At 28.6% G+C, this 57,671-nt stretch carries 55 protein-coding genes and 1 pseudogene (2 of these 56 only partly in view); 47 read left to right on the top strand and 9 right to left on the bottom strand.

Features of this window, described 5'->3' with window-relative positions; translation table 11 throughout:
• The 11 genes from DY249_RS04100 to DY249_RS04050 form a co-directional block, all read left to right on the top strand.
• Positions 1 to 110 carry the 3' end of a DEAD/DEAH box helicase gene (locus DY249_RS04100; RefSeq protein ID WP_115595273.1) on the top strand. It extends 2,020 nt beyond the left edge of the window, so the window shows 110 of its 2,130 coding nt (coding positions 2,021-2,130); its start codon lies beyond the left edge, outside the window; it ends in the stop codon at positions 108 to 110.
• A gap of 56 nt (positions 111 to 166) precedes the next feature.
• A complete protein-coding gene (locus DY249_RS04095; RefSeq protein WP_115595272.1) occupies positions 167 to 874 on the top strand; it encodes a hypothetical protein in 708 nt (235 codons plus the stop codon).
• A 58-nt stretch (positions 875 to 932) separates the two neighbouring features.
• Positions 933 to 1,685 (top strand): ABC transporter ATP-binding protein, encoded by a 753-nt coding sequence (locus DY249_RS04090; protein ID WP_101540478.1) that lies wholly within the window; start codon positions 933 to 935, stop codon positions 1,683 to 1,685.
• Between the two features lie 9 nt (positions 1,686 to 1,694).
• Positions 1,695 to 3,563 carry a hypothetical protein gene (locus DY249_RS04085; protein ID WP_115595271.1) on the top strand — a complete coding sequence of 623 codons (1,869 nt, stop codon included), beginning with the start codon at positions 1,695 to 1,697 and terminating at the stop codon, positions 3,561 to 3,563.
• A gap of 3 nt (positions 3,564 to 3,566) precedes the next feature.
• Positions 3,567 to 4,238 carry a response regulator transcription factor gene (locus DY249_RS04080; RefSeq protein WP_115595270.1) on the top strand — a complete coding sequence of 224 codons (672 nt, stop codon included), beginning with the start codon at positions 3,567 to 3,569 and terminating at the stop codon, positions 4,236 to 4,238.
• On the top strand, positions 4,235 to 5,227 hold the full coding sequence (locus DY249_RS04075) for a sensor histidine kinase (protein WP_115595269.1): 993 nt from the start codon (positions 4,235 to 4,237) through the stop codon (positions 5,225 to 5,227). The genes DY249_RS04080 and DY249_RS04075 overlap by 4 nt, the downstream gene beginning before the upstream one ends.
• A gap of 25 nt (positions 5,228 to 5,252) precedes the next feature.
• On the top strand, positions 5,253 to 6,269 hold the full coding sequence (locus DY249_RS04070) for a transglutaminase domain-containing protein (RefSeq protein WP_115595268.1): 1,017 nt from the start codon (positions 5,253 to 5,255) through the stop codon (positions 6,267 to 6,269).
• 96 nt (positions 6,270 to 6,365) lie between these two features.
• Positions 6,366 to 6,860 (top strand): macro domain-containing protein, encoded by a 495-nt coding sequence (locus DY249_RS04065; RefSeq protein ID WP_115595267.1) that lies wholly within the window; start codon positions 6,366 to 6,368, stop codon positions 6,858 to 6,860.
• 9 nt (positions 6,861 to 6,869) lie between these two features.
• Complete coding sequence (locus DY249_RS04060; protein WP_101540484.1) at positions 6,870 to 7,790, top strand: hypothetical protein; 921 nt, start codon at positions 6,870 to 6,872, stop codon at positions 7,788 to 7,790.
• 13 nt (positions 7,791 to 7,803) lie between these two features.
• Complete coding sequence (locus DY249_RS04055; protein WP_101540485.1) at positions 7,804 to 8,349, top strand: HdeD family acid-resistance protein; 546 nt, start codon at positions 7,804 to 7,806, stop codon at positions 8,347 to 8,349.
• 90 nt (positions 8,350 to 8,439) lie between these two features.
• Positions 8,440 to 9,636 carry a YrzE family protein gene (locus DY249_RS04050; protein WP_245943509.1) on the top strand — a complete coding sequence of 399 codons (1,197 nt, stop codon included), beginning with the start codon at positions 8,440 to 8,442 and terminating at the stop codon, positions 9,634 to 9,636.
• 83 nt (positions 9,637 to 9,719) lie between these two features.
• Here the strand turns inward: DY249_RS04050 and DY249_RS04045 are convergent, their stop codons facing one another.
• From DY249_RS04045 to DY249_RS04035, 3 genes are read right to left on the bottom strand one after another with little or no spacing between them, the layout of a single operon-like run.
• A complete protein-coding gene (locus DY249_RS04045; protein ID WP_115595266.1) occupies positions 9,720 to 11,096 on the bottom strand; it encodes a peptidase S41 in 1,377 nt (458 codons plus the stop codon).
• 11 nt (positions 11,097 to 11,107) lie between these two features.
• Complete coding sequence (locus tag DY249_RS04040) at positions 11,108 to 12,430, bottom strand: sensor histidine kinase (RefSeq protein ID WP_101540487.1); 1,323 nt, start codon at positions 12,428 to 12,430, stop codon at positions 11,108 to 11,110.
• A complete protein-coding gene (locus DY249_RS04035; RefSeq protein WP_115595265.1) occupies positions 12,411 to 13,124 on the bottom strand; it encodes a response regulator transcription factor in 714 nt (237 codons plus the stop codon). Before DY249_RS04035 ends, DY249_RS04040 begins: the two co-directional genes overlap by 20 nt.
• Before the next feature lie 150 nt (positions 13,125 to 13,274).
• On the opposite strand from DY249_RS04035, the gene DY249_RS04030 reads away from it, so the two are divergent.
• Positions 13,275 to 13,580: a GlsB/YeaQ/YmgE family stress response membrane protein gene (locus DY249_RS04030; protein ID WP_101540489.1), complete on the top strand. Its 306-nt coding sequence runs from the start codon at positions 13,275 to 13,277 to the stop codon at positions 13,578 to 13,580.
• Between the two features lie 94 nt (positions 13,581 to 13,674).
• Here the strand turns inward: DY249_RS04030 and DY249_RS04025 are convergent, their stop codons facing one another.
• Positions 13,675 to 16,623, bottom strand: coding sequence for a transglycosylase domain-containing protein (locus DY249_RS04025; protein ID WP_115595264.1), 2,949 nt, complete (start codon positions 16,621 to 16,623; stop codon positions 13,675 to 13,677).
• A gap of 138 nt (positions 16,624 to 16,761) precedes the next feature.
• On the opposite strand from DY249_RS04025, the gene hflX reads away from it, so the two are divergent.
• The 19 genes from hflX (at position 16,762) to DY249_RS03930 (ending at position 35,498) form a co-directional block, all read left to right on the top strand.
• Entirely contained in the window at positions 16,762 to 18,000 is a 1,239-nt protein-coding gene (gene hflX, locus DY249_RS04020) for a GTPase HflX (RefSeq protein WP_115595263.1), read from the top strand.
• Positions 17,975 to 18,610 (top strand): YigZ family protein, encoded by a 636-nt coding sequence (locus tag DY249_RS04015; RefSeq protein ID WP_115595262.1) that lies wholly within the window; start codon positions 17,975 to 17,977, stop codon positions 18,608 to 18,610. Before hflX ends, DY249_RS04015 begins: the two co-directional genes overlap by 26 nt.
• Positions 18,611 to 18,618: 8 nt before the next feature.
• A complete protein-coding gene (locus tag DY249_RS04010) occupies positions 18,619 to 19,353 on the top strand; it encodes a YebC/PmpR family DNA-binding transcriptional regulator (RefSeq protein WP_115595261.1) in 735 nt (244 codons plus the stop codon).
• Positions 19,353 to 20,156, top strand: coding sequence for a prolipoprotein diacylglyceryl transferase (gene lgt / locus DY249_RS04005; protein WP_172540056.1), 804 nt, complete (start codon positions 19,353 to 19,355; stop codon positions 20,154 to 20,156). Before DY249_RS04010 ends, lgt begins: the two co-directional genes overlap by 1 nt.
• A 130-nt stretch (positions 20,157 to 20,286) precedes the next feature.
• Complete coding sequence (gene mraZ / locus DY249_RS04000) at positions 20,287 to 20,700, top strand: division/cell wall cluster transcriptional repressor MraZ (RefSeq protein ID WP_115595259.1); 414 nt, start codon at positions 20,287 to 20,289, stop codon at positions 20,698 to 20,700.
• 1 nt (position 20,701) lies between these two features.
• Complete coding sequence (rsmH, locus tag DY249_RS03995) at positions 20,702 to 21,622, top strand: 16S rRNA (cytosine(1402)-N(4))-methyltransferase RsmH (protein ID WP_115595258.1); 921 nt, start codon at positions 20,702 to 20,704, stop codon at positions 21,620 to 21,622.
• A gap of 1 nt (position 21,623) precedes the next feature.
• Positions 21,624 to 22,016 carry a hypothetical protein gene (locus tag DY249_RS03990; RefSeq protein WP_101540497.1) on the top strand — a complete coding sequence of 131 codons (393 nt, stop codon included), beginning with the start codon at positions 21,624 to 21,626 and terminating at the stop codon, positions 22,014 to 22,016.
• 1 nt (position 22,017) lies between these two features.
• Entirely contained in the window at positions 22,018 to 22,968 is a 951-nt protein-coding gene (mraY, locus tag DY249_RS03985; RefSeq protein ID WP_115595257.1) for a phospho-N-acetylmuramoyl-pentapeptide-transferase, read from the top strand.
• A complete protein-coding gene (gene murD / locus DY249_RS03980) occupies positions 22,965 to 24,290 on the top strand; it encodes a UDP-N-acetylmuramoyl-L-alanine--D-glutamate ligase (RefSeq protein ID WP_115595256.1) in 1,326 nt (441 codons plus the stop codon). The genes mraY and murD overlap by 4 nt, the downstream gene beginning before the upstream one ends.
• Complete coding sequence (gene murG, locus DY249_RS03975) at positions 24,287 to 25,372, top strand: undecaprenyldiphospho-muramoylpentapeptide beta-N-acetylglucosaminyltransferase (protein WP_101540500.1); 1,086 nt, start codon at positions 24,287 to 24,289, stop codon at positions 25,370 to 25,372. The genes murD and murG overlap by 4 nt, the downstream gene beginning before the upstream one ends.
• A gap of 1 nt (position 25,373) precedes the next feature.
• Entirely contained in the window at positions 25,374 to 26,204 is an 831-nt protein-coding gene (locus DY249_RS03970; protein ID WP_115595255.1) for a cell division protein FtsQ/DivIB, read from the top strand.
• Between the two features lie 30 nt (positions 26,205 to 26,234).
• Positions 26,235 to 27,347, top strand: a complete 1,113-nt coding sequence (gene ftsZ, locus DY249_RS03965; protein WP_101540502.1) for a cell division protein FtsZ — start codon at positions 26,235 to 26,237, stop codon at positions 27,345 to 27,347.
• A 1-nt stretch (position 27,348) separates the two neighbouring features.
• Complete coding sequence (gene nrdR / locus DY249_RS03960) at positions 27,349 to 27,822, top strand: transcriptional regulator NrdR (RefSeq protein ID WP_115595254.1); 474 nt, start codon at positions 27,349 to 27,351, stop codon at positions 27,820 to 27,822.
• A gap of 42 nt (positions 27,823 to 27,864) precedes the next feature.
• Positions 27,865 to 29,184 (top strand): replication-associated recombination protein A, encoded by a 1,320-nt coding sequence (locus DY249_RS03955; RefSeq protein WP_115595966.1) that lies wholly within the window; start codon positions 27,865 to 27,867, stop codon positions 29,182 to 29,184.
• Entirely contained in the window at positions 29,174 to 30,562 is a 1,389-nt protein-coding gene (gene asnS / locus DY249_RS03950) for an asparagine--tRNA ligase (protein WP_115595967.1), read from the top strand. The genes DY249_RS03955 and asnS overlap by 11 nt, the downstream gene beginning before the upstream one ends.
• A 29-nt stretch (positions 30,563 to 30,591) precedes the next feature.
• Entirely contained in the window at positions 30,592 to 33,003 is a 2,412-nt protein-coding gene (leuS, locus tag DY249_RS03945; RefSeq protein ID WP_115595965.1) for a leucine--tRNA ligase, read from the top strand.
• A gap of 117 nt (positions 33,004 to 33,120) precedes the next feature.
• A complete protein-coding gene (gene wrbA / locus DY249_RS03940; RefSeq protein ID WP_115595253.1) occupies positions 33,121 to 33,729 on the top strand; it encodes an NAD(P)H:quinone oxidoreductase in 609 nt (202 codons plus the stop codon).
• Positions 33,730 to 34,241: 512 nt separating this feature from the next.
• The gene (locus DY249_RS03935; protein ID WP_115595252.1) at positions 34,242 to 34,844 is read left to right on the top strand and encodes a TVP38/TMEM64 family protein; all 603 of its coding nucleotides are present in this window, start codon (positions 34,242 to 34,244) and stop codon (positions 34,842 to 34,844) included.
• Positions 34,845 to 34,907: 63 nt separating this feature from the next.
• Complete coding sequence (locus DY249_RS03930; RefSeq protein WP_115595251.1) at positions 34,908 to 35,498, top strand: TVP38/TMEM64 family protein; 591 nt, start codon at positions 34,908 to 34,910, stop codon at positions 35,496 to 35,498.
• Between the two features lie 230 nt (positions 35,499 to 35,728).
• Here DY249_RS03930 and DY249_RS03925 read toward each other — a convergent pair whose 3' ends face one another.
• Both DY249_RS03925 and DY249_RS03915 read right to left on the bottom strand, forming a co-directional pair.
• Positions 35,729 to 36,256 carry a P-loop NTPase family protein gene (locus DY249_RS03925; protein ID WP_172540054.1) on the bottom strand — a complete coding sequence of 176 codons (528 nt, stop codon included), beginning with the start codon at positions 36,254 to 36,256 and terminating at the stop codon, positions 35,729 to 35,731.
• 788 nt (positions 36,257 to 37,044) lie between these two features.
• A complete protein-coding gene (locus DY249_RS03915) occupies positions 37,045 to 37,671 on the bottom strand; it encodes an alanyl-tRNA editing protein (protein WP_101540509.1) in 627 nt (208 codons plus the stop codon).
• Positions 37,672 to 37,736: 65 nt separating this feature from the next.
• On the opposite strand from DY249_RS03915, the gene DY249_RS03910 reads away from it, so the two are divergent.
• Complete coding sequence (locus DY249_RS03910) at positions 37,737 to 39,917, top strand: DNA internalization-related competence protein ComEC/Rec2 (RefSeq protein ID WP_115595249.1); 2,181 nt, start codon at positions 37,737 to 37,739, stop codon at positions 39,915 to 39,917.
• Positions 39,914 to 40,930, top strand: a complete 1,017-nt coding sequence (holA, locus tag DY249_RS03905) for a DNA polymerase III subunit delta (protein WP_115595248.1) — start codon at positions 39,914 to 39,916, stop codon at positions 40,928 to 40,930. The genes DY249_RS03910 and holA overlap by 4 nt, the downstream gene beginning before the upstream one ends.
• A 60-nt stretch (positions 40,931 to 40,990) precedes the next feature.
• On the opposite strand, the gene rpsT is transcribed toward holA, so the two are convergent.
• Positions 40,991 to 41,260 (bottom strand): 30S ribosomal protein S20, encoded by a 270-nt coding sequence (gene rpsT / locus DY249_RS03900; protein WP_101540512.1) that lies wholly within the window; start codon positions 41,258 to 41,260, stop codon positions 40,991 to 40,993.
• A gap of 157 nt (positions 41,261 to 41,417) precedes the next feature.
• Here rpsT and lepB point away from each other — a divergent pair, with 157 nt between their 5' ends.
• Together lepB and lepA are read left to right on the top strand one after the other, a co-directional pair.
• Complete coding sequence (gene lepB, locus DY249_RS03895) at positions 41,418 to 42,062, top strand: signal peptidase I (RefSeq protein ID WP_101540513.1); 645 nt, start codon at positions 41,418 to 41,420, stop codon at positions 42,060 to 42,062.
• The gene (gene lepA / locus DY249_RS03890) at positions 42,063 to 43,886 is read left to right on the top strand and encodes a translation elongation factor 4 (RefSeq protein ID WP_115595247.1); all 1,824 of its coding nucleotides are present in this window, start codon (positions 42,063 to 42,065) and stop codon (positions 43,884 to 43,886) included.
• A 26-nt stretch (positions 43,887 to 43,912) separates the two neighbouring features.
• On the opposite strand, the gene DY249_RS03885 is transcribed toward lepA, so the two are convergent.
• Positions 43,913 to 44,791 (bottom strand): zf-HC2 domain-containing protein, encoded by an 879-nt coding sequence (locus tag DY249_RS03885; RefSeq protein ID WP_115595246.1) that lies wholly within the window; start codon positions 44,789 to 44,791, stop codon positions 43,913 to 43,915.
• The gene (locus DY249_RS03880) at positions 44,781 to 45,269 is read right to left on the bottom strand and encodes an RNA polymerase sigma factor (RefSeq protein ID WP_115595245.1); all 489 of its coding nucleotides are present in this window, start codon (positions 45,267 to 45,269) and stop codon (positions 44,781 to 44,783) included. The genes DY249_RS03885 and DY249_RS03880 overlap by 11 nt, the downstream gene beginning before the upstream one ends.
• A 129-nt stretch (positions 45,270 to 45,398) precedes the next feature.
• Between DY249_RS03880 and DY249_RS03875 the strand changes: the two are divergent.
• From DY249_RS03875 to DY249_RS03820, 12 genes and pseudogenes are all read left to right on the top strand, one after another.
• Positions 45,399 to 46,351: pseudogene (locus DY249_RS03875) on the top strand (3-hydroxyacyl-CoA dehydrogenase).
• Between the two features lie 475 nt (positions 46,352 to 46,826).
• Complete coding sequence (locus DY249_RS03870; RefSeq protein ID WP_115595244.1) at positions 46,827 to 47,960, top strand: AI-2E family transporter; 1,134 nt, start codon at positions 46,827 to 46,829, stop codon at positions 47,958 to 47,960.
• 77 nt (positions 47,961 to 48,037) lie between these two features.
• Positions 48,038 to 48,769 carry a hypothetical protein gene (locus DY249_RS03865; protein WP_115595243.1) on the top strand — a complete coding sequence of 244 codons (732 nt, stop codon included), beginning with the start codon at positions 48,038 to 48,040 and terminating at the stop codon, positions 48,767 to 48,769.
• 43 nt (positions 48,770 to 48,812) lie between these two features.
• On the top strand, positions 48,813 to 49,937 hold the full coding sequence (hemW, locus tag DY249_RS03860; protein WP_115595242.1) for a radical SAM family heme chaperone HemW: 1,125 nt from the start codon (positions 48,813 to 48,815) through the stop codon (positions 49,935 to 49,937).
• Positions 49,938 to 50,009: 72 nt separating this feature from the next.
• Entirely contained in the window at positions 50,010 to 51,023 is a 1,014-nt protein-coding gene (gene hrcA / locus DY249_RS03855; protein WP_115595241.1) for a heat-inducible transcriptional repressor HrcA, read from the top strand.
• 12 nt (positions 51,024 to 51,035) lie between these two features.
• Positions 51,036 to 51,611, top strand: a complete 576-nt coding sequence (gene grpE, locus DY249_RS03850; RefSeq protein WP_115595240.1) for a nucleotide exchange factor GrpE — start codon at positions 51,036 to 51,038, stop codon at positions 51,609 to 51,611.
• A gap of 12 nt (positions 51,612 to 51,623) precedes the next feature.
• The gene (dnaK, locus tag DY249_RS03845) at positions 51,624 to 53,441 is read left to right on the top strand and encodes a molecular chaperone DnaK (protein WP_115595239.1); all 1,818 of its coding nucleotides are present in this window, start codon (positions 51,624 to 51,626) and stop codon (positions 53,439 to 53,441) included.
• A gap of 106 nt (positions 53,442 to 53,547) precedes the next feature.
• A complete protein-coding gene (gene dnaJ, locus DY249_RS03840; protein ID WP_115595238.1) occupies positions 53,548 to 54,663 on the top strand; it encodes a molecular chaperone DnaJ in 1,116 nt (371 codons plus the stop codon).
• Positions 54,663 to 55,970: a tRNA (N(6)-L-threonylcarbamoyladenosine(37)-C(2))-methylthiotransferase MtaB gene (gene mtaB / locus DY249_RS03835; RefSeq protein WP_115595237.1), complete on the top strand. Its 1,308-nt coding sequence runs from the start codon at positions 54,663 to 54,665 to the stop codon at positions 55,968 to 55,970. Before dnaJ ends, mtaB begins: the two co-directional genes overlap by 1 nt.
• Positions 55,971 to 56,692: 722 nt before the next feature.
• Positions 56,693 to 57,028, top strand: a complete 336-nt coding sequence (locus DY249_RS03830) for a histidine triad nucleotide-binding protein (RefSeq protein ID WP_101540531.1) — start codon at positions 56,693 to 56,695, stop codon at positions 57,026 to 57,028.
• 58 nt (positions 57,029 to 57,086) lie between these two features.
• Positions 57,087 to 57,266, top strand: a complete 180-nt coding sequence (rpsU, locus tag DY249_RS03825; RefSeq protein WP_101540532.1) for a 30S ribosomal protein S21 — start codon at positions 57,087 to 57,089, stop codon at positions 57,264 to 57,266.
• Positions 57,267 to 57,353: 87 nt separating this feature from the next.
• Positions 57,354 to 57,671, top strand: partial view of an NAD(P)-dependent oxidoreductase gene (locus tag DY249_RS03820; RefSeq protein WP_115595236.1) — the beginning only. It continues 666 nt past the right edge of the window; the window shows 318 of its 984 coding nt (coding positions 1-318); its start codon is at positions 57,354 to 57,356; its stop codon lies off the right edge, out of view.

Here is a 57,671-nt window from a genome sequence, read left to right as displayed (position 1 = left end):
ATTTGAGAGCAGAATATGTTATAAATAATTATCTTGACCTAGAAGGCGCATACAAGTATCTGAATGTGAATATAGACAAATCTAATTTTAAATCTAATTCTTACAACTAATGTAATTAAATCAGTAAAAAAATCGTGGTATTCTTTACTTACAAGAGGAGGATATTATGAAAAAATTTAATTTTTTTATTCAAACAGCTATTGTTTTATTAGGTGTAAGTACGTTGGTAGGATTTAATAACAACTATTATGAGAATGAAAATGCAACAGAAAAAGAAAAAGTTTATGAATTGATGAATAATTCTGATGCGGTAAAAAGAGAGTTTGTAGAGAAACTATTAAAAAAAGAATATAGATCAGAGGTTAATTATTATAAATTAAAATCAGATGATGGAAGCATAAACTATACTGAGATTAGCGGTGATGACTTAGATAAAGGAATAATGATAGATGGTCAACTTAAAGAAAACGGTGGATTTATATTTATATCAGATGGTGATAATAGATATTGGTTAAATTTTAATAAGAATAACTATTACACTGATAAAATAAATGATCATAAAATTGCTAAGATTACAACTTCAAATCCACTTACTTATGGTGAAAAAGAAGTAATAAAAGTTTTTGGAGATTTACCTAGGACAGTAGAGAGAATAGATGGTGGTTATAAAACAATTTTATCTGATGAATTGAATGATGGATATGAAATTTATGATAAAAATGGAAATTTCATATTATCATATCTTGATAATAGCCAAGGGAAAGTTACTACAACTTGGTTAAAATCAACAGATGATGTAGAGGGAGTTTATAATTACTATTTATCAAAGATAAGTGAAATGACACAAGCAAAAAGTATTGAAGAAGTAAAGTAAGCTGCATTTTTGCAGTTTACTTTTTATATATAATACTATATTTTAACTGAGGTTAAAAATGAAATTTAAACGTATTTTGGTCGTCAAATATTTAAATAAAATATATGGAACTACAAATGAATATATAACTGCAGTTAATGATATTAGCTTAGACTTGTTAGAAGGTGAATTTTTGGGGATAATGGGAATGAGTGGTTCAGGTAAAACTACTTTGTTAAACATGATTTCTGGTGTAGTAGAAGCTACTAATGGTCAGATAAATTTTGACGGCAAAAATTTAAATAAATTTAGCCGCAAAGATTTAGAAAAGTATAGAGGAAACGAAGTTACAAATATCTTTCAAGATTATAGACTAATTGAAAATATGACAGCATTGGAAAATATAGAAGTGCCATTTATAATTCATAATAAAGAAATAGATATGGAAAACATCGAAAAACTGGCTAAAAAGTTGGATGTATATGATTGTTTAAATATGTATCCTAAGGAATTATCAGGTGGACAAAAACAAAGGATTGCAGCAATAAGAGCAATTTCTATTAATCCCAAAATTATTTTGGCTGATGAACCGACAAGTGCTTTGGATACAAAAAATTCCAGAAAATTTTTAAAAGTTTTAAAAAATGTTAATGAATGTAGTAATATCTCTATAATAATGGCAACACATGATATAAATGCTGCAAGCATTTGTAGTAGAATATTATTTTTAAAAGATGGAAAGATATATAATGAAATAAGCAAAAAAGATAGAGAAAGTATTAAAGATTATAAACAAAGGATAAATTTAGTAAGCAAACAAATTATAAAGTAGGCTAATAATATGAAAAAATTAAGCTATAAAAAACTGGATAAAGAAAATTTCATAAATAGTTTTATAATAGCTCTAACTTTTATTTTTCTATATACTTTGCTAAATCTGGTAAATAATGAACTATTTTTTAATATATATTATGACGAACAGTTAGCGGTTACTAATAATATAAAATATATTTTAATCGTTTCTTTATTCGTTATTGGTAGTTTGATTATAGAAACAATTATTTTTAATAGTAAAAGCAAAGAGATGGACTTAAGAGCTTTATTAAGTCTAGGATTAAAATCTAAAGACTTGTTTTTTATTCTTATGAAAGATTCACTATCTGACTTAATAAATACAATTTTAATTTCTTTGCCAGTAGCACTATTTATTTCTGAACTATTAAACTTATTATCAATTTCTTTTACAAAATTAATACTTAGTGAACATAAATTTTTTATTTCATTAAATGCTATATTTCTATCTTTAATATGTATAATCATTTTTATTGGGATTTCAAATTTATTAATAACTCGAAATCTTACAAAAAGTTATCCATTAGATTTAGTAAAAAGAAAACATAATACAAGAATATTAACAAGCTTATTTTTCTTAATCACTTTAATATATTATTTCAAAAATAACTATTACCTTAATGAAGTGCTTATACTAAGTATCGTTATTTTTGTCTGTATCTTTGTTGGCATAAATTTTATAATAGCTCATATTAATAAAATTCATAAAAATGCTTTCTTGATTAAGGCTTTGTTAAATGATATCTTTTCTAAAGAAAAATTTACAATGATATTAGTTATTTTTTTAATTATTATATCAAGCTTTGAGTTTTTATATGGCTTAACTCAATATAACAAATATAAAATAAACAAAGAGTTAAGACCTGATTTTACCATTTTTGTAGATTCTAAAAATATTAATGATATATACAATATAAAAAAATTTTCGAAAATTACGAATAATATCTATACCGTTAATTTATCATCAGTAAACAAAATTGACGATAGCGACTTTAAGAATTTATTATTTTATATGACTGATAAGAGTGATGATCAAATTTTAAATGATCCTATAATAATGGATTATTCTACTTATAAATATATTTTTAAGGAAGATGCTTTAAAATTAAAGGCAAATGAGGCTATTTATTTAACCAGTATGAAGAACATAAACTCAAATATAAATAAGTATTTATTAAAAAATAAGAGAAAAATATATATTGATAATAAAGAATTACTAATAAAAGGTATTCAAAATTCTAATGTTATTTTTGCAAATAATGTAATTACAGAAAGTAATATCTATGTAATAAATGATAACTTATATAATAAGTTTAAGAAATTCACTAATTATCATGCATATAATATAGTACTAAATAAGAATTATACCGAGAAAAATGGATATGAAAAGGTATCTGAAAAGTTTAGGAAAGATCTTGAAAAAAATAATATACGTTTTGAAAGTTTAATATGGATGATTAAAGATACATACGCAAAAATATTAGGATCTTTATTTATGATATGTTATTTAGCAATTATTTCTTTATTTACCTCTTATTCATTTTTAGGTATGAGGTTAATGAGAGTAATTTTAGATAATAGTGTAGGATTTAGAATTATGAAAGACCTTGGGGCTTCAAAACAAAAATTAGAGACTGACGTTAAAGACTTTTATTTTTATATTTTAAGATATATTTTTAGTCTTATTTATATCATATACTATGGTATATTGGTATCTATTTATATAAGTAAAAGGATCTTTACTAGCAAAAGTATCATTTTTATTCTTCTTACAATTATACTGCCCATTATTTTAAATGTTATTTTATACATTATTTTAAAAAGATTTTTAGAAATAAGCATAACGAAACTGGAGTAAATTATGAAAAAAATAATTATTATTGAAGATGATAAAATTTTAGCTGAAGAACTGAAAAATTTGTTTATTTCTAGAGATTTTGATGCAGTAATTTTTAATGATTTTGATCAATCTTTAGATATAAGTTACTTTAAAAATTTCAACTTAATAATATTAGATATAAATTTACCAAATTATTCAGGATATGAAATTTTAACAAGTATAAAAGATAAATTGACAACTCCTGTTTTGATTTTGACAAGCAGAAATACTTTAGAAGATGAATTACAATCGTTTGATTTAGGTGCAGATGAATTTTTGACAAAGCCTGTTTCAGTAAACAGACTGATAGCAAGATCTAAGAAACTTCTCAATATATATGAAAATTTCTCAGATGAAATAAGATTAAACAATATAGTTTTAGAAACTTCTACTAATAAATTAACTTATAAAAATACATTTGTAATACTTGCACAAAACGAGGGAGAATTATTAGCTAGTCTTATGAAAGCTTATCCAAATGCTATAAGTAAAGATGAATTATTAAAGCAAACATGGAATACCGAATATATTGATGAAAATATCTTGCATGTGAATATAAATAGGCTTAGAAAAAAGTTAAAAAGTTTGGGATTGGATAATTTTATTGTGAATGTAAGATCGGTAGGATACAAGATAAACATAGAGGAAGTATGAAATACAGTTTTTTAAAAAACATTACACCTAGTATAGTTATAATCATTTTAACAAATTTTCTTTTTATTTTTTTAATATATGTAGTAAATGGAAAAATTATAAAAAACATATTAGCAATAATTATAATTTTTTCGATAATTTCAATAGGTATAATTTTATTAAAAGAAATAAATAGACAAAGAAATATAAAAAAATCGTTGAGTAAATTTTATAAAAAGATGGACTATGAAAGTATGGATAAATTAATTGATGTTTTGGGGATTGATTATAAATCCACTGTATATAACATTTTTAATTTAAATAAGTCTTTAAACGAAAAGATTGAAAAGCAAAGAATTGATTTACTTTCTTACAAAGATATCATTGAAAAGTGGGTGCATGAAGTAAAAGTACCAATATCATCACTAGATTTAGTTTTAGAAAATAATCAAAATGATATAAAGTCAAGTACTTATGAAAAACTTTTATATGCTAGCCAACTTATAAAAGTAGATTTAGATCTCATCTTATATTTTGCAAGGTCAAATTCTATAAAAACTGACTATGATTTAAAAGAATTAAATATAAAAGAAGTAGTTTATAAGGCAATCTCTGATTACTATCCAATACTTTCAGAAAAAGAAATAAAAATTATAGATGAAATAAAAGATATGTATGTTTTGAGTGATTTTTATACATTAAAATTTATTATATCTCAAATAATTAGCAATGCTATAAAATATACTATAGACACTATAAATTTTAAAACTATAATAGGGGATAACAAAATTTTAATCATAACAAACAATGGTAAGCATATAGATAATCAAGATTTACCCTTTATATTTGAAAAAGGATATACTGGCAAGTCATCGAAAAATAGTTTATCCACAGGATTGGGTTTATATTTAGTAAAAAAATATACAGATGATTTGGGAATTGATGTTAATGTTCTATCTAATAAAGATGGAGAGTTTTCTATGGGGCTTTACTTTTATGGTAAAATGTAAATAACTAAAAACTAAAGGAATTTTAATGAAAGAGCTTATTTATGTACTTATTTTATTGACGCTAACTTCTTGTGGGAGCAAAAGTAAAGAAGGTGGCATTTCACCAATTCCAAATACAAAAAAAGAAGAATTTGCTGATAAAAATTATCCATCAAAAGAAAAAGTAAAACCCAAAAGTCCTATATTAAAGCATGTTAATTTTAAGCCGAAAAAATTAAATTATGAAATAATAAAACCTGATTTTTTGTTAAAAGATAGATTTGCTGATTTAAAAACACAAGATAAGTATGGCACTCGCATGATGGAGTATTACGATGATGAAAATAATATCTTTTATGTAAGCCGTTTGCTTACTGAGGCTTTACAAGACCCAAAAGTAAATTTAGAAGATGATTTTGATGACAAGATGTATTTTATAAGAGATTTATTTTTAATCAGTCCATATTATTCACAAGGGAAAATGGAAGCTTATATCTATGCTAATTATTGGTTTGATGAGGATACATTTAAAATAGTCCCAAGATATCAGATTGAAGAAAACACAAAAACATATATGACAGAAGAAGAAACAGAACAAGTTGAAAGACAATTGCAAGTTCTAGTGGATTATGCCAATGAAAATTATGATAATAATTACGATAAGGCATATTATTTCGCCCAATGGCTTGCAGAAAATAATGAATATCAATTTGATGCAAGTCCAGATAATATAATAGAAAATAATATGTATGGTGCTTTAGTAAAAGGGCTATCTCAGTGTTCTGGTTTTGCACAAAGTTTTGCTATACTTTGCCAAAGAGTAGGTATTCCTACTTACTCAGTAACAGGAAATACTAAACAGAAGAAAAGACCAGATGGATATTCTGGAGAACATCAGTGGAATGTCATAAAGCTTAATGACAATTGGTCCTATGTAGATGTTACAGGAATGGTTGCAAATGGTAGTCCGTATTATTTTTATTATTTTGATAGGTCAAAGAAAGAATTTACTGATTATTATGTAAGTGATTTTTTTAATGATATTGAGCAGTATATAAGGTGATTTTAAGTTCATATAGTTAGTAAAGTAATTATTTACACTATATGGATATACACTTTAGTGAAGATTTTAAAAAAATAGAATTATCTAAGGTCTAAAATGAGTTTTAAAATAATTAATGAAGATATAACAAATTTAGAAGTCGATGCAATAGTAAACGCAGCAAATACTTCCTTAAAAATGGGAGGAGGAGTATGTGGTGCAATTTTTAAAGCAGCAGGAGCAAAAAAATTACAAGAAGCTTGCGATAAACTTGCTCCTATAAAAACTGGAGAATCAATAATAACAGATGGATTTGATTTAAAAACAAAATATATAATACATACAGCAGGCCCTATTTATGATCCTAACAATCCGGCAATTTCAAAAAAATATTTGGAAAATTCTTATAAGAATTCTTTAAAGCTAGCTAAAGAAAATAACGTTAACTCTCTGGCGTTTCCTTTGATATCTGCCGGCATTTATGGGTATCCATATAAAGAAGCTATAGCAGTTGCACAAGATATTATAAATAGATTTTTAAGTGAAAATGATATGGAAATTTATTTAACTATTATAGACATTAATTTATATAATTTAGCAAAAAGTGTTTGAAGGTTTTATATGGAACTTACAGAAAAATTTGAATTTGATCCGCCAGATAATAAAATTGAATATTCAATAAAGCATAAAGATATTCCTCTCCAGTTAAGCGATGAGCTCAGGGAAGCTATTTATTATCTATTATGGTATGTGCCAAATATAAAATCTGAGCAATCACAGCATAATGAGCTATTATTAAATCCTAGATATGATGATTTTATTTTTATAGAATTAATGAAGAAAATGAAGCTCAAAGATGAAGATGTGCTTTTTACAGATGAGATTTCAGATGAACTAATCAAACCATTTTTAGATAAGATTTGTACGAAATGTCCAAAGATTATAATGACATTAGCAAATGGTGAAACTAAAACTATGGCATTATTAAGGCATATTCGAAATGCTATAGCACATGGAAATTTTAATGTGATTGATAATATTCTAGTAGGTTTTGATTTACAAAGATATGAAGAAACCACAGAATATAGAGGATTTTTCAAAATTAATCCTAGTAATTTATTAAAGGCATTGAGAAATATATTATTTGACTTTAACTCACAAAAATTTATTACAAAAGCTTTTCAACAAAACGGCTACTATATAGCATCATTCCAGGAAAAGTATGAAAAAAGTCATGAATTTGAACTATTTGCTAAAAAAAATGATAAAAAATATGCTATAGATATTAAAAATTATGATTATGAAAAGGTGGTGGATAAGAATTTTATTAAAGAATTATTAGATCAATACGAAGAGTTGATGGATGGCATAACTCCTTTGCTTATAATAAATACGTCATATTTAGATGAAGAAAGTAAAGAAGAGCTATTAGACCATGAAGTTATTATTTTAGATGTAAAAAATATTAAAAAAATGATGGCAGGTAGGGATATGGTCAGTGAAATTGAAAGAGCTAGAAAAATAAAAAATAGCTTTGAATAAAAGGAGTAGTATTATGGCAGATGGAAGAAATAACCGTGTAAATTGGGATAGTCTTGTATTAGGAATTTTATATATTATTATTGCAATTATTGCATTTAGAGATCCACAGACGAGTTTAATGAGTATAGCAGTTTTATTAGGAATATCAGTAATTTTATCTGGAATCGGAGAAATTACACTTGGTAGTAGACTAAATAAATATTATGATTATGATAATTATAATGCAAGCATATTTTCTGGTGTTATACAAATTATCCTAGGTATTATAATATTAGCTGATATTCAAACTACATTTATGGCCCTACCATATATATTTGCAATTTGGTTTATATTTACTTCTATTATGGGAATTGTAATTAGTAGTCCATTAAAAATTTTTGCAAATGGTGCTTGGACTTCACTACTAGTATTAAATATTTTAGGTATAATTTTGGGAGCTATGATGATCAATAACCCTATGAGCGCTTCTCTTACTATAATAACGCTAGTAGGTATATACTTCTTAGTACTAGGTATTAGATCAATTATTCATGCTTTCCAAAATTATAAATATTATTAAATTTAGAAATTAGTTTTAAATTCCTATTACAAGGGTAATATAGATTAATAAGAAACATTCTTATTTGTTATTATATAAAAAGGAGGAATTATGACAGATAGAAAAAATAACGATCCAAAAGTTGATACTTTTGAAACAGAAACTACTGTTGAGAGATCAAATAATCGTCAAGCTGGTAGAACACCACGCAGAGGCGAAAGAGAAAGAGTAGAAAGACGTAGAGAAGGAGTTCCAGTTTACGAACAAGAAACTAGTGTGCTTCCAGCAGGAAACAACCTCTCTTGGGCATCAATCTTTGCTGGAGCTGTAACAGCAGCAGCTTGCTTTGCGACACTAAGCTTAATTACAGCAGCATTAGGATTTGGATTATTCTCACCAACTAATGCACACCCATTAGATGGTGTTGGAGTAGGAACAGGCATTTGGACAGCAATTACACTTATACTATCATTTTTAGCAGGTGGATATATCGCAGGATATTCTGCTAGAAAATCTGGTAAATTACATGGTACTATAACATGGGCTGTTACACTTTTACTTTTACTATCACTTGTATTAAGTGCTATAACATCTGTATTAGGAACAGCAGCAAATGTAGCTGGTAATGTAGCAAGTGGTGTTGGTAATGTAGCAGGTTCTGCAATTACATCAACAAATGATGCAATTGGTTCAGGATTTGATAAAGCAGGAAATGCTATCAAAGATGTAGATATTGATGATGAAGAAGTAAAATCAGATATTGATAAATATCTTTCTGACACAGATGTTCCAGAACTTCAACCAGATTATTTAAATAATCAACTTGAAGAATCTAAAGATGAAATTGCCGAAGCAGCAAAAAATATTGCAGTTAACCCAGATTCAGCAGAAGATGAAATTGATAGAGTATCTAAAGATCTTGCAGATAGAGCTCAAACTATAGCAGATTCAGCAGATAGAGATGCTATTGCAAATGCAGTTGAAGCAAACTCTGACTTAACACAAGAAGAAGCTGAACAAGTTACAGATAACATTTATGAAGGATTAAATAAAGCTAACAAACAAGCTCAAGAATCATTAGATGATGCATCTGTAAAAGTTAAAGAACTTTCTAATGAAGCTCAAAATAAAGTAGATGAAACTGTCGATGGAGCTAAAGAAGGTGCAGATGATGCTTCAAACAAACTTTCAGCAGGTTCTGTAATTACATTCCTAGGATTACTAGTAGCTCTAGCACTATCAGCTTGGGGTGGTAAACTAGGTGAAGAAAAATCTAAAGAAATCGTAAGAAAAGATACAATTAGATAGTTATTAAAATATTAACCAGTAAGGCTTTTAGTCTTGCTGGTTTTTTTATTAAAAAAAGTAACTAGTTCATTGCTAGTTACTTTTTAATTAATTATACTAAGTATAGATTTTATTGGATCTTTTGAATTTATTTTTTGATCATATGATAATGATAATTTTTTTTCATCTTTGCTGTAGGCACTATTTATACTAATTACTAGACCGGAATGATTTAAAGTATAAAGATCTGATCTAAAGTTATAAATAATGTCTTTTGAAGTAGGCTGATTATCAAAACCGTTTTTCACTATATATGCTCCATTTTTTTGAAGAATATCAGCTAACTTTATAGCTTCATTAGCTGTTTGTTCATTTGTGAGTACATATATCTTTCTATTTGAGAAATCTGGATTTTTATTAATATTTAAACTAACTTCATCATAATACATATAATCATTTAAATCTATTTTTTCAATTTCTTGACTATATTTATCAGCTATATTTTTTACACTTGCTGTTTTCTCGTAATCATCTTGATCATTTTTTATATTATCTAAAGTGCGACTAGCAAGTTTACCTCTATAAAATATCAAATTATTTTCTGTATAATTTTCGTTTAATAAAACTTCTAATAGTTTATTTCTATAAACGTCATCTATAGAATCATTATTTGATAAGTCCAGGATTATTGTTGTAATAGGAGGATTTTTTAAAAATATATCTACTATAGTTTCTAAATCATTATCAAATTCGTTTGGCTTAAAGTCCTCTAAGCTTATCTTTAGTACTCCGTCAGCTTCTATATTTGCATTCATAGATGGTGTTTTTATATTGCTGGATGTGATTAACCTTTTGTACCTATCAACAGCTTGAGGATTTTCTAAAACTGATTTTCTCATACTATCATTAGATTTTCTATAGTATTCAAAAAGATTATCATAAGTTTCTTTATCTAAGATAAATGTTCTGTTGTCATTTAGGATATCTAAGTATTTTTCTAATAATTGAAAGTATTCTTGATCAGTTTTTGAGCTATAGACTCTCTTTCTATAGTTGCTATATTCGCTTATAAAATTCTCAAAATCTTCTTTATTCAAATTATCTACTGCATAGTTTCTTTTTATAGTTTTGTAAAGCTCATCAAAATCGGTTACTTTTTCTGCTGTACTCAAGCTTCTGCCTTCTGAAGAAGCTATAAATACACTTTTCCCCATATCTTCTAAAACTTCATCTCGAAAATCTGGATATCCCATTATTTTATATCTATTTATTGCGTTTATTGTTATATTTACTAAAAAGGATAAGATAAGAAGGGCTATTATAGCTAAAACAATGCGCCTTCTTCTATATTTTTTTTTCCTCTTTATCTTTTTTTGCTGGGCTCTTTTTCTACTCGAAGAGTATGATTTATTATTTAGATTTCTAGTAGCACTTTTAGATCTATTAGATCTTTTTGATTTACTGGAATGTCTTCTTGCCATAATTTTAACCCTTATCTAATAAATGTAAGAATAAATGTTGTTCCTACATTTAGTTGTGAATCTACACTTATCTTACCATCTAGAGCATCTACAAAGTTTTTTGTAATAGAAAGCCCTAATCCATGACCATTTTCTTTTGTATTTCTAGAATCTTCTATTCGATAAAATCTATCAAATATTCGTTCGATTTTATCTTCTGCTATGCCTACACCATTATCGGCAACTCGTAGAGTAATACTTTCATTATCTGCATTTAAATAAACATCCACTTCTCCATCTTTGCCAATTGCTTTTATAGCATTTGAAATAAGATTTTGTAGTATTTGACTATACTTATCATAGTCAGAATAAAAATTGATGTCTTCTTGAATATAGGTATTTATTTTTATATTATTGTAGCCAGCACTAGCTCTAAAGCTTTGTACAATACTTTCTGTTAGTTCAGATGCGTTAAAATCTTCTTTTTTTAATTCTAAATGTTCTACATTTTGGTCAAAAGTTTTTTTCAATCCTTCTATAAGTCCTTCTAATCTATTTACATCTTCTAATAGAACGGACATTGTGTTTTCATCAGGTTCTATTACTCCATCTTTTATTGCTTCAATATATAATTGTAAATTAGTTAGGGGAGTGCGTAGCTCATGAGAAATATCTTGAGCATACTGCTTTCTGATTTCTTCTTGTTTTTGTAAGTTATTAGAAAGATAATTAATATTTGTCTGCAAAGTTTCTATTTCTTTAATATCACTTATTCTATCATCAATTTTATAATTACCATCTTTAAGATTTATAGTTTCATCACTTATAATCATTATAGGTTCTGATATATTTTCTGATAATATTATTGAAATGATAATACCTATAAGAAGTGAAATACTAAGAGAATAAACTATTGCCCTAGAAAAATCTCTTTGTAATTTTCGCACTGGTTCAGGATCTGCATTATAAATAATATGTAGGGTACCTGACCTTCTATTTCTGTTAATATTATAAACAGAAAATACTTTTTCATCTTTTCTTAACGGATTATTTTTATTTCTTCCATAGGCCGGATAAGAAATAGTACCATTTAAATTTTGAAAATAAATATCTACTTCCAAATTTTTTGCTAGATTATCTAAACCATCCTGCATATCTTTTTTTGTAAAAGCAGGATCATTATTAAATTTCTTAAACCAAGTAGCAACTTGATCTGGCCTTGAGTCGGCATTTTCTTTTATAAGTTCGATATAGCTAGATGTGACAAGTAAAGTTACTAAAATAGAAAAAACTAAAACGCAGGATAATATGCCTGCGGTAAAGTTTCTGATTATTTTACTCTTTAATGTAATCATCTATCCCGCCTGATTTATAACCCATTCCATAAATAGTTTTGATATACATAGGTTTTTTTGGATTATCTTCAATTTTTGAGCGGATATTTTTTATATGAGTGTCTATGGCTCTATCGTAAGCATCATAATCATATCCGAAAGTTTGCTCTATAATTTCATCTCTAGAGTATATTTTATTTGGATTTGTAAAAAGAGTTTTTAGAATTTGAAACTCATTTTTAGTTAGTAGTATTTCATTGCCATCTTTGAATATTCTGTTATATTCAAGATCCATCTCTAATCTGCCATCACTAGTTTTTATAATGTCTGCTCTAGGTATATTGTATTTTTCTATACGTCGTAAAACAGCTTTAACTCTTTCTACAAGCTCTTTTGGAGAAAATGGTTTGGTTACATAATCATCAGCACCAAGTCTTAGTCCATCAACTCTGTTATTTTCTTCAACCTTTGCAGAAACCATTATAACAGGTACTTCTGATTGATTTCTAATTTCTTTTATAACTTCTTCACCAGGTATTTTTGGTAGCATCAAGTCTAGAATAACTAAATCTATGTTTTCTTTATTAAACGTATCTAGACCTTCTTGTCCATCAAATTCTTGAAATACCCTATAACCTTCTTTTTCGAAATATGATTTCATTATTGTAGAAATTTTTTTCTCATCTTCTATTATTAAAATTGTAATATCATTCATGGCCTTCACCTCAAAATTATTATACCACAAGAGAGAAGATATTAGGGACTATGTTAGATTATTGTTTAAATAGAATAAAATAGGGAATATATATATTGTAATAATTTATGTTTTATTACCAGATTATTTTAGAAAATGAAAGGAGTAAATATGTTTTCAACACAAGGATTTATAATGACACTTATCCTAGGTGCTCTTGCAGGATGGATTGCAAGCATGATAATGGGTAAAGATGCTCAAATGGGTTCAGTAGCGAATATTATTGTAGGTATTGTAGGTTCAATAATTGGAGGCTGGATATATAATGCAGCATTTGCTAATGGATCTGCACCTAATACAGGTCTTCAAATTTTATGGGCAGTAATTGGCGCTTGCTTATTATTATGGATTATAGGACTTATTACAAAAAACAGTAATAAATCTAATAACCATTCGAATAAGACAAAAAAATACTAAAATGACTATCAGGGCTTGTTAAGCCCTGATTTTTTTGAGATTTCATAAAGTAAAATTATAAAAAAACAAGCTAGGATGTAACTAGCTTGGTTTTTTATCTATTATTTCTAGAAGATTCATTTTCATTTTGCGAGCTTGGTGAGTCAGGAGTAGTTTGTTTATTTTTGTCTACATCTGGACTATCAGCTGCTTCTGGATTTTCTGTGTTGTTATCATCTTCTTCATCATTTTCTTTTTGTTCGTCTGTATAATCAGTGTTTATTTTTGGTAATGGAGCAACATAAATTAAATCTGAATATTCAGTTGGAGCTCTATACTTCCAATCTCTTGGATAAATATCGTTGAATTCTTTTGGAATATAATTACTTTTTGGTTTTAAATATGAAACTTGAGCAACTGCCCAACTTGGAGTTACATCAGATGCCAATAGATTATTTCTGGTATCTATTGATACTAAAGTATGCACATCATCTTCTTTACGTGGTTTATTATCAGGTCCAAATATTTCTGTTATTACGGTACCTCTAGGATCCATATATGATAGTTCTGTTGGAAGTTTACCACTCATTGTGTCTACTTTCATTTCTACAATTGATTCAGGTCTTTCAAATGTTCTTGTTTCATATCCGTCTAATATTTGATTATTTATGGTATTCCACATTAAAGCTGCCCTTTGGATTGATGTACCGTTCATTCTGATACTTTGATCATCAGCACCCATCCAAATTCCCACTGTGTAATAAGGGGTATAACCCATACACCAGAAATCAACATAATCATCGGTTGTACCAGTTTTTGTTGCAAAATCGGTACCGTTTAAGTAAATATTACCATAGCTTTCTCCTGCTGATTGTAGTGCAGAAGTCATTTGATATGCTGTTTCTTCACTGGTTACTTTATGTTTGACTATATCCTTGTCATCAAATAAAACTTTGCCTGTTGAATCTTCTATTTTTGAAAATGTAAGTGGTTCATTATATTCACCTTTATTAGCTAGAGCTGCATAGGCTGCAGTCATTTCAAGATTGGTCAAACCATGAGTCATTGCACCAACACCTAGTGCGGCTAAATTCTCATCATTTGTTTGATTATTTTCTGATGCACTTACAAAGTTGTCATTACCATTTTCTTTTATGATTCCAAAGTTTTTTAGGTAATCTATACTAGTTTCTATACCTACTTCATTTAAAGTACGAACAGCGATAGTATTTATAGATCTTTCAATAGCTTTTCTAATAGGCACTACACCTTCATAATAATTATAAACATTCTTTGGCCAAGGTTCATCATCTTCATTCATTAATAAAGGAACATCATCTACACCTGTTGCTAGATTAAAACCATTGTCCAAAGCTGCAGTATAAGTAGCAATTGGTTTAATGGCTGAACCTGGTTGACGAGGTATTGAAGATGCTCTATCTAAAATCCTTGTACCAGTTTGATCACGTCCTCCCATTATAGCTTTTATGTGCCCATTTTCGTGGTCCATTACAACTGTGGAAGCTTGGGGTTGGATAACTCCGTTTAAATCTATATCGTAAAAGTCTTTATTTATGGAGAATGTTTCATCATCGTAATAAGTAAAGAGTTTAGGATTTTTTTCTAAATATTCTTTAGAAATAACTATATTATCATTATCATCGAGTTTAATATCATCGTTTGTCTTAAAGGAAATATATCCTGTTTTATGGGTGCGTAAATTTTTATTTTGATCATCAAGTGAATAATAATCTCTAAACATCAAATTTGTTTGATCAAGATATGCTTTGTTTGTAGATAATACAATATTTCCATCTTCATCAAACCATGCTTCGTCATTGCGTAACCTTATATCATTATTTTCATTTAATAAATTTGCCTTACTATAGTAAATTAAATTACCCTTACTATTTATAATATTTCCATAATCATCATATTTTAAATCAAGTAGGGGAGCGGAACTCCATCCAGATGTATCTCCAATTAGATATGAGGAAAAGTCTGCATATATATTTTCAAGTTGTTTTTGCATATCAGGATCTATAGTTGTTGTTATTCTAAGCCCACCATAATAGAGTCTATCCCAAGCTTGATTTTCACTCATGTTATATAATTCCATAAGTTTGTTTACAACTTGCTTTTCAAGTAGAGAGTTAAAATAACTTGCTATTTCAGTATTTGTTCTCTCTGCTGGAACTATCGAAGAAGCTACGTCAAAGTTTTTGGCATCTTTGTATTCTTTTTTTGAGATATAACCATGTTCTAGCATTTTGTCTAAAACATATTTTTCTCTTTCAAAAGGTGCAGGATTAAATACTGCCGCGTATTTTTCGCCTTCTATAGTAAATTCTCCTAAAACTTTTTGATCAGTTACTTCACTGACTTTAATAGCCTTATAAAGAGAATTTTCTGAAGGAGATTGTACAATTCCTGCAAGGGCTGCACATTGGGCTAGATTTAAATCTGAAACATCTTTGTCAAAATAAGTTTTTGCAGCAGCTTGTACTCCATATGAGTTTTGTCCCATAAATACACGATTTAAGTATGCTCCCAAAATTTCATCTTTGTCTAGATTTTTTTCTATTTCTAATGCTAAATATATTTCTCTAATTTTTCTTTGATATGTTTGGTCATTATTTAGATAAGTATTACGAGCCAATTGTTGAGTAATAGTAGAACCACCACGAACTATGCCACCAGCCCTAAAATTTTCTATGGCAGAGCCAATTATAGATTGTGGGTCAAGACCAGGGTGTTTGTAAAACCTTTCATCTTCGACAGCAACAAAAGCATGTTTTAGATTTTCGGGAATTTTATCATAATCGACTATTTCCCTGTATTCTTTTGTGGCAATAGAGTCAACTTCTTTTCCGTCTTCATCAACTATAGTAGAGTTTTGACTCATTTCATATTTTATAATATTAGCGTCAATTTTTGGAGCTGTTTTCATAACCTCAAGTATTGCTCCGCCGCTAAGACCAGCCATAACCACGCCAATTGACATTAATATTAATAAAACTATTAAAATAAGTTTTAGTACCATAGAGGTGATTTTTTTAGCCATCATTCCTCCTAAATTATATTGAATTTAAATTTATACATTTTATTAATTCATTTTATCATTTTTTTGTGATTTAATCCATAATGTGTATTCTTTATAAATTTTAACTAAGTCGTATAATTAACAAAAGAAAGGGAGTTTATGCAAGAAGTTATACAAGTAAATGTATTAAAAAGAGACGATGATGAAGAAAATAAAATATATGAACTAGAATCATTAATAAATACTGCTGGTGGAAATACTGTGGCTTATGTTAGCCAAGTAGTAGAAAAAGTAAATCCTAGATATTATATAGGAAGTGGCAAAGTAGCTGAAATAAAAGACTTAGCAGAAAAACTTGATGTAAAAACAGTTATTTTTGATGTAGAACTGTCAGCCAGTCAATTATATAATTTGGAAGAAAAATTAAAAATCCATGTAGTCGATTGGACTAGTTTAATATTAGATATATTTGCCCAAAGGGCTCACACAAAGGAAAGCAGACTAAAAATAAAATTAGCTCAATTAAAATATCAGTTACCACGATTAAATAAATGGTTTTCTTATCTATCCAGACAAGCAGGTGGTATTGGTACAAGAGGTCCTGGTGAAACAATGCTTGAGATAGATAGACGTGCTGTGGTTCGTGATATAAAATCTCTTGAAAGACAACTAAAAGATATAGAAAAAACGAAAAGAATAAATAGAAATGCAAGAAAAAACATTACAAATATATCTCTTTTAGGCTATACAAATGCTGGTAAGTCCACAATTTTAAACGGGATGATGTATTTATATGGACAAGAGAAGTTTGTATATTCTGATGATTTGCTTTTTGCAACTCTAGATACATCTACAAGAAGACTTGACTTTGCAAATACCAAAGTAACACTTACAGATACGGTAGGATTTATTGATAATCTGTCAGCTGAATTAAACGATTCATTTTTAACTACATTAGATGAAATAAGATTTGCGGATATGCTTTTAATAGTTATAGATTCAAGTCATAATATCGAGCATCAGATTAATGCAATACAAAAAGCTATAGCTGATATTGAAACATCTGATAAAGATATTCTTTATGTATTTAATAAAATAGATAAAGTTGAAAATGAACTGGATGTAAAGCTTTTTAAACGTGATCAGGAGAGAATATATATTTCTGCAAAAAATGATGAAGATTTAGAAAAGTTAAAAGAAAAAATTGTAAGTATTATAAAGGTCAATTATCAAAAAGTAACTATGCACATACCATTTAAAGATGGTGATATACTAGATTATATGATGACAAATTATGATATATTAAATACAGACTATGATGAAAATGGCACAAATATAGAATTTGAAATTTCAATCGAGGATATGAAAAAATATGGAAAATATATCCAAAGCTTATAAAACTGTAAAAGGCACTATAGGAAGTGAATTTGAAGAAGAAAAATCAAAGTTTATAACTACAATATCTCATGTAGAAAATGAAGAAGAAGCCAATAAATTTATAGAAGAAATTTCTGAAAAGTATAAAGATGCAAGCCATAATTGTACAGCTTTTATAATCAATGAAACACCATTAATAAAAAGATATAATGATAATGGTGAGCCTAAAGGATCGGCTGGTTTACCAATGCTTTCAGTTCTAGAAAAAGTAGATCTTACAAATATTTGTGTAGTAGTGACAAGATATTTTGGCGGTAAACTATTAGGAAAAGGTGGGCTAGTGAGAGCTTATGGTAGGGGAGTAAGTGAAACATTAGAAAATAATATCATTTACAAAAGACCATTTTTTGTAGTAGAATTAATTCATTCTTATGAATTACTGGGCATTATTGAAAATTATATAAATGAAAATAATTTTAAAGTTATAGATAAGGAATATACAGACAAAGTAAAAGAAACATTGTATATAAAAGAAGAGGACTTTAAAAAAACAGAGTCTGAACTAATCAATTTGACCAGTGGTAATATAAATATTTTAAATAAAGAAGCGGTAATGCTATTTAGTGAATAGGAGGATTTATGTCAGGACATAATAAGTGGAGCAAAATTAAAAATAAAAAAGGAAGTGAAGATGCTAGAAGAGGTAAAATCTTTACAAAGCATGCTAGAAATATAACTGTAGCAGCTAGACAAGGTGGAGATAATCCAGATTATAACCCAGCTTTAAAGCAAGCAATAGACAAAGCAAAAGCAGACAATATGCCAAATGATAATATAGATAGGGCTATAAAAAAAGCTAGTGGAGAAGGTGCTGGAGATAATTATTCAAGGATTATTTACGAAGGATACGGTCCAGGTGGGGTTGCAGTAATAGTTGACTGTCTTACAGATAATGTTCAAAGGACAGCTCCTGATGTACGTCATGCATTTGATAAAAATGGAGGAAATCTAGGTACAGATGGATCAGTAATGTTTATGTTCGACCATAAAGGAGAAATATTAGTAAACAATGCTGATAAAGATTTTGATCAATTTATGATGGATGCCTTAGAAGCAGGTGCAGATGATGTTATAGAAGAAAAAGAGTTCTTTGAAGCTATAACAAGTATTGAAGCATTTAACGATGCAGTAGAAAATTTAAAAAATGCTGGCTATAAAGTAGAAAGATCAGATATCTCCTATATTGCTCAAAATGATATAGAAGTTGCTAGCGAGCATCACGGAAAATTAGAAAAATTAATAGATACTCTAGAAGACAATGATGATGTTCAGGAAGTTTACACCAACTGGGATGCACCTAACGAGGAAGAATAATGGAATTTAATTTTGATCCAGTAGCCTTTTCTGTATTTGGTATAGAAATCCGCTGGTATGCCTTAATTATAATTGCGGGTATGCTACTTGGAACATACTTTGCAAAAAAAGAGTTTGTAAGACGTGGTTTTGATGAAGACTTTATATATGATGTATTATTTGTAATAATACCAATTGGCATCTTAGGTGCTAGATTTTGGTATGTACTTTTCGAATGGGATTATTATTCACAAAATCCAGGACAAATCTTAAACATTAGAGGCGGAGGATTAGCTATTCACGGTGGAATAATTTTTGGATCTTTAGCCCTCTATTTATATGGAAAAAAGAAAAATGTTCCTTTCTTAGATATGACAGATATGCTAGTGCCATCATTGGCTTTAGGTCAAGGCATTGGTCGTTGGGGAAACTTTATGAATCAAGAAGCTCACGGAGGACCTACAGATCTTCCTTGGGGAATAATAATTGATGGTCAAAAAGTACACCCTACATTTTTATATGAATCTATAGGCGACATTATAATTTTTCTAATATTAATAAATGCTATTAAGAAAAATCCAAATAAAGGAAAAATAACTTCATTATATCTTATAGCCTATGGAATATTAAGATTTTTGGTAGAAGGACTTAGAACAGATTCTTTATATTGGGGACCAATTAGAACAGCTCAACTAATATCCATAGTATTTATATTAGGGGGGGCAATACTACTAGTATGGTCTAATAAAAAAAATCTCCCACCTTATTTTAGACCTAAAAAGTCTGATAAAGAAAAAGAAGCAAACATCATTAGATTTCAATAATATCAACAATTTAATAAGTTTTAATTATGATAAATCGGTCAAATTAGACCGGTTTTTTTGTTTGATTTTTTACTATATATAGTATAAAATGATTATAAAGTGGATTAAAGTGGTTTAAGGTGGTAAAAAGTTGTTTTTAGGTGAATTCACACACAAATTAGATTCTAAAAATAGAATAATGATACCTAGTGAATTTCGCAATGACTTAGGCGAGGAATTTTATATCACAAAAGGACCCGAAAACTCATTAGTCATATATACAAAGGATGAGTTTGAAAGGCAAAGTTTAAGACTTGATGAACTTGTTAATGAAAATAAGAAAAATCGAGCTATAAAGAGATTGTTTTTTTCATCCACTATAAAAACTAGTTTTGATAAACAAGGCAGGGTTTTACTAAATAAAAATTTAAGAGACTATGCCCATATTGAAAGTGAAGCCATGATTATTGGAAATAATCTTACTATAGAAATATGGGATTTAGATTTATGGCAAGAATATATAAATGAAGTTGAGGTGAATTTATCCGATATAATGGATGATTAGTATGGAATTTAATCACATATCAGTACTAGCTGATGAAGTAATAGAAAATTTGAATATAAAACCTGATGGAATTTATGTAGATCTTACTTTAGGAAAAGGTGGACACAGTAAAAGAATTTTAGAAAAATTATCAGAAAATGGTAGACTGATAGCCCTAGATCAAGATCAAGATGCGTTAAATGCCGCAAAAAAAAATCTGTCTGATTATCCTAATGTTACTTTTATAAAAAGTAATTTTGAAGATATAGATAAGGTTTTAGATCAGCTAGAAATTAGTAAAATTGATGGTGCTTTGATGGATATAGGTGTCAGCTCATATCAAATAGATAATGCACAACGTGGTTTTTCTTATATGCACGATGGACCTTTAGATATGAGAATGGATGCCAATAATGAGTTAACAGCAGAAAAAATCGTAAACGGATATTCTTTGGATGAACTTCAAGAGATTTTTTCTAAATATGGTGAAGAAAGATTTTCTAAAACTATAGCTAGAAATATTGTAGAAACTAGAAATAAACAGCGAATAGATACTACTTTCAAGCTAAGAGATTTAGTAAACAAATCAGTTAAAACTAAGGAAGTTCATCCAGAGAAAAGAGTTTTTCAAGCACTAAGGATTGAAGTCAATAGAGAACTAGAAGTTTTAGAAAAGACATTACAAAAAGTTATAGACTATCTAAATAAAGACGCTAGATTATGCGTAATTAGTTTCCACTCTCTAGAAGACCGTATAGTTAAAAATACTTTTAAAGAATTAGAAAAAGATTGTATATGCCCACCGGACTTACCAGTTTGTGTATGCAATCATAAGGCAAAGGTAAAAATTATCACAAAAAAACCAATCACTGCAAGTAAAAAAGAACTGAAAGAAAACTCTAGAGCAAAAAGCGCCAAACTTAGAGTATGTAAGAGGATTTAATATGGCGGAAAGAATAGAAAAAGTAGATTCAAGAAAAAATAATAATCACAATAGAAAGAGATTTAAGGCAAAAGAAAACCCTAAGTACAGTAGAAAAAATCAAATGAAGATTCAACAGAAAAAAGATAAGCGATTTAAAGCTATATTATCTTTTCTAACTTTTGCTATCGTACTAAGCCTAGGATATTTTACTTTTACTACTAGAAATGAGTTACTTGCAAAACGTGATCAGTATAAAAATTTAGCAAGCGAAACTATTTCTCAAGAGCTAAAAAGAGATAGATTAAATGCAAAACTTGAAGATACTGTAGACTTAAACCGTATACAAAGGTATGCTTTAGAAGAACTAGGAATGGTATACGAAAAAGACGGAGCAGAAAGAATAGATAATTAATATGAATGATATATTTAAAATAACTATTGTAAGCATTATTACAACAATAATTTTAGGTTATGTAATTTTACCAATTTTAAAAAATATGAAAGTTGGTCAAAATATTAGAAAAGAAGGTCCTAAAAGTCACTATCAAAAAGCTGGAACACCAACTATGGGGGGGATTATATTTTTAATATCTGCACTATTGATGACACTTATTTATGTTCCTTTTAATATGAGCACAGCGATTATATTAATTTCATTTATAGGTTATGGTGCTATTGGATTTATAGATGACTTTAGAAAATTAGTACTAAAGCAATCAGAAGGATTGAAACCAAATGAAAAAATTATTTTACAATTTGGTCTTGCTATTTTAGTAACAGTTTTAGCTTATGTAAATGATAATGAGAGTATTACATATCTAACTATTCCATTTTCTAATTATCCTTTACATGTAAGCTTTTTCGGATTCCCTATTTTAGTATTTATTATAGTAGGAACTACAAACGCAGTGAATTTAACAGATGGTCTTGATGGTCTGGCAACAAGTGTTAGTTTACCAGTAGCTATTTGCTTATTTTTATTAGCGACAACAGATTCTACTAGATTATTTTCTGTTATATTGTTTGCAAGTTTACTAGGATTTTTATATTTTAATACCAATCCAGCTTCAGTTTTTATGGGAGATACTGGATCGATGGCAATAGGAGGTGCTATTGTTGCACTTGCAATAATAGAAAAAATTCCTATATATCTTGTAATTTTTGGTGGAGTTTATGTAATGGAAACTTTATCAGTTATTATTCAAGTTTTATCCTACAGACACCGTAACAAAAAAAGAGTATTTTTAATGACTCCGATTCATCATCATTTTGAATTGAAAGGATACAAAGAACCTAAAATAGTTTCAGCATTTTCAATAGTTTCTGTACTATTATGCTTAATAACATTGGTGGCAATATTATGAGAAAAGTATTAATTTATGGATTAGGTGTAAGTGGCATATCAACAGTTAAAACTTTGGCGAAAAAAGGATATGATGTTTATACTTATGATAAAAATAAAAAAGAAATAGATCAATTAAAGGGCTATAATTATAGCCCTCTTTCTCTTTCAGATTTGACAGATTATGATTTTGAATATGTGGTAAAATCTCCTGGTATAAAGCCAAGTGATGATACGTTATTAAAACTTGCTGAAAAATATGAAATAATAAGTGATATAGAATTATCCTATAGATTATTTCCAAATAAGATTTTTCTATCAATCACTGGAACAAATGGAAAAACATCTACCACTTCTATGGTTACACATATTTTAAATCAGTCAGGTATAGATGCAATTTCTGTCGGTAATATTGGTGAGGGAATTTTATGGCAAATGTATAAGCATGATGTAATATTTGTCGAAGAACTTTCTTCATTCCAATTAAAAAATACATATAAATTTCATCCTCATATAGCAAGTATTTTAAATATTAGTCCAGATCATATAGACTGGCATGGAGATTTTGATGATTATATTTTGTCAAAATTAAATATAGCTAAAAACCAAAATAAAAATGACTATTTAATTATAAATAAAAACGATGAGATTTTACAAAGAAACAAAGACAATTTTAGAGCAAATATTTATGAATTTTCATCACTAGGCCCAGTTAAAAATGGACTTTATATAGATAAAAATATAATTTATTATATAGATGAAAAAAGTAAGAAAGAAGTGCTAAATACAAATGAATTAAAAATAATTGGTACTCATAATTATGAAAATCTAATGGCTTCTATGCTCGAATGTTACTTATATGGACTTGATTTTCAAGCAATATCCAAAGCAGCAAAAACATTTGTTTCTATAGAACATAGACTAGAATTTGTTAATGAAATAAATGGAGTAAAAATTTACAATGATTCAAAAGCTACTAATGTGGATAGTGCGGTAAAAGCAATAAAATCATTTTCTGAGCCCATCATAATTATCGCTGGTGGTTATGATAAAAAAATAGACTATAGTGATTATGTAAAAGCGTTTAAAGAAAATGGCAAATTGATGATAATTATAGGTGAAACTAAAGAACAATTGAGAGCCATTTGCGAATTAGAAAATATTGATTATATTTTAGCTAATGATATGGATCATGCAGCAAGATTAGCTTGTCAAAATGCAGAAAAAAATGATGTAATACTCTTATCACCAGCAAGTGCTAGCTGGGACATGTATAAGTCCTATGAAATAAGAGGCAATGACTTTAAGGAAAAAATAGAAAAATATAAAGGAATGATAAAATGAATGTAATTATTTCAGGAGGAGGCACTGGTGGTCATATATATCCAGCAGTAGCAATCGCCCAAAAAATCCAAGAAAATATTAATGATGTAAATATTTTATATGTAGGGATAAAAGGCGGACCTGAAGAAGCCATTGCAAAAAAATATGGCTATAAATTTGAGCCGATTGAAGGCATGGGAATGCCAAGAAAAATTAACAGAAGGCTTTTTAAATCTCTTTCTAAAAATATGAGAGGTTTTAAAGCGGCCAGGAAAATAATAAATGAATTTAAACCAGACATTGCAATAGGTACTGGCGGTTATGTTTGTGGACCGATAATTTACCAGGCAGCCAAGCTAAAAGTGCCAACCATTATCCACGAATCTAACTCTTATCCAGGAAAGACATCAAAATACTTATCAAAAAAGGTTGATTATGTATGTATATCATATGCAGAAGCAATCAAACACTTTAAATTTAAAGACAATATAGTTGTTACTGGAAATCCTGTAAGAAATAACTTTGTAAGTACTTATAATAATGAGGATTTAGATAAACTTGGCATAGATAAAAATCTACCAGTAGTATTTTCTTTTGGTGGATCCAATGGATCATATTCAATGAATAAAGCTGTAAAGGAAATGGCAGAAAAGCTAAAAGGAGATTTTTACTTATTGCATCAAACTGGCAAAAAAAATTATGATAAATTTTTAGAAGATTTACCAGATAATAAATATTTAAAAGTATTCCCTTATATAGATAATATTGATCTATTTTATGCTGTAAGCGATTTGGTAATTGCTTCAAGCGGTGCAATGAGTCTTTCTGAGATTTCAAGTGTCAAAAAACCATCTATACTAATACCAAAAGCATACACAACAGAAAATCATCAACAGTACAATGCTGAAACTTATGTAAAAAATAATGCTTCATTGATGATTTTAGAAAAAGATCTTGACGGTAAAATTTTATATAATAATATAATTAGTATTATAAATGATAAAGAAAAATTAAAAGAAATGGGACAAAATAGCGGGAAATTAGCTCAAGACGGTGCTAGTGATGCTATTTTAAAACTTGTTTTAGAACTAATAGAGAAATGATATGCAAAATTCTAATGATGATAGATATTTAAAAAAAGACGGCAGAACCGTAAATAAAAAGTATATAGCAAAAAAACATAGTAAGGAAAAGAACAAAAAATTTTTTAGTAAGTCATATGTTTTGGTACTAGTTATACTAGCTATTGCTTCAATATTATATAGTGCATATGCACATTCTTATATGAAAATTTCACAAATATATATTACAGGTAATAATATAAGTGCTGATTCTGAAATTATTGGTCAAATAGGAAATCCTATTGGAGAAAATATATTGTTTTATGACACAAAAGATCAAGAACCTAATATAACAAAACTACCATATATAGAAAGTGCAAGTATAAAGAAAGTTTTTCCTAATTTATTAAGTATAATTGTAGAAGAGAATTATCCTTTATTTTTTCAAAATGCCGATGGCAAAGATTTATATATATCAAATACAGGTGTTTTTTTAGGGGAGGATATAGGAGAGTTCGACAAATCTTTGCTCAAAGAAATAAATGGAGCAAATCTTAGAAAAGAAATTGGTGAAAATTTTACTAGTTCACAAGCAAGTTTAAACTTTATAAAATCTATCCAAAGATTTTCATATTTTAACGATATCAAGCAATTAAATTTGGAAAATAAAACTCAAATTGGTATAATGATAAATGATATAGATGTGAAATTCGGAGATTTGAACGACATAGACTATAAACTAAAAATTTTAGATAATATACTAAATGATGCCAGGGAAAAATCTATAACTATTACAGAAATAGATTTAGATAATGGGAAAAATCCTGTTGTAAAAGTAAGTCCTGATTCATATAGTGATAATCTAAATCATTAATTAAAAAGAAACTAGAACACGGGGGAAAATATGGCGAACATTAACATGGAAATGGATGACAACTCTTTAGCTAAAATAAAAGTTATTGGAGTTGGTGGCGGTGGAAATAATGCTATTAGCCGCATGAGAGATAATGGATTATCAGGAGTAGAATTTGTAGCAGTAAATACAGATTTACAAACTCTACAAGAATCAAATGCTGATTTAAGACTACAAATTGGTGAAAAACTTACTAGAGGTCTAGGTGCTGGCGCAAATCCAACTGTTGGAGAAAAAGCAGCGGAAGAATCAAAAAATGATATTACTGAATCCCTAAAAGGTGCTGACATGGTGTTTATAACAGCTGGTATGGGAGGCGGTACAGGTACAGGTGCTGCTCCAGTTGTAGCAGGTGTTGCAAAAGATATGGACATCCTAACAGTAGGTGTTGTAACAAAACCATTTACATTTGAAGGTAGGAAAAGACAATCTCAAGCAGAAGCTGGTATCGAAAGATTAAAAGAAAATGTAGACACACTTATCACCATTCCAAACGATAGATTATTACAAATTGTTGAAAAAAGAACATCAATGGTAGATGCCTTTAAACTTGCAGACCAAGTATTAATGGATGCGGTAAGTGGTATTTCAGAACTAATTGCTATACCAAATGTTATTAATCTTGACTTTGCAGATGTTGAATCAATAATGTCTGATCAAGGCATTGCCCACATGGGTATAGGCAGAGCTAGTGGAGAAAACAGAGCAGTAGATGCTGCAAAAGCTGCTATTAACTCACCACTACTTGAAACCTCAATTGAAGGTGCTAAGGCTGTTCTTCTTAACGTAACAGCTGCAGAGGTAGGATTAATGGAAGCAAATGAAGCTGCTGAGCTAATACGTGATAACATAGACTCAGATGCAAATATCATATTTGGTGTTGGTTCTGACGAATCTATGGGAGATGAAATCAAAATTACAGTTATTGCAACAGGATTTGATAATCAAGGTAGACCATCTTCTAGATCAAGCGAGATGAATGCTCCAACTAGAAACTCTAGATCTGAATACGAATCACAACCAAGACCAGCTCGCCCAGCAGAAGAAAAAAAAGCGAAATCAAATCCATTTGATGATATAGATCTACCAGATTTCTTAAAATAATATGAAATGGCCGTATTGTCATTCAACTAACACAAAGGTACTCGACTCAAGAACCACTGAAGATGATACAGCTATAAGACGTAGAAGATTGTGTGAGGATTGTGGTAAAAGATTTTCAACCTATGAACGCTATGAAAATATTACCCTGATGGTTATAAAAAAAGATGAAACCAGGGAAGCCTATGATCCATCTAAAATCATAAATGGTATAGTAAAAAGCTGTCAAAAAAGACCCGTGTCTCTGGATGAAATTGAGCAAGTAGCTAAAAATGTGGAAATTAAAATAAACCATACAGGCAAAAAAGAAGTTACGTCGACCTATATTGGAGAGCTTGTCATGGATGAACTAAAAGATTTAGATCCTGTGGCATATGTGAGGTTTGCTTCAGTTTATAGAGAATTCAAAGATGTCGATTCATTTTATAATGAAATTGTTAATTTAAGAGATAAGAAAGATGCCAGCGAAGAGCAGTAATTGTACTTTTGCTGCATCTTTTTTTATACTAGAAAGGCTAATATGGACTTATTTGAACTAAATAAACAAAGAGAATTAGAAAAATCTGCACCTTTAGCTGATAGGCTTAGGCCAAAATCTTTAGAGACCTATATTGGTCAAGAGCATTTAGTAGGTGAGGGTAAGATAATCAATCGTATGATAAAGGCCGATAGGATTTACTCTATGATTTTTTATGGACCCCCAGGTGTAGGCAAAACTACTCTTGCAAAAATAATTTCAGCATCAACAAATATGGATTTTGAAGAACTCTCCGCAGTTTCTAGTGGAATTTCTGATGTTAAGAAAAAAATAGAAATTGCAAAGGATAATTTAAAATACGAGAATAAAAAAACAATCTTGTTTATAGATGAAATCCATAGATTTAACAAATCTCAGCAAGATTATCTTTTACCTTTTGTTGAAGACTCTACAATCATATTAATAGGTGCAACTACAGAAAATCCATATTTTGAGGTTAACAAAGCCTTAATATCGAGAATGTATGTATTTGAGCTAAAATCTTTAAATAATAATGAATTAAATAGTTTAATAAATTTGGCTTTAGATAAGGATACTATATTAAAAAATAAAAATGTCTCATTAGATGCTGACGCAAAAGATACACTTATAAAATATTCTAATGGAGATAGCAGAGCTCTTTTAAATGCTCTAGAAATTGCTGTATTTTCAGAAAATGAGAAAGATGGTAAAATAAATATATGCAAAGATACAATTGAGAATTCTATACAAAAAAAGATTGCTATCTATGACAAAAAAGGCGACAGGCATTATGATACTATTTCTGCTTTTATAAAGTCAATGAGAGGATCAGATCCTGATGCCGCTGTTTATTATTTAGCTAAAATGTTAGAATCTGGTGAAGATATAAAATTTATAGCAAGACGTATGATTATTTTTGCATCAGAAGATATCTCGAATGCAGATCCATATGCCTTGGTACTTGCAACAAATACCTTTGATGCTATAAATAATGTAGGTATGCCAGAAGCTTGCATAATTTTATCTCAAACTGTAACCTATTTATCTCTTGCTGATAAAAGTAATTCAACATATTTAGCGATTGATAAGGCGATGAAATTTGTTAGAGAAAATAAAGATAGAGAAGTACCTAATAAATTAAAAGATTCTCATTATTCTGGAAGTAAGAATTTAATTCATGACAAATACTTATATCCGCATTCATTTGGCGGATATGTAGATCAATCTTATCTGCCAGATGATTTTGTAGGAGAGAAATTTTACCAAGCCCTTGATATAGGCTATGAAAAAGAACTTAATGAAAAACTTAAAAAAAGGAAGGATGAAACTAATGAAGATTAGAGAAATTTTAAATAATATTGATTCGTATGTAGATCAGGAAGTAGAAGTTAATGGTTGGATAAGAAATTCTAGATTTGGCAAAAATGTAGGATTTATCGAACTAAATGATGGTAGTACTTTCAAAAATTTACAAGTTGTAGTAGGAGCAGATTATTCAGATTATGATGAACTTTCTCACCAATTTTTATCAACTAGCTTAGCAGTAAAAGGTAAATTGGTTGCAACAGGTAATAATAAAACACCATACGAGATACAAGCAAATGAAATTAAAGTTTTAGGTGAATCTTCAGAAAAATTTCCTATCCAAAAACAAAGACAAACTTTAGAATATATGAGAACTATTCCTCATCTTCGTCCAAGAACCAATACATATAGAGCTGTTTTTAAAGTAAGAAGCTCTCTAGCATTTGCTCTCCATCAATTTTTTCAACAACGTGGATTTTTATATGTAAATCCACCAATTGTAACAGGTTCTGATGCAGAAGGTGCTGGAGAAATGTTTAATATAACAACAATAGACCCTAATGAGGCACCAATGACAGAAGAAGGTAATGTAGATTACAATAAAGATTTCTTTGGAAAAAAAGCATATCTAACAGTTTCTGGTCAATTGGAAGCAGAAGATTATGCTCTAGCTTTTGGTGATGTGTATACTTTTGGTCCTACATTTAGAGCTGAAGTTTCTAACACACCACGTCATGCTGCAGAATTTTGGATGCTAGAACCAGAAATGGCTTTTGCAGATTATAATCAAGCTATGGATGTTGCAGAAGATATGATTAAATACATTATTGATTACTTGCTAGAAAATAATAAAGATGAGATGGAATTTTTCAATAAATTTATAGATGAAGAATTATTTGATAGACTTGATCAAGTAAGGAATAAAGATTTTGCAAGAGTAACATATACTGAAGCAATCGAAAAATTACAAGAGAGTGGAAAAGAATTTGAATTCCCAGTCGAATGGGGTATGGATCTACAAACAGAACATGAAAGATATCTATCAGAAGAAATTGTAAACGGTCCAGTATTTGTAACAGATTATCCAAAAGATATTAAAGCTTTCTATATGAAAAGAAACGCAGATGGCAAAACTGTAGCAGCTTTTGATATGCTTGTGCCAGGTGTTGGTGAATTAATAGGTGGCTCCCAAAGGGAAGAAAATATTGACGAGCTTTTAAAATCATTTGAGGAAAATGGTCTAAAAGAAGAGGACTATCAAAATTACTTAGATTTAAGAAGATTTGGTACAGTTGTACACTCAGGATTTGGATTAGGTTTTGAAAGAGCTGTAATGTATGTAACAGGTATGAAAAATATTCGTGACGTAATTGCTTATCCAAGATACGTAAATGCACTATCAAACCAAAACTAGGAGAAAAAATGACAGATAATATTTCTAATATTCCAGAATATAATCCCAACGCTATTGAAAAAAAATGGCAAAAAATATGGGATGAAAATAAAACATTCCATAGTGAAATAGACCATGACAAGGAAAAATATTATGCTTTAGTAGAATTTCCTTATCCTTCAGGGCAAGGTCTTCACGTTGGTCACCCAAGACCATATACCGCCTTAGATGTGGTTTCTAGAAAACGTAGACTTGAAGGATACAACGTATTATATCCAATGGGTTGGGACGCTTTTGGATTGCCAACTGAAAATTATGCTATAAAAAATAAAATTCATCCATCAAAGGTAACTGAAGATAATATCAAGAATTTTAAAGGTCAATTAAAATCTATAGGTTTTTCTTTTGATTGGGATAGAGAAATAAATACTACTAATCCCGAATACTATAAATGGAGTCAATGGATTTTTATCCAATTATATAAACATGGTTTAGCCTATAAAAATGAAATGAGTGTAAACTGGTGTCCATCTTGCCAAGTAGGGCTTGCTAATGAAGAAGTTGTTGATGGCAAGTGTGAAAGATGCGGAACTGAAGTTGTGCACAAGATGAAAAATCAATGGATGCTAAAAATTACAGAATATGCTGATAGACTAATAGATGATTTAGATGAAGTTGATTTCGAAGATAGGATAAAGGCACAACAAATAAATTGGATTGGTAGGTCTAATGGAGCAAATGTAAACTTTAATCTAAAAGAAGTTGATGAAAAGCTTACGGTTTACACAACAAGACCAGATACAATATTTGGCGTGACTTATATGGTAATCTCTCCAGAACACCCAATTTTAGAAGATTATAAAGAAAAAATCCAAAATTATCAAGATGTTTTATCTTACCAAGAAGAGGCTCGCAAAAAATCCGATTTTGAAAGAGCAGAATTAAATAAAGATAAGACTGGAGTTATGCTTGATGGAATATCAGCTATAAATCCACTTTCTGGAAAAGAAATTCCTATTTGGGTTTCAGATTATGTTTTAATGTCCTATGGAACAGGTGCTATAATGGCAGTTCCAGCTCATGATAGCCGTGATTATGAATTTGCAAAAACTTTTGATATGCCAATTATTCCTGTTTATGAAACAGCAAATAAAGAAGAATTACCACTTACAGATATAAACAAAGGTAATTCTATAAATTCAGAGTTCTTAAATGGATTAAATGTAGCAGATGCTAAGAAAAAATCTATAGAGTATATAGAAGAAAATAATCTAGGAGAAGCTACAACAAACTTTAAACTCCGTGACTGGGTATTTTCTCGTCAAAGATATTGGGGAGAGCCAATTCCGATGGTTTACTGTGAAGAGCATGGTTGGAATCCAGTAGATGAAAGCGAACTACCTATAATGCTTCCAGAAGTAGATACTTATGAGCCAACAGCAACTGGAGAGTCTCCACTTTCAGAAATAAAAGATTTTGTAAATACAACTTGCCCAGTTTGTGGGGGACCTGCAAAAAGAGAAACAGATACTATGCCACAATGGGCAGGAAGCTCTTGGTATTATCTAAGATATATGGATCCACACAATGATGAAGCTATCGCAAGTGATCAAGCATTAAATTATTATAGTCCAGTAGATTGGTATAATGGAGGAATGGAGCATACAACACTTCATTTGCTTTATTCAAGATTTTGGCACAAATTTCTTTATGATTTAGGAGTTGTACCTACTAAAGAACCTTATCAAAAAAGAACTAGCCATGGTATGATTTTAGGTGAAGATCATCAAAAAATGAGTAAATCTCGAGGAAATGTAGTAAACCCCGATGATATTATTCGTGATTATGGAGCGGATACACTTCGTACTTATGAAATGTTTATAGGTGATTTTGGATCAACTGCTATATGGTCAGATGAAGGTGTACGTGGATGTAGAAAATACCTAGAGCGCGTTTATAATATGCTCGATTTAGTTGAAGATGGAGAAGAATATTCGAAAGATTTAGAAGTATCAATCCATCAAACAATTAAAAAAGTATCTGAAGATTATGAAAATCTTAAATTTAATACAGCTATTGCAAGCTTGATGTCACTGTCTAATGAAATGAGATCAATAGGTAAAATTACTAAAGCTGATTTTAGAACATATCTTATACTTTTAAATCCAGTAGCTCCTCACTTAACTGAAGAATTGTGGGAACTAGCAAGATTTGACGGTATGCTAAATCAAACAACATGGCCAAGCTATGATGAGAAAAAATTAGTCTTAGATGAATTTGAAATGCCAGTTCAAATTAATGGAAAAATGCGTGGCAAAGTTCTAATGGCTATGGAAGCTAGCGAAGAAGATGCAATTAGTGCAGCAAAATCAGATAGCAATATTTTTAATCATTTAGATGGAAAAGAAATTAGAAAAATAATATACGTTCCAGGAAAAATATTAAATATAGTGGTAGGATAAAAAATTAGTAGGATTTTGTCCTACTTTTTTTATGTAAAAACAAAGTAAATAATATTAATAAAATTTGGGTATTTAATCTATGTACTTTAGTTTAATGAATACAGAAAGGATATGGTTATGGAAAAAATAAAATTAGCTATAGTTTTTTACTCTCAAACAGGAGTTAATTATAAAATGGCATCTATTGCAAAAGAAGAAGCAGAAAAACATGGAGCTGAAGTTAAACTATTAAAAGTTAAAGAACTTAGAGATACTTCAGATGTTATAGCAAACTCACCATGGGATAAAACTATTAAAGTAACAGAAAATATTGATATTGCAAAACCAGAAGATTTAGTATGGGCAGATGCGATTATATTTTCAACCCCAACTAGATTTGGTAATATATCAAGTCAAATGAAAGATTTTATTGACTCACTGGGAGGAGTTTGGGCTAGTGGCAAACTTGTTAATAAATTTGTAACTGCTTTTGCATCAGCAAAAAATAACAATGGTGGACAAGAGCATACGATACGTGCAATTTATACTTCTGCTATGCACTGGGGATCAATAATAGTTCCTACTGGTTATACAGATGATTCAATTTATGCTCAAGGTGGAAATCCTTACGGAGTAACAGCAACTCAAAAGGGTGAAGATGATCAAATAGTAAATGATGTAAAAGCTGCAATTGAACATCAAACAAGAAGACTAATAGATATTACGAAAAAATATATAAATGATTAATATAGAACCTAGCATTATTGCTAGGTTTTTATATATGTTTAATATATATTGTAAGATATTAGCCTACAAAACTTGTTATATAAGATATTTTATGAATATAGTTGAAATATTAGGTTTCAAATAGTTATACATATTAATTGCTATTATTTACTAATTATTTATAAATGCAAGAAAATTAGTAAAAGAATTAAGCAGAGAAAATAAAAAGATAAGGCTATTATAAAAAATTATTTAGTATTTTATATAGTGAACTCTATAATGAGAAAATGTCTATTATTTCTATAAAATGCTTATATATTTTTTTATCCTATATATTATCCAAAAGGATTATAAAAATAAAGATAATAATAAAAAAATAATTTGTAAATTTAATTTATTAGTGTATCATTATAAGTGATACACCTTATATATTTATATAATAATTAACGATATTAAAGTTTAATTATTAAATTAGATTATTGGGTATATTAAATAAAATAGAAATTTTAAAATGGATTATTTTAGAAGGAATTATGAAAGATTTTTTTAAAAGAAATATTTACAATATAATATCGTTACTCATGTTGATATTTTTTGCTTTATTAGCATACTATGGTTACAAAAAAGGTCTCTTTGATTCTATAGAATCTTTTCGTACTTATGTTTTGTCATTTGGACCGTGGGCATTTTTAATATTTTTCATAGCAAATATCATGCAAGTAGTTGTACCGGGAGTTCCTGGTGGAATTATTTTAGCTTTTGGAGTAATTACTTTTGGACCTTTAAAAGGATTTATTTATAATTATCTTTCTATTTGTGTAGGATCTATGCTTAATTTTTTAATTTCTAGAACATTTGGTCAAAGCCTTGTATTAAAAATGTTTGGAGAAGGAACTTTTAACAAATACAAGGATAAGATAAAAGATAATACTTATGAAAAGTTTTTTGCACTTGCTATATTGCTTCCCGCAGCTCCTGATGATTTTTTATGCTATCTTACAGGTTTGAGCAATATGAGTTTTAAAACTTTTGCAAAAATTATCTTACTTTGTAAACCACCATCTATCTTGGCTTACTCTATGGCTTGGTACTATGGCTTTGATTGGTTTATACAAAAAATACAATCTTTATCGTAGTTGACAAAATTATTAAATTTATGTATTATTGTATTATACTAATAATACAATTAAGAAGGAAATATGAAACAATTTTTCAAAAAAAATTTATATAATATTATAGCGGTAATTGTGCTTTTAATTTTGACTGTACTAGGGTATCTTGGTTACAAAGAAGGTTTATTTAATTCAATAGATACTTTTAGGGATTTTATATTATCTTATGGAGCTTGGGCAAATATTATTTTTATGCTTGTGCAAGTAACACAAATTGTAGTACCGATAATACCAGGTGGATTAACTACAATCTTTGGAGTTGTTATCTTTGGTCCACTATGGGGATTTATTTACAATTATATATCCATTTGTTTTGGATCTATGTTGGTGTTTTTTATATCCAGAACATTTGGAAAATCAATTGTACTAAACTTATTTGGTGAAGATACTTTTGATAAGTATAAGCATAAAATAAAAGATAAGACTTATGAGAAGTTTTTTGCTTGGGCTATTTTATTACCTGTAGCTCCAGATGACTTTCTATGCTACTTAACCGGTTTATCTGATATGAGTTTTAAAAAATTTTCAACTATAATTCTTTTATGTAAACCCCCTTCAATATTCTTATATTCAATGGGATGGGCAATGGGATTAGAGTGGATCGTTAATAAAATATAATTTGAAAAGGAGCACTACAAAATGATGATAATCCATTATTTTGTAAGTACTCCTTATTTTATGCATATAGTTCTTTTTGTGTGTTAAACATTTTCTGCGTATAGTTTATTGGCTTTTAGAAGTTCAGTGTGACTTTCATTTTCTTCAATGTGACCATTATTACAAACAATAATTCTATCAGCATATTTAGTAGAAGACAAGCTATGGGATATGAATAGTGATGTTTGATCTTATGTAATTTTTAGCATATTTTCGAATATTTCTTGTTCGCTACGAGGGTCAATAGCACTTGTTGGTTCATCCATAATTATAAACTTACCTTTGTGTTGCATGGAACGTGCTAAGGCTAATTTTTGACCTAAACCACCTGATGTAGATACTCCGTTATTGTCAAAGACAGTCGTTAAATAATTTTCTTTTCCATCTGCTAGATTGTCAACGATAATTACAAAAGAAAATAAGCCAGCAAACAAAATATAAAATTTTGATAGTCTTATATTTCCATTTTGAAGATTGGATATCAGCCAATAGAAAATATGTACATCACGGATTAAAGATATGGCCTTAGCCCTTAAATTGAGTGTAAAAACTTTACTGTTTGATTTTACAAATTCATTATCCCAGTGTTTTGTAATACTGGAATAATACTTTTTAAACAACGTATTATAAATCATACATAAGTATATCAAGCTTGCTAATTGGACTTTGAAGTTCATAGTTAAATTGTTGTAATTATTCCCATGTATAATCCATGTCATTCCAAAAAGCATCATATATAAATGTCGTTTTATATATGAATTTACAAGAGAAAAACGTTAATACCATCATATGAATTATTAGTCACCATTATAGAGCTGTAAATTTCCAAAGATAACCAATTAAAGATATGATTAAACCAAAAATTAAAGACATATGAAGAATTATTCCTCCAAAACCATCAAAGGGATATTGTATTGATCTTATAGCGTCAGTAATGATCTCTTTATATTTCTTATTTTATTGTTTTGGGTATGACAAACTAAGGCTATAATTTATAATATTTATATTTAAACTATAACGTATATTATTCATTCTCACCCTGTAATTGCCAGTTAAGAACGAGTTTAAGAATTTCATTAAAGATGTTAGGATAAATAATCTTATAAAAAATGGAATAAAAAATTCTAATCCTTTGTCCTTATTATCTATAACATAGGCAGGAGCAAATATCCATATGAATGGCACACCATTGATTATGGAATTAAGGATTACTATGATATATAGGAAAGGGTCTTTGGACCACATTTGATTTAAAATAAATTTTAGTTCTTTCATAAGTGTAGGAATATTCCCACGACCCCCTTGTCTTTTATTTATAGTCAAAGCAAGGAGTATATGTACTTACTTTGACTATTCAGTTACTTGTTTCTCCTAGTTTATTATTTATATTAATATTCATTTTTATCCTCCTTTCTATGTATTTGATTATAGTATGGTAACTTATAGATGTAAATATGTATAAAATTTGATAAATATAATATAAAAAAAGATGGCTATATTGCCATCATTATTTTAGCAAATCCCCGCCTGCTAAAAACTCTAATTCTAAATCATTGCCAAATGTTTCGCTTTCTATTATTTTAAAACCGCGAATTTTACTAGTATTGTCAAAGCATATTTCATTATTTATCACTTCTCCTAAAGGATAAATAGATGTAATTCCTTGTATGTTTTCTATTTTTAAAGATTTTTCAACAGTAAAATTAATTTGATTTTCAATTAAATCTTTATCAAATACTTCATAAAAATCAGTAATTTTTATAACTGCTCTATCAGCATCTAGGTTTAAAATTAAATCCTTGGCTTGGTAAAAGCTTTCAAAAATTAATTTAAAAATTATAAAAGCTGTATTATAAACCAAGTTTTTATTGCGATTTTTGTAATCTAGATTTAATATAACTTCTGATTTGTTTGGTTTACCTTTTACTGTGTGGATTATATTATCACGTTTTTCTTCAACTGAAATAATATCAAGATTTGAAATACTTCCATATTCTTTTAGAAATCCATTCGTTTTTGGCATAAAAATAGTTCTATCTAGAATTATTTGAGTAGTGCCATGTTGTACTCTTCTTGAAATTATATTTGCTTTTAATTCATATATTTCTGGATATTTTAAATAAACTTTTTGCATTGTAAGCCTTTCTATAATTAAAACTATTTGTTAATCATATGATATAATATACCCGAGGTTTGGCTATGAGAAAGAATATTTTTATCGCTTTAATAGGAATTTTAGCAGGAATAGGATTATTTATTAATTTTGAAACGATAAATCTTTTACTAATAATGCTTATTGGATTTGTTTCTGCGCTTATTTTTACCTTAATAGATAAAAAGTTATCAATATTTGCCCTAACTTTTGTTTTAGGTTTTTTTCTTAGTTCACAAAATTTAGATAGTTATAAGCTTAGAAATTATGAGGAAAGTAAGTTAGAGATAACTATAATTGAAAAAAGAAAAGTAAATGATGACTATAGGTACTTTGTTAAAGCTAGAGGGAAAGGAATTGACGAAAAATCTTTAATATTTACTGATGAAAATTTTGAAATAGGTGATAAATTCTTAATAGATGGGCAGATTTCTTTAGCAAATAAAAATACTAATCCCAATTTGTTTAATTATAGAAATTACTTACTTTCTAAAAGTATTGCTTCTAATATAAAAATCAATAAGATTTATAAAAAATCTCACGATTCCTCAATTATATTAAAACTTAGAAATGAATTTTACACTTATATACATAATATTTTTGAAATCCACTTGGATAAACAAGCATCTGATTTAGTAGTTTCAGTTATTTTGGGAGAAAACTTAATTGAAAATGATGATATAAAAGATTTGGGACTTACTCATATATTAGCTGTTTCTGGTTTGCATATAGATTTGCTTGTAACTTTTATTTTATATTGCTTTAAAAAACTAAATATTAATTATAAGTACGGCTATATTTTTGCTTTGCTAATAGCCTTATTATATGGATCTTTAATATCCTTTCCGTTTTCTGTAATTAGAGTTTTAATAATTTATCTTATAGGATTTTTGGCATTTTTATATCAATTCCCAGAGGATAAAATAAAATCGCTAATGATTGCAGCATTTTTAATTTTAATTATAAATCCTTTTGCTATATTAAACGTAGGATTTGTATTATCTTTTATAGCAACTAGTGGGATTTACTTGCTATATCCAAAATTAAAAAAATATCTAAATAATTGTTTGATAAGTGAAAGTATAGGATTTATAACTTGTATACAAGCTAGTATTTTGCCATTTGTAGCTTATTATTATGGAAAAATAAATATTTTAAGCATTTTAGCAAATTTTTTAATACTACCTATTTTTAGTATATGCATGTATATTATTTTTGTCATAGTCTTATTTTATCCGCTTATTCATTTTATAATGTTACCGATGTTTACCTTGTTAAATTATCTGATAAATTCAATTTTAAATTTAACTTTTATGTTAAATAGTATAAAGTTTTTAAATATTGACTTTATTCATCAAAGTATATTGGTTTCTATATACTTATATTTTCTAGTTTTAGTAAGTGTTTATATAAAAAAATCTAACAAGAAACTTATAAAAGAATTTTATACTATAAATTTACTAGCTATAGTATTAAGTTTAGGATATGATAGGTTAAATACAGAAATAAGCTATTCTATGATAGATATTGGCCAGGGGGACGCGTTTTTAATAAATGATAGGGGAGATTATTATTTAATTGATGTTGGTGGTCCGAAATATGATAATTATGATAGTGGAGAAAAAATTCTTATTCCATATTTAAAATCAATTGGAGTTAAAAATATTAAAGCTGTCTTTATCTCTCATGAAGATAGTGATCACAGTGGAAATATTGAAATATTAAATAATAATTTTAATATAGAAAATGTAGTTACTAGCAAAAATAATATAAATACTTTAAGAAAATATAATCCTAAAATAATAGAAGAAGATGATAAAATAAGATTAAAAGATGGATATATAAAATGTATATTCGAGGGAGTAGCTGGAGAAGAAAATGCAGAATCCTTAGGGTTATTAGTAAATATAAAAGGAGCTAGCATATTAACTATGGGAGATTTACCTAAAGAATATGAAAATCTTATCGATCAAAAAGCAGATATTCTAAAAGTTTCCCACCATGGTTCAAAAACATCTACATCAAAGCAGTTCGTAGAAAATGTAAACCCAAAAGTTGCATTAATATCAGCTGGTCGAAATAATAGATATGGTCATCCAACAGCGGAAGTAATAGAAAATCTAAATGGTGTAAAAATTTATAATACTCAAAATGATGGTATGGTTAAGATTTATTTTGATAAAGATGTGAGAATAGAGAGATATTTGAAAGGAAGATTTTTTAAATGAATTTTAAAGAATTTATGAACTTATTAATAGATGATAAATTGAAAGGAGTTTATTTATTTGATTCTAAAGAAGAGTTTTTAAATGATACTATAATTGAAGAAGTTAGAAATAAAGTAAATATTCCTGATTTTAATCTAGTAGAAATAAAAGGAAATACTAACATAGAGACTATAAAAAATTCTTACGAAACATATCCAGTGATGGATGAGAAAAAATATATTATCTGGAGAAATATAGATATATCAAAAAAATCTATTAAAGAATATGAAAATACTTTAAATATATTAGCCGACGATTTCAAAGAATTTCCAGAATTTGCCCTACTTTTAATATTTTCAGATAATCCACCCTTTAAAGGAAAATTTTATAAATCTGTTGCAAAAAACGGTAAAATAGTTGAAATAAACAGATTGAATCAAAAAGAGTTAGAATCTTTTATAGGAAAAAGATTTGTGAGAAATGGTAAAAAAATCCAAAAGTTTTTGGTAAGAGAAATTGTAAGTAGGTTTTCTTATTTAAGTAAAGATAGTGAAATTGACCTATATGAAATAGTAAATGTAGTTGATAAAATAATTGCAAGTTCTAGTAACGAAATTGTTAATTCTCAAGATGTTTTTGACCATTTGGATGAAGTTTTAAATATTAATATTTTTAATCTTACTGATTCTATGAGTAGTAAAAATCCAAAAGATACTGTAGAAACTTTTTTAAAAATGACTAGGGCAAATGAAGATATATTTATGATATATCATATGGTTATTAGACAAATTAGAAATCTAATAGGAGTCAAAAGTCTTTATATAAATGGTTATAATGATAGTTTTATGATGAAAAGTCTTGGAATAGGATCTTATGAATTAAAAAAATTAAAATCTTTTAGTAGAAATTTTTCATTAACTGAATTGTTTGATATTCATAGCAGGATATTTGATATGGAATATAGGCAAAAATCAGTAGATTTTGATATGGAATTAGAATTATTGCTTTTACTTAGAAAAATTTCTGCAAAATAAAATGAGCAATTATCAGTAGACATATGTGTGGATCCATTACTGATTATTGCTCATTTTTTATTAAGCATTTTGTGCTTCATTGATTGCTTTTTGTAATTTAGAAGTTGTTTTCGCTACTTTATTTTTGTGGATGATGTTTTTAGCTTCTGCTTGTTTCATTTTTTTATCAACATTTTTGAAAATTTCATTAGCTTCATCAACGTTTCCAGCTTCTATAGCTTTATCAAATTTTTTAATGTATGTTTTGATTTCAGATTTTTTAGCTTTATTTCTTTCAGTATTTCTTTTTGCTACATCAATTCTTTTTTGAGCTGATTTAATATTTGCCATTATTTCACCCTCTTTCTTAATTAGTCTTTTTTGCTTGACTGATACATTTTACCATATAATTTATATTCATACAAGTTTTATTTAAAAAAGTTGGTAAAAAAATTGGTGGTTTTAAACTTTTATATTATAATATAATAATGAATGAGAGGATTAATAAATGAATAGTGAAAATAAAAATGAAAAAGTAGTAATAGAAACAGAAACTAATAAGGGACCAACTATTACAAAAAAACAAAAACCACCTAAAAACGAAAAAGAAGAAGATGGAGTTTTGGAATGGATAAAATCTATTGTAATAGCCTTAGTTATTGCCGGTGTTATTAAATGGTTATTTTTTGATGCCACAAAGGTATCAGGAAATTCAATGCTTAACACTTTGCATAATGGAGATATGCTTTTTATGAATAAAATAGGCAAGCATTTCCATGATTATGAAAGAGGAGATATAGTAATATTGAAAGCCCCAGATGCATATAATAAATTGTATGTAAAGAGAGTAGTTGGTGTGCCTGGTGATACAATCACCTTAAAAGATGAAAAAGTTTATTTAAATGGCGAAGAATTGGACGAACCATATACTTCTGTTGATTATACCCTACAAACAAGTGATACTTATGAATGGTATCTTTTAGATAATCAATATTTTGTAATGGGTGATAATAGAGCAGAAGGCGCAAGTAATGACTCAAGAAACTATGGTCCAGTTGAAAAAGATGAAATAGTTGGACATGCATTTTTCAGATTTTACCCATTTAGTGATATGGGAAATATAGATAATAATCCATATGGAGAAAGTAATTAGATGACACAAAGAAAAGACAATATAAGAAATTTTTCTATAATTGCCCATATAGACCATGGTAAAAGCACACTCGCTGATAGATTAATTGAAAAATCAGAAAATCTATCTCAAAGAGAAATGCAAAATCAAATGCTTGATGATATGGAATTAGAGCGTGAACGTGGCATAACTATTAAACTTAAGTCTATAAAAATACATTATAAGGCCAAAGATGGCAATATTTATGATTTAAACTTAATAGATACTCCAGGACACGTAGACTTTAACTACGAGGTGTCAAGATCTCTTAAAGCTTGTGAAGGAGCTATTTTAGTAGTAGATTCAAGCCAAGGTGTAGAAGCACAAACCCTTGCAAATACATATCTAGCTCTTGATCAAGATTTGGAAATCTTACCAGTCCTTAATAAAATCGATCTGCCATCATCAAGAGTGGATGAAGTAAAAAAGGAAATTGAAAATCAAATAGGTCTAGATACTGATGGGATACCTCTGGTATCTGCAAAAACTGGTCTTAATATAGAAGATGTCTTAGAAGATATAGTGGCAAATATCCCAGCACCTGAAGATCATGATGATAAACCACTAAAAGCACTTATTTTTGACTCATATTATGATGCTTATAGAGGTGTAATTTGCTATGTACGAGTTTTCGAAGGAGTTGTAAAACCAGGTGATACTATAGAAATGATGAATACTGGTAAAACTTATGAAGTAAATACTGTAGGTTATACCATGAAAAATCGTATAGAAACAAAAGATTTGCGTTCTGGAGATGTTGGATTCATAGAGGCAAGTATTAAAGAAGTAAAAGATGCTAGAGTAGGTGATACAATTACCAATGCAGCTAATCCAACCGATCTAGCACTATCTGGATACAAGGAAGTTTTACCTATGGTTTATTCTGGTATATATCCAGCAGAGGGAGAAAGTTTTGATAAATTAAGAGATGCTTTAGAAAAACTTCAAGTAAATGATGCGTCATTAGTTTTTGAACAAGAAAATTCTCAGGCTCTTGGAGTAGGTTTACGTGCTGGATTTTTAGGTCTTCTTCATATGGACATTATTACTCAAAGACTAGAGCGTGAATATGATTTAAATATTATAGCAACAGCTCCTTCAGTTATTTACAAATTAAAATTAAAAGGTCAAGAAGAAAAGACTGAAATTCAAAATCCAAATGATTTCCCAGATCCAACTATTATTGAATATATTGAAGAGCCAATGACAATATCAGAAATCATAAGTCCAAGTGATTATATTGGTCAAATAATGGGTCTTGCTCAAAATCGACGTGGGGAATTGGTTGATATGAATTATATTGATGAAACAAGAGTTTCTATTAAATATAAAATACCACTTAATGAAGTTATATATAACTTTTTTGATAGTCTAAAATCAAGGACACGTGGATATGCTTCACTAGATTATGAAGTAATAGGTTATAAACCATCAGATCTTGTTAAACTTGAAATTCTAATAAATGATGAAGTTGTAGATGCTCTTTCAATAATAGTTCATAGAGATAGTGCCTATGCTAGAGGACGAGGAATAGTGGAAAAATTAAAAGATGAAATACCACGTCAACAATTTGCGATACCTATTCAAGCAGCAATTGGTGGTAAGGTAATTGCAAGAGAAACTGTAAAAGCACTTAGAAAAGATGTAATTGCTAAGTGTTATGGTGGTGATATTTCAAGAAAGAAAAAACTTCTTGAAAAGCAAAAAGAAGGCAAAAAGCGTATGCGTCAGTTAGGAAGCGTAGAGGTGCCACAAGATGCTTTCCTTGCTGTATTAAAATATGATGATGAAAATAATGATAAATAAACTACTAAAGCGGCTAAAAGCCGCTTTTATATTTCTAACTTATGATTTGATTTTTGCTTAAGATATAGAGTTATTGAATATATAAATAGGTATATAGCAAGGGCAGTTAATATAATAAATATGAAATCTCTAACAAGATAGTTACTAGATAAATTTTTGCCCTTTACAAAAAATGTAGAAGCTAGGTATGAAAAAGGAATAGATATTATTCTAATTTTATTGTATACATTTAATTTTTTAAAGAATGTTAATATAAGTATAATAGAAATTCCTAGAATTATTAAAGCTAACTTAGCATATATACCTAGTATTAATCTAGGGAGAGCTACTGTACCACCACTTTCAAAAACTCTACTTGGATCATATAAGATTTTATTAGTATTTTCTCCATTATTTGTATAAGCGATAATATCAACATCATCTTTAGGTATTTTTAGCCCAACGTATCTATTATTTGATTTTTTGTCTATTTTTGTGGTGTAACCATCTACATAATAGATGTTATATCCGTCATAGGTATCCATGTCAGTATCTACACGAGTGACTTCATCACTAAATTCTATATTTACATTTTCATTATCTGATTTTATATTTATCAAATTATCCTTATAATCAATCGGTATTGTCTTGCTGACATATGATATTATTATTAAAAAAATACTCACTAACAAGGATATGATCATAATGACTAGATTTTTCTTATCATTTTTTATTGTATTATTTAAAAAAGATAAAGATTCATTTTCATTTTTTATTTCCACATCAGTATCATTAGTTAACAAGTTATAATAATTTCTACAAGAACTGCAAGTTTTTAAATGTTCTTTTACAAGTTTCTTTGATTCTTCACTTAACATGTTTTCCTTATATAATGGGATTAAATCACGTATTACCTTACATTCCATAATCTTCCTCCATAATAATTTTAAGTTTTTCTTTTGCCCTATAAAAGTTTACGCATGCCCAATTAGGAGATTTGTTATATATTATTGCTATTTCTTTAAAATTTAAGCCAGCTAGCCTAAGCTTAGTAATTTCCTTATGTGGTTCGTTTAATTTTTCAATTGAAGTTTTTAGATTTTGCTTTTCTTCATTAGCTATCAATTCATTTTCAAATGATTCGATATCTTTATCAAAATCTTCAATATCAGCCGTTGAAATATAAATTTTATTGCGTTTGTAATAGTTTATATAGGTATTTTTAGCAATAGTAAAAAGATATGATTTAAGATTTGAAATATTTTCAAACTTATCTGGGTTATTAATAACTTTTAAAAAAGTTTCACTGGTTATATCTTGGGCAATCTCCTTATTTTTTATAAAGGAGAGCATAAATTTATATATGTCATCAAAATATATATGATAAATCTTTTCTATATCCATTTTGCCCTCCTTACTTATATAACAATTTACTCAGTAAAATATTACACCATTTAATATATTTCATATAATGCTTGCTTTATTTTTATAGTTTTGGGTATATTTTTAGATAGAGGTATAAAGGAGAATTTTATGAAAATTAAAAATGTAACAATAGCAGGTGGAGGAGTACTTGGTGCTCAGATAGCCTATATAACTGCTTTTCATGGATACAATGTCACTATTTGGGGAAGAAGCGAAGGATCTATTCAAAGAGTTAGACCTCGTATAGATAAATTGCATGAGATTTTTAGCAAAGAATTAGAAATAGCTCCTTCATATATTGGAGCTGAAAAACCTGATTATCCAAGAGCACTTTTTAACGATGAGACAGAAATTACTGAACAAAAAATTGATGAACTTAAAGAGATTAACGAGAATACTTACAGAGTTATAAAATATACTACAGATTTACAAGAAGCTTTTTCAAGCGCAGACCTAGTAATAGAAGCTATAGCGGAAATTGTGGATGAGAAAAAAGCTTTTTACGAAAAGATTACGCCTTATTTAAAAAATGATGCAATTTTAGTTACAAACTCATCAACTTTTTTACCTTCTACATTTAGAGATTATACAGGTAGACAAGAGAGATTTTTAAGTTTGCACTTTGCAAATTCAATTTGGAGACAAAACTTAGCTGAAGTAATGGGTCATGATAAAACTAGTGAAGAAGTTTTTGATATAGTGGTAGAATTTGCAAAATCTATAGGAATGTACCCAGCTATAATAAAAAAGAACAGCCTGGATATATATTAAATTCTATTTTAGTTCCATTTATCGATGCTGGATTGAGACTATATGGTGATGATATAGCTAGCCCACAGGATATAGACATGGACTGGAAAATTGGAACAGGATCTCCACGAGGACCTTTTGAAATAATAGATATAGTTGGAATTACAACAGTAATTAATATTACAAGCGCTAATCCAGAAGCCAAAGATCCAAACTCAGCTTTAGCTAAAGCAGTAGAGAAGCTAAAAGAAAGGGCAGATAAGGGACTTAAAGGAGTAGAAACTGGAGAGGGATTCTATAAGTATAATTAAAAAAATAGCTTTCCAAAATTTGGAAAGCTATTATCTATATAATTATCCATATTAAACTGATTCTATATTATTTCAATCATAATCATGGAAAAGAATCATAATAATTAGACATATATTCTTCGCTTATACTCTTTTATCTATAGCTTCCAATTTGATAACTTTTTAATAAAAATCATTAACTTTCTTTTACTATTTATTTTAAAACTAGATAGAAATTATTAAAATTTTTTATGATATAAACGCTTACTAAAAATTTACATCATTTTTATATTCAAGCTTTTACTCTAAACATATAATTTTTAAAACTTCTTCATAAAAATTTTTTGGCTTCACTAAATCTGAAATTTACACTTTAACATCAACTATCATAATGTCATTTTCATAATCCTTTATTCTTATAGAAATTTTACTTATATATTTTATTAACAATACTATCATGATATAATATTTTTAAATAAAAACTTTAGGAAATATTATGGATAACAAAAAATTATACGAAAGAATTATTTTAAGGACTGGGATAATTATTTTACTATGTTACTTTATCAAATATTGGGCTGTTAATATAATTGATGCTCTATTGCCAATTATTCTTGCTATTATTTTAGTTATGCTACTGGCTCCAACAATTAAAAAAATTGATGATCTTTTACCAATAAAAAATACAGTCATATCTTATGTTGTGGGAACTATTCTATTAATTGTAATTCTATTTTTATTATTTTGGCTTTTACAATTTATAATTAACCAAGTAAGTGGGCTGATAGGAAATATTATAGGAAATTGGGATCAGATTGTTAGTTCCACAAATCAATGGATACAATCTATTAATTCTAAAATAAATTTATTACCAACATTTGCTGCCAATACTATAAGATCAAGCCTTAATTCCTTATATCAATTTTTAGGAAATTTACAAAAAAATGTTATAAATATCACTTTCGGATTTACAACTGCTTTTATAAATACTTCAAATAATATTATATTTTTCGTAATTACTTTTATAGTAGCATTTTATATAATGCTTGGTGATATAAATGAGGTGAGTGTAAAATATAATACAAAGTTTTCTGAAAATATAAAAAATAAATTAAAATTGGTAAAAAATATATTTAAAAATTCTACATGGAAGTATATCAAAGCTCAATTAAAACTAGCTATTTTATGCACTATACTTATGGCTGTTTGCTTAAAATTTTTAGGACAACAATATTTTATACCGATAGCATTAATTTTAGGTTTTGTAGATTTATTGCCATTAATAGGACCGGTTATAGTTTTATTACCATGGTCTATTATTGAATTATTTATTTTTTCAAATATCAATAAAGGAGTAGCACTTTTAATTATTTTGACTTTTTGGACTGGCCTCCGCCAAGTTATTGCTCCAAAAATTATAGGGACATCTGTGGATATTCATCCTATATTATCAGTAATTTCTCTATATGCTGGTCTTAGATTATTTGGAGTTAAGGGAGCTATATTTTTTCCAATTTTAATGATATTTATAGTGGGTATATACAGGTCTGGTATACTTGATAATTGGATTTACGATTATAAATTATTTTTTAATTACGTTCAAAATACCCTAGATATTAATAAAAATTAAGATAATCATTTGTGTGAACAATAATATTTAAACAGTATAATGTAGCTGATGATAATAGTTATCAGTAAGGAGAAATAATGGACAAATATCAAGTTAAAATTTTAGATATAAAAGAAGAATATAAAAATGTTTATACTTATACATTGGAAAAACCTGAAGAATTAGTTTGGGAAGAAGGTACCAGTTTTCATTTAGGATTGCCAGGATATGATGAAGGAAGTGAAATAAATAAAAAATTAATCCATCACCTAAGTATCAATACTCTAACTGATGAAGCTGAAATAAAATTTACAACTAAAGTACCTATAAGAAAATCAACGTTTAAAAAGGCCTTAGCTAAACTTAAAGTTGGGGATGAGGTTACTATTTTTAAATTTAAATCCCATATGGCACTTAAACGTGAGAATAAAGCTATAGTTTTACTTTCTCAAGGACTATCAATGTCAACAATGAGACCACTAATTAAAAAATTTGAAATAGATAGTTCAAATATACCAGAGCTTATTAGTTTGAATGTAAATAAAAAAGATAATCATCTTTATGAAAAAGATTTCGAATGCATAGATGGATCATCATTTATAAAATATTGGTTAGAATCCAGAAGCGAATATTTTAAAAAATTAGAAGCTATTTCAAAAGAAAAAGCTGATGCGTACTTTTATGTAGTTGGTAGTGAAATATTTGTTTTAGATAATTTATATATATTAAGGAAAAACGGTATTTCCGATGATCAAATGATAATTGATAAGGATATTGAAAAAAGAGATATTGTTTTTGAAACATTAAATAATTATAAAATGATAGTCTAACTAAAGATGGCAGACGCCATCTTTTTTAACTTAAGGAGTACATATGCAGAAAGTTGGATGCTATATACATATTCCATTTTGCCAAAAAAAATGTTATTACTGTGATTTTTGTGCATATATGAATGTGGAGCATAGAATAGATAATTACATAGAAAACTTAATTAGAGAAATAGAACTTTGTAAAGAAAAGTTATCATGTGAAATAGATTCGATTTATATAGGTGGTGGCACGCCTTCTTACATAGATGGCATATATATAGAAAGGATTGTTAAAGCTTTGGATTCTTTTAAGATGGATGATGTAAAAGAATTTACCATAGAATGTAATCCGAATTCTATTTCTCAAGATAAGTTATTATTATATAGAGATTTAGGAATAAACCGTATTTCGCTTGGTGTTCAGTCCTTTGATGATAAAGTTTTAAAAGCAATTGGCAGAAATCATACCGCAAATATTGCATTAAATGATATTGAACTTATAAGGAAAATGGGATTTGATAATTTAAGTTTTGATTTAATGCTAAATTTGCCACAGCAGAATTATAAGTCTGTTAAAAAAGATCTAGATTTAGTTAAAAAAATTTCTCCAGAACATATTTCTTGGTATTCACTTATATTAGAAGAAGGTTCTAGATTTTATAGCCTTGATAAAAAAGGGAAACTGGATTTGATGGATGATGATCAAGAAGTAGATATTTTTAATGAAATTGTAGAACAATTAGAAAATATAGGTTTGCACAGATATGAAATATCGAATTTTGCAAAAAAAGGTAAAGATTCTTATCATAACAAAAAATATTGGGAAGCTAATGGCTATATAGCTTTTGGTATGAGTGCATCAGGCTATCTTACAAATTATAGATATACAAATACTAAAAATTTTATTCAATATAATGATAGAATTAATGATTATAAGTTACCTATAGAAGATTATTATTATGTTGATAAGGCTGAAAGAGAAAAAGAATATATAATATTTAAATTGCGAGAAACTGAGGGCATAAATCTAGAAGAATTTAAGGAAAAATTTGCCTGTGATTTTATTGAAAAGTATAGCAAAGAAATAGAAAAATTTGAAGGACAAAACTTTTTTATAATAGATACACACTTTAAATTTAGCCAAGAAGGAATGAATTTATCTAATGAATTTTTAAGATTAATTATATAATCTTGACAGGGTGTTTTTAGCTAGTATATTATAATTAGCAGTCGATACTAAAGAGTGCTAAAGGAGATAAATTTGAATGATAGAAAGCTAAAAATATTATTCTCTATCATAGACTCTTACATTTTAGATGGTGAGCCTATTGGCTCAAAAAGCCTTGCAGATACTTACAACTTAAATGTATCTCCTGCTACAATTAGAAATGAGATGAGTTCTCTTGAAAAAATGGGACTTATTGAAAAAGCCCATTCTTCAAGTGGAAGACTTCCTTCTGATAGAGGTTACAGGATGTTTGTAGATTATATTCTTGAAAATGAAATTGAGAATATAAGTAAGGCTAAAAAAAGTGATACAATTATAAACTTACTTGATAAAAATTATCACAATGCAGAAGACATTGTTGAGACTGCAACAAAGATGCTTGCTGATCTTACGGAATTAACAGCAGTATCTATGACACTAAAAAATGAAATAAAAAAAATAGTAAATATGGAGCTTATCCAATTATCAGATAGACAATTACTTTTACTGGCAGTTTTCGATAATGGTTTAATAGTTAAAGATAGTATCTACCTTGACTATGAAATAACTAGCGATGAGCTAATATTTATTAATAATGCTCTTAAAAAGACAATGGTAGAAACTGATATCAATGAGGTTTATAATAATCTAAATTTACTTGAAACAACTTTGTTAAATGATTATAAGTCTTTAATTGAAATTATAGAAAAGAGACTTCAAAATCAATCTTTTGGAAAACTTAATAGAGAAATTCAAATAGAAGGCTTAGGAAATATTTTCAATTTTAAAGAATATGATGATTTATCTAAGACCCGCGATTTTATAAAGCTCTTAGATAGCAAAGAGAAATTAAATAGTTTTTTGGGTAACAACATATACGATACATTGGATATATCAATTGGTTATGAAAATGAGCTTGATGAACTGAAGCAAAATACTGTCATAACATCATCATTTAAAATAAATGATGATGTGGTTGGACATATTGGTGTAATCGGGCTTACTAGATTAAATTATATTGATGTAATATCCGATATTATGATGATATCTAGACTACTTAATGATTGAAAGGGTTTAAGGATGGATGAAAAAAATTTAAATGATGATAAGCTGAATAAAGAACAGTCAGAAGATAAAGAAATTTTAGAAGAAGATGAAGTCATTGATGGTGAAATAGTTGATGATGATTATGAAGCTGTCGATGAAGATGAAAATGAAATAAATAATGATAAATTAGAAGAAGACTTTAACGAGTTTAAAGATAAATATCAAAGATTATTAGCTGATTTTACTAATTATAAGCAAAGAGAAGAAGCAAGCAAAGCTGATTTTAAAAAATATGCTGTAAGTAATTTGGTAGAAAAACTTTTACCAGTTTTAGATAATTTTGATAGAGCATTAAAAGACCAAAATCCAGAAGATGGTTTGGTCAAAGGAATCTTAATGACTCGCGATGAAATGTTAAGTATTCTTAAGAATGAAGGTTTAGAAGAGATATCATCAGATGGTGAGCTTTTTGATCCGAATATTCACCAAGCAGTTTTAGCTGAAGATTCTGATGAAGTTGAAAGTGATCATATCATAGAAACATTTCAAAAAGGTTATAAATTAAACAATAGAGTAATTAGACCAGCAATGGTTAAGGTAGCAAAATAGGAGGCTATAAATATGGCAAAAATTATAGGAATTGACTTAGGTACAACAAACTCAGCAGTAGCTGTTATGGAAGGTGGAAGCCCAGTAATTATACCAAACAGCGAAGGTAATAGAACTACTCCATCAGTTGTTGCTTTTTCAAAAGATGGAGAAAGACTTGTAGGTGAAACTGCAAAAAGACAAGCAATAACAAATCCAGATAGGACTATTTCATCAATTAAAAGAGAAATGGGATCTGATTATAAAACACCTGAAATAGATGGCAAAAAATATTCACCAGAAGAAATTTCTGCAATGATCTTACAAAAATTAAAATCTGATGCTGAAAAATACTTAAATGATACAGTGACAAATGCTGTAATTACAGTACCAGCATACTTTACGGATGCTCAAAGACAAGCAACAAAAGACGCAGGAAAAATTGCAGGGCTTACTGTAGATAGAATTATCAATGAACCAACTGCAGCATCTCTTGCTTATGGTCTAGATAAAGAAGATGATCAATCAAAAATCATGGTTTATGACCTTGGTGGTGGTACATTTGATGTTTCTATCCTAGAAGTTGGTGATGGAGTATTTGAAGTACTTTCAACACGTGGTAATAATAAATTAGGTGGAGATGACTTTGATAATAAATTAGTAGATTATCTAGCAAGTGAATTTAAAAAGGAAAATGGCGTAGATCTTACAAAAGATTTAACTGCTATGCAAAGACTTAAAGATGCAGCTGAAAAAGCTAAAAAAGAATTATCTTCAACAACTACAAGCAACGTAAATTTACCATTTATTACAGCTGTTGATGGACAACCGGTTCACTTAGATATTTCTATTAGTAGAGCTAAATTTGATGAACTAACAAAAGACTTAGTAGACGAAACTAGAAAACCAGTAGAAGATGCTCTATCAGATGCAGGATTAAAATCTTCTGATATTGATAAAGTTCTTTTAGTAGGTGGATCAACAAGAATTCCTGCGGTTCAAGAATTAGTAAAAAACTTAGTAGGTAAAGAACCACAAAGAGATATCAACCCTGATGAATCAGTAGCTCTAGGTGCAGCTATCCAAGGTGGGGTACTAACAGGTGAAGTAAAAGACTTACTATTACTAGATGTTACACCACTATCATTAGGTATTGAAACATTAGGTGGAGTTGCAACAAAGCTTATCGAAAGAAATACAACAATTCCAACTAAAAAATCACAAGTATTTACAACTGCAGCAGATGGTCAAACAGAAGTTGATATCCACGTTGTACAAGGTGAACGTGAAATGGCAGCAGACAATACAACACTTGGTCGTTTCCAACTTACAGGAATACCAGCAGCAAGACGTGGTGTTCCACAAATTGAAGTTACATTTGATATAGATGCAAATGGTATCGTAAATGTAACAGCAAAAGATCAAGGATCTGGAAAAGAACAAAAAATCACTATCACTTCATCTTCAAACCTAACTGAAGAAGAAATCGATAAAAAAGTAAAAGAAGCAGAACAATTTGCTGAAGAAGATAAAAAGAAAAAAGAAGGCATTGATACAAAGAATAATGCAGAAAGCTTAGTATACCAATCACGTAAAACTCTTGAAGAAGCTGGCATTGAAGGAGCTCAAAAAGACGAAATTGAAGCAGAAATCAAAAAATTAGAAGATGCAATTGCCTCAGATAATACAGAAGAAATCAAAGCTCAAACAGAAGCTCTTCAAGAAAAAATCTACTCAATGAGTGAACAAATGTATAAAGCAAATGCTGGTACTGAAGGTGCAGAAGCTGGTAATCCAGATGATGATGTAGTTGATGCTGATTACGAAGTTATAGATGATGATGAAGAATAAATTTAATTTATAATAGCAAACTTAAACAAAATAAGTATAATAAGTTAAATAAAATAAAAGCTATTTCACTATGAAATAGCTTTTTTTAAGTGTAAATGGAGGGAAAATGCAAGATCCATATGAAGTGCTTGGCGTAAGCCGTGATGCAAGCGATGAAGAAATAAAAAGAGAATATAGAAAACTTGCTAAAAAATATCACCCAGATTTAAACCCGGGAGATCAAGAAGCAGAACAAAAATTTAAAGAAGCAACTTTAAGCTATGAAATATTATCAGATAAGGAAAAAAGAGCCCAATACGATAGATACGGAGAAACGGCCTTTGAAAATGGTGGAGCTGGATTTAACGGAGGATTTTCTGGAGGATTTGGAGACATTTTTGGAGATTTATTTGGTGATTTGTTTTATGGTTCAGGTAGTGGAAATTCTAACAGACCAAGAAAAGGCGCTGATATTCAACACGTTATAAATCTAACTTTTGCAGAAGCAGCTTTTGGTGTTAGCAAAGAAGTTCAAATAAGAAGAGAAGTAGAATGTGAAGCATGTAATGGTACAGGAGCACGTGATGAAAGTTCTATCCATACTTGTGATAAGTGTAATGGTAGCGGAGTAGTAAATGAAGTAAGCCAAACACCATTTGGCAGAATGAGCAGGACTGTAACATGTGATAAATGTAATGGTAGTGGGCAAGTCATCGAAGATCCTTGCAAAGTTTGTCATGGTGAAGGAAAAACAACAAAATCAGAACGCATCAAAGTAGATATTCCTTCTGGAGTAGAAACAAATAATGTTATGCGTATTTCTAATAAAGGAAATGTTGGAGAAAATGGTGGTCCAAATGGTGATTTATATGTAATAATTGAGGTTGAAGATCATGAAATATTTAAACGTAATGGTCTAGATATTTATTACAATATGCCTATCTCATTCCCTACAGCTACCTTAGGTGGAGAAATAGAAATACCAACTTTGCATCAAACTAGAAAATTTGAAATACCTGCAGGTACTCAAACAGGAACAAAATTCAAACTTAAAAAAGAAGGAATCATTGATGGTAGAACAAAGAGAACTGGAGATTTATATTTCTATGTAAATGTTGTTACTCCAACTAACTTAAATAAAGATCAAAAAGAAGCCCTTGAAGCTTATGCTAATACGCTTGGAGAAGATGTAAAAGCTCACGAAAAAGGATTCTTTGCAAAAATTAAGGACTTATTTGAATAATGACGAATACATTTAATATAATCACTTTAGGTTGCAAGGTTAATCAGTACGAATCAGAAGCTGTTGAAGAACTATTTATAAAAAAAGGTTATGAAAAAGTAAGTGCGAATGCTGATATATATGTAATAAATACTTGTACTGTAACTAATATGAGTGATAGAAAAAGTAGGCAGATGATTTCACGTGCCCGCAGAGATAATCCTAACGCTGTTGTAGCAGTTATGGGCTGCTATTCACAAGTAAAACCTGAAGAAGTAGCATCAATTGAAGGTGTAGATATAGTTCTAGGCTCTCGTAATAAAGAAAATGTAGTAGAGCATTGTGAAGATATTTTACAAAATAAAGAAGCTATTGATAAAATAATTGCTCCAAGTGAAAGTAAGACATTTGAAGAACTACAAATTTCAAACCAAACAGAAATGACTAGAGCATATTTAAAAATTCAAGATGGTTGTAACATGTATTGTTCCTACTGCTTAATACCTTATGCGCGTGGTAATATAGTAAGTCGTGATATAGAGTCAATAGTAGAAGAGAGCAAAAGATTAGCTAATAATAATTTTAAAGAAATTGTTTTAACAGGAATACATGTATCAAGTTATGGAAAAGATATTGATGATGAATTAAGCCTAATAGATGTTATAGAAGCGGTAGCAGAGGTAGAAGGTATAGAAAGAATAAGACTTTCATCAATGGAACCTAGACATATTAGTTTAGAATTTCTTGAAAGAATGAAAGCCACAAAAAAAGCTTGTGACCACTTCCATCTTTCCTTACAATCTGGATCAGATGATATTTTAAAAGCTATGAATAGAAAATATGATACAGTAATTTATAAACAAAAGGTAGAAGAAATTAGACAAGTTTTTCCAAATGCTGGCATCACCACAGACATTATAGTAGGATTTCCCGGTGAAACAGAAAAAAATCACAAACAAACTATGGAATATGCAGAAGAAATTAAATTTTCTAAAATGCATTTATTTAAATATTCTCCCAGAGAAGGTACTCGTGCTGCAAAAATGAGCAATCAAATAGATGGTAGGACTAAGAAAAATCGCCTTCATGATTTAGAAAAAATAGAAGAAGCCAATCGTAAAGAATTTTTAAATAAACAAATTGGAAAAACTTTATCAGTATTAATAGAATCAAAATCAGATTTGGAAGGATATAGTGGAGGACATTCTACAAACTATTTAAAAGTAAATGTAAAAGAGAATATAGCTGCCAATACTATTATTGATGTAAATATTATTAATATAATTGATGATGAATTAGTTGGTGAAATAGTAGAAAAAGACAGTTAAAAAACTGTCTTTTATTTTGTCTTATTTTTATTTTTCTAAGGCTTGTCTAATATTTGGATCACCTTGATCAAGTTTTATTTCCATCGTTTAATAGTAAGTAAGTTAAAACTTCTGCTATATCTTGGTGTGATATAGATTGATTACCTGCATTTTTGTTGATTGGGTGCCAGTTATTTCTATAGATACTTTTTCTTTTTCATAATTTAATACTGCTGTGTGAATAATAGTATAGTTTAAGTCTGAGATGTTTTTTTAGATGTAAATCTGCATAATGTTTGCAAATATATAAGATTTTATTGGATCATCAGTATTATCAATAGCTATTCTTAAATATTATATAATATTGTCTTACTCTTGCTTTTTTAGCAGCTATCATTGTTTTAACAGCTCCATCAAAATCAACACTTATAGTATTTTCGGTTCCACCCTTACCATTGGAATCGATTGAGTTATTTACTATATCTATTAATACTGTATATATTTTTCTTTATTTATAACACTGGTTGTAAAGTCTATATTTTGCTTTCTTAAAAGCTCAGTTCCTTACTTCACTTTCTACTCCACCATTAGATCCTAAAATTAACATTTTCATTTAAAGATCGTTTCTTATATTATATTTATAGATACCCTTAATTTTTTTTAAGAAGATGTGCATTTACCAATATAAATTTATTGACTCACTTTTTTTATTGTGGTAAAATAAATACTAATGGGGGTGAAGTATGGATTGTGTATTTTGTAAGATTGTAGAAGGAGAAATTCCTACTGACAAAATCTACGAAGATGAAGATATAATTGCTTTTAATGATTTAGATCCACAAGCACCTATCCATTTTCTTGTTATACCAAAAAAGCACATAACAAGTTTAGCTACGCTTGATGAAAGTGACAGCGATCTTGTAGCAAAGATTATGTTAGTTATACAAAAATTGGCTAAGGAAAATAATTTGGAAGGCTATAGAGTTGTTACTAATATCGGCGAAGACGGGGGGCAATCTGTTCCTCACTTGCATTTTCATGTTCTAGGTGGCAGAGCATTTCACTGGCCTCCAGGCTAAAAATGTTTTACAATAGAATTTGAAAAAATTTTTGTGTTATACGAGAGGGGGGATAGAGATGACAGAAATCAAAGTTGGAGAAAACGAATCAATCGATAGTGCAATTAAAAGATTCAAAAGACAATGCGCAAGATCCGGTGTACTTTCTGAATACAGAAGAAGAGAACACTACGAAAAACCAAGCGTTATTAAAAAGAAAAAAAATGACGCAGCTAAAAGAAAAAACAGAAAAAAATAATTTGAAATTTAAAGAGCCCTTGGGTTCTTTTTATTTTGCCTAAAAATAGGGTAGATATATTATATAAACTATATTAAGGAGCATTATATGAAAATATGTGTGTATAAACCACATCCTCTAGCCATAAAATATATAAAGGACTGGGAAGAAGAAAATAATATAGAAGTGGATATAATAGATGAAGTTATAAATAATGATAATATAAATAGACTAGAGCATGCAGACGGTGTGGTATGTACGATTAAAAATTCTTTGGAAGATAATATTTATCAAAAGATTGCGGATTATGGTATAAAACAAATATCCATTACATCGGTTGGATTTGACCAAATAGACTTAGATAAAGCAAAACAATCAGGACTTATAATAACTAATACTCCTAATTATTCGCCAGAATCTATTGCA

It is taken from the genome of Anaerococcus octavius (genome assembly GCF_900445265.1).
Lineage (GTDB): Bacteria > Bacillota > Clostridia > Tissierellales > Peptoniphilaceae > Anaerococcus > Anaerococcus octavius.
The sequence above is the reverse complement of the archived record's forward strand: the minus strand, read 5'-3'. Positions and strand labels throughout refer to the sequence as shown.

Excerpts from the sequence above, each read along its gene's own strand:
- DY249_RS04095 (WP_115595272.1), top strand. The coding sequence starts at position 167 with ATGAAAAAATTTAATTTTTTTATTCAAACAGCTATTGTTTTATTAGGT.
- DY249_RS04090 (WP_101540478.1), top strand. The coding sequence starts at position 933 with ATGAAATTTAAACGTATTTTGGTCGTCAAATATTTAAATAAAATATAT.
- DY249_RS04085 (WP_115595271.1), top strand. The coding sequence starts at position 1,695 with ATGAAAAAATTAAGCTATAAAAAACTGGATAAAGAAAATTTCATAAAT.
- DY249_RS04080 (WP_115595270.1), top strand. The coding sequence starts at position 3,567 with ATGAAAAAAATAATTATTATTGAAGATGATAAAATTTTAGCTGAAGAA.
- DY249_RS04075 (WP_115595269.1), top strand. The coding sequence starts at position 4,235 with ATGAAATACAGTTTTTTAAAAAACATTACACCTAGTATAGTTATAATC.
- DY249_RS04070 (WP_115595268.1), top strand. The coding sequence starts at position 5,253 with ATGAAAGAGCTTATTTATGTACTTATTTTATTGACGCTAACTTCTTGT.
- DY249_RS04065 (WP_115595267.1), top strand. The coding sequence starts at position 6,366 with ATGAGTTTTAAAATAATTAATGAAGATATAACAAATTTAGAAGTCGAT.
- DY249_RS04060 (WP_101540484.1), top strand. The coding sequence starts at position 6,870 with ATGGAACTTACAGAAAAATTTGAATTTGATCCGCCAGATAATAAAATT.
- DY249_RS04055 (WP_101540485.1), top strand. The coding sequence starts at position 7,804 with ATGGCAGATGGAAGAAATAACCGTGTAAATTGGGATAGTCTTGTATTA.
- DY249_RS04050 (WP_245943509.1), top strand. The coding sequence starts at position 8,440 with ATGACAGATAGAAAAAATAACGATCCAAAAGTTGATACTTTTGAAACA.
- DY249_RS04045 (WP_115595266.1), bottom strand. The coding sequence starts at position 11,096 with ATGGCAAGAAGACATTCCAGTAAATCAAAAAGATCTAATAGATCTAAA.
- DY249_RS04040 (WP_101540487.1), bottom strand. The coding sequence starts at position 12,430 with ATGATTACATTAAAGAGTAAAATAATCAGAAACTTTACCGCAGGCATA.
- DY249_RS04035 (WP_115595265.1), bottom strand. The coding sequence starts at position 13,124 with ATGAATGATATTACAATTTTAATAATAGAAGATGAGAAAAAAATTTCT.
- DY249_RS04030 (WP_101540489.1), top strand. The coding sequence starts at position 13,275 with ATGTTTTCAACACAAGGATTTATAATGACACTTATCCTAGGTGCTCTT.
- DY249_RS04025 (WP_115595264.1), bottom strand. The coding sequence starts at position 16,623 with ATGGCTAAAAAAATCACCTCTATGGTACTAAAACTTATTTTAATAGTT.
- hflX (WP_115595263.1), top strand. The coding sequence starts at position 16,762 with ATGCAAGAAGTTATACAAGTAAATGTATTAAAAAGAGACGATGATGAA.
- DY249_RS04015 (WP_115595262.1), top strand. The coding sequence starts at position 17,975 with ATGGAAAATATATCCAAAGCTTATAAAACTGTAAAAGGCACTATAGGA.
- DY249_RS04010 (WP_115595261.1), top strand. The coding sequence starts at position 18,619 with ATGTCAGGACATAATAAGTGGAGCAAAATTAAAAATAAAAAAGGAAGT.
- lgt (WP_172540056.1), top strand. The coding sequence starts at position 19,353 with ATGGAATTTAATTTTGATCCAGTAGCCTTTTCTGTATTTGGTATAGAA.
- rsmH (WP_115595258.1), top strand. The coding sequence starts at position 20,702 with ATGGAATTTAATCACATATCAGTACTAGCTGATGAAGTAATAGAAAAT.
- DY249_RS03990 (WP_101540497.1), top strand. The coding sequence starts at position 21,624 with ATGGCGGAAAGAATAGAAAAAGTAGATTCAAGAAAAAATAATAATCAC.
- mraY (WP_115595257.1), top strand. The coding sequence starts at position 22,018 with ATGAATGATATATTTAAAATAACTATTGTAAGCATTATTACAACAATA.
- murD (WP_115595256.1), top strand. The coding sequence starts at position 22,965 with ATGAGAAAAGTATTAATTTATGGATTAGGTGTAAGTGGCATATCAACA.
- murG (WP_101540500.1), top strand. The coding sequence starts at position 24,287 with ATGAATGTAATTATTTCAGGAGGAGGCACTGGTGGTCATATATATCCA.
- DY249_RS03970 (WP_115595255.1), top strand. The coding sequence starts at position 25,374 with ATGCAAAATTCTAATGATGATAGATATTTAAAAAAAGACGGCAGAACC.
- ftsZ (WP_101540502.1), top strand. The coding sequence starts at position 26,235 with ATGGCGAACATTAACATGGAAATGGATGACAACTCTTTAGCTAAAATA.
- nrdR (WP_115595254.1), top strand. The coding sequence starts at position 27,349 with ATGAAATGGCCGTATTGTCATTCAACTAACACAAAGGTACTCGACTCA.
- DY249_RS03955 (WP_115595966.1), top strand. The coding sequence starts at position 27,865 with ATGGACTTATTTGAACTAAATAAACAAAGAGAATTAGAAAAATCTGCA.
- asnS (WP_115595967.1), top strand. The coding sequence starts at position 29,174 with ATGAAGATTAGAGAAATTTTAAATAATATTGATTCGTATGTAGATCAG.
- wrbA (WP_115595253.1), top strand. The coding sequence starts at position 33,121 with ATGGAAAAAATAAAATTAGCTATAGTTTTTTACTCTCAAACAGGAGTT.
- DY249_RS03935 (WP_115595252.1), top strand. The coding sequence starts at position 34,242 with ATGAAAGATTTTTTTAAAAGAAATATTTACAATATAATATCGTTACTC.
- DY249_RS03930 (WP_115595251.1), top strand. The coding sequence starts at position 34,908 with ATGAAACAATTTTTCAAAAAAAATTTATATAATATTATAGCGGTAATT.
- DY249_RS03925 (WP_172540054.1), bottom strand. The coding sequence starts at position 36,256 with ATGACATGGATTATACATGGGAATAATTACAACAATTTAACTATGAAC.
- DY249_RS03915 (WP_101540509.1), bottom strand. The coding sequence starts at position 37,671 with ATGCAAAAAGTTTATTTAAAATATCCAGAAATATATGAATTAAAAGCA.
- DY249_RS03910 (WP_115595249.1), top strand. The coding sequence starts at position 37,737 with ATGAGAAAGAATATTTTTATCGCTTTAATAGGAATTTTAGCAGGAATA.
- holA (WP_115595248.1), top strand. The coding sequence starts at position 39,914 with ATGAATTTTAAAGAATTTATGAACTTATTAATAGATGATAAATTGAAA.
- rpsT (WP_101540512.1), bottom strand. The coding sequence starts at position 41,260 with ATGGCAAATATTAAATCAGCTCAAAAAAGAATTGATGTAGCAAAAAGA.
- lepB (WP_101540513.1), top strand. The coding sequence starts at position 41,418 with ATGAATAGTGAAAATAAAAATGAAAAAGTAGTAATAGAAACAGAAACT.
- lepA (WP_115595247.1), top strand. The coding sequence starts at position 42,063 with ATGACACAAAGAAAAGACAATATAAGAAATTTTTCTATAATTGCCCAT.
- DY249_RS03885 (WP_115595246.1), bottom strand. The coding sequence starts at position 44,791 with ATGGAATGTAAGGTAATACGTGATTTAATCCCATTATATAAGGAAAAC.
- DY249_RS03880 (WP_115595245.1), bottom strand. The coding sequence starts at position 45,269 with ATGGATATAGAAAAGATTTATCATATATATTTTGATGACATATATAAA.
- DY249_RS03870 (WP_115595244.1), top strand. The coding sequence starts at position 46,827 with ATGGATAACAAAAAATTATACGAAAGAATTATTTTAAGGACTGGGATA.
- DY249_RS03865 (WP_115595243.1), top strand. The coding sequence starts at position 48,038 with ATGGACAAATATCAAGTTAAAATTTTAGATATAAAAGAAGAATATAAA.
- hemW (WP_115595242.1), top strand. The coding sequence starts at position 48,813 with ATGCAGAAAGTTGGATGCTATATACATATTCCATTTTGCCAAAAAAAA.
- grpE (WP_115595240.1), top strand. The coding sequence starts at position 51,036 with ATGGATGAAAAAAATTTAAATGATGATAAGCTGAATAAAGAACAGTCA.
- dnaK (WP_115595239.1), top strand. The coding sequence starts at position 51,624 with ATGGCAAAAATTATAGGAATTGACTTAGGTACAACAAACTCAGCAGTA.
- dnaJ (WP_115595238.1), top strand. The coding sequence starts at position 53,548 with ATGCAAGATCCATATGAAGTGCTTGGCGTAAGCCGTGATGCAAGCGAT.
- mtaB (WP_115595237.1), top strand. The coding sequence starts at position 54,663 with ATGACGAATACATTTAATATAATCACTTTAGGTTGCAAGGTTAATCAG.
- DY249_RS03830 (WP_101540531.1), top strand. The coding sequence starts at position 56,693 with ATGGATTGTGTATTTTGTAAGATTGTAGAAGGAGAAATTCCTACTGAC.
- rpsU (WP_101540532.1), top strand. The coding sequence starts at position 57,087 with ATGACAGAAATCAAAGTTGGAGAAAACGAATCAATCGATAGTGCAATT.